This is a genomic window from Butyricimonas sp. (genome assembly GCF_019423355.1).
Classification (GTDB): Bacteria; Bacteroidota; Bacteroidia; order Bacteroidales; family Marinifilaceae; genus Butyricimonas; species Butyricimonas faecihominis.
This window is the reverse complement of sequence record NZ_JAHZBP010000012.1, coordinates 115,343-173,013: the sequence shown is the minus strand read 5'-3', so window position 1 is coordinate 173,013 and position 57,671 is coordinate 115,343. Positions and strand designations below refer to the sequence as shown.

Annotated in this window: 46 protein-coding genes, 1 tRNA gene and 2 pseudogenes (2 of these 49 running past the window's edge); 30 read left to right on the top strand and 19 right to left on the bottom strand. The window is 43.3% G+C overall.

The window, feature by feature from the left end:
• The 5 genes in view from QVC79_RS15685 to QVC79_RS15665 are tightly spaced (at most 20 nt apart) and all read left to right on the top strand, a layout consistent with a single transcriptional unit that may run on beyond the window.
• On the top strand, window positions 1-2,342 hold the 3' portion of the coding sequence (locus QVC79_RS15685) for a SusC/RagA family TonB-linked outer membrane protein (RefSeq protein WP_270595489.1). Its footprint begins 916 nt before the window's first position; only the last 2,342 of its 3,258 coding nucleotides appear in the window; the start codon falls outside the window, past its left edge; the stop codon is at window positions 2,340-2,342.
• Window positions 2,343-2,362: 20 nt separating this feature from the next.
• Window positions 2,363-3,898: a RagB/SusD family nutrient uptake outer membrane protein gene (locus QVC79_RS15680; protein ID WP_270595490.1), complete on the top strand. Its 1,536-nt coding sequence runs from the start codon at window positions 2,363-2,365 to the stop codon at window positions 3,896-3,898.
• A gap of 6 nt (window positions 3,899-3,904) precedes the next feature.
• Window positions 3,905-4,750 carry a DUF4843 domain-containing protein gene (locus QVC79_RS15675; protein ID WP_270595491.1) on the top strand — a complete coding sequence of 282 codons (846 nt, stop codon included), beginning with the start codon at window positions 3,905-3,907 and terminating at the stop codon, window positions 4,748-4,750.
• Between the two features lie 11 nt (window positions 4,751-4,761).
• Complete coding sequence (locus QVC79_RS15670; protein WP_270595492.1) at window positions 4,762-6,354, top strand: PKD-like family lipoprotein; 1,593 nt, start codon at window positions 4,762-4,764, stop codon at window positions 6,352-6,354.
• A gap of 8 nt (window positions 6,355-6,362) precedes the next feature.
• Window positions 6,363-7,436 carry a thioredoxin family protein gene (locus QVC79_RS15665; RefSeq protein WP_270595493.1) on the top strand — a complete coding sequence of 358 codons (1,074 nt, stop codon included), beginning with the start codon at window positions 6,363-6,365 and terminating at the stop codon, window positions 7,434-7,436.
• A 66-nt stretch (window positions 7,437-7,502) separates the two neighbouring features.
• On the opposite strand, the gene QVC79_RS15660 is transcribed toward QVC79_RS15665, so the two are convergent.
• Window positions 7,503-7,580, bottom strand: a tRNA-Val gene (locus QVC79_RS15660).
• Between the two features lie 1,036 nt (window positions 7,581-8,616).
• Here QVC79_RS15660 and QVC79_RS15655 point away from each other — a divergent pair.
• The 10 genes and pseudogenes from QVC79_RS15655 to QVC79_RS15610 all read left to right on the top strand — a co-directional run.
• Window positions 8,617-9,186: an RNA polymerase sigma factor gene (locus QVC79_RS15655; protein WP_270595494.1), complete on the top strand. Its 570-nt coding sequence runs from the start codon at window positions 8,617-8,619 to the stop codon at window positions 9,184-9,186.
• A gap of 70 nt (window positions 9,187-9,256) precedes the next feature.
• On the top strand, window positions 9,257-10,384 hold the full coding sequence (locus tag QVC79_RS15650) for a FecR family protein (protein WP_270595495.1): 1,128 nt from the start codon (window positions 9,257-9,259) through the stop codon (window positions 10,382-10,384).
• 150 nt (window positions 10,385-10,534) lie between these two features.
• A complete protein-coding gene (locus tag QVC79_RS15645) occupies window positions 10,535-14,092 on the top strand; it encodes a SusC/RagA family TonB-linked outer membrane protein (protein WP_270595496.1) in 3,558 nt (1,185 codons plus the stop codon).
• Between the two features lie 11 nt (window positions 14,093-14,103).
• Complete coding sequence (locus QVC79_RS15640; protein WP_270595497.1) at window positions 14,104-15,570, top strand: RagB/SusD family nutrient uptake outer membrane protein; 1,467 nt, start codon at window positions 14,104-14,106, stop codon at window positions 15,568-15,570.
• A 53-nt stretch (window positions 15,571-15,623) separates the two neighbouring features.
• Window positions 15,624-17,531: a protein-disulfide reductase DsbD domain-containing protein gene (locus tag QVC79_RS15635; protein ID WP_270595498.1), complete on the top strand. Its 1,908-nt coding sequence runs from the start codon at window positions 15,624-15,626 to the stop codon at window positions 17,529-17,531.
• Between the two features lie 15 nt (window positions 17,532-17,546).
• The gene (locus tag QVC79_RS15630; RefSeq protein ID WP_270595499.1) at window positions 17,547-18,749 is read left to right on the top strand and encodes a TlpA disulfide reductase family protein; all 1,203 of its coding nucleotides are present in this window, start codon (window positions 17,547-17,549) and stop codon (window positions 18,747-18,749) included.
• Window positions 18,750-18,769: 20 nt separating this feature from the next.
• Window positions 18,770-19,063 (top strand): DUF4369 domain-containing protein, encoded by a 294-nt coding sequence (locus tag QVC79_RS15625; protein WP_270595500.1) that lies wholly within the window; start codon window positions 18,770-18,772, stop codon window positions 19,061-19,063.
• 55 nt (window positions 19,064-19,118) lie between these two features.
• On the top strand, window positions 19,119-19,355 hold the full coding sequence (locus QVC79_RS15620; protein WP_287642516.1) for a hypothetical protein: 237 nt from the start codon (window positions 19,119-19,121) through the stop codon (window positions 19,353-19,355).
• Between the two features lie 26 nt (window positions 19,356-19,381).
• Window positions 19,382-19,555, top strand: coding sequence for a peroxiredoxin family protein (locus QVC79_RS15615; protein WP_270595501.1), 174 nt, complete (start codon window positions 19,382-19,384; stop codon window positions 19,553-19,555).
• 15 nt (window positions 19,556-19,570) lie between these two features.
• Window positions 19,571-19,879 (top strand): annotated as a pseudogene (locus QVC79_RS15610) (TlpA disulfide reductase family protein); the annotation flags it as partial.
• Between the two features lie 170 nt (window positions 19,880-20,049).
• Here the strand turns inward: QVC79_RS15610 and QVC79_RS15605 are convergent.
• Both QVC79_RS15605 and QVC79_RS15600 read right to left on the bottom strand, forming a co-directional pair.
• Complete coding sequence (locus tag QVC79_RS15605) at window positions 20,050-20,469, bottom strand: acyl-CoA thioesterase (protein WP_270595502.1); 420 nt, start codon at window positions 20,467-20,469, stop codon at window positions 20,050-20,052.
• Window positions 20,470-20,617: 148 nt separating this feature from the next.
• Window positions 20,618-21,253, bottom strand: a complete 636-nt coding sequence (locus tag QVC79_RS15600; RefSeq protein ID WP_124317285.1) for a lactate utilization protein — start codon at window positions 21,251-21,253, stop codon at window positions 20,618-20,620.
• A gap of 129 nt (window positions 21,254-21,382) precedes the next feature.
• Between QVC79_RS15600 and QVC79_RS15595 the strand changes: the two are divergent.
• From QVC79_RS15595 to QVC79_RS15580, 4 genes and pseudogenes are all read left to right on the top strand, one after another.
• Window positions 21,383-22,700, top strand: a pseudogene (locus tag QVC79_RS15595) (ATP-binding protein).
• A gap of 126 nt (window positions 22,701-22,826) precedes the next feature.
• Entirely contained in the window at window positions 22,827-23,960 is a 1,134-nt protein-coding gene (locus QVC79_RS15590; protein ID WP_270595503.1) for an OprO/OprP family phosphate-selective porin, read from the top strand.
• A 195-nt stretch (window positions 23,961-24,155) separates the two neighbouring features.
• On the top strand, window positions 24,156-26,273 hold the full coding sequence (locus QVC79_RS15585; protein ID WP_270595504.1) for a type IA DNA topoisomerase: 2,118 nt from the start codon (window positions 24,156-24,158) through the stop codon (window positions 26,271-26,273).
• 100 nt (window positions 26,274-26,373) lie between these two features.
• Window positions 26,374-26,877, top strand: a complete 504-nt coding sequence (locus QVC79_RS15580; protein ID WP_151411529.1) for a TlpA family protein disulfide reductase — start codon at window positions 26,374-26,376, stop codon at window positions 26,875-26,877.
• Window positions 26,878-27,035: 158 nt separating this feature from the next.
• Here QVC79_RS15580 and QVC79_RS15575 read toward each other — a convergent pair whose 3' ends face one another.
• Window positions 27,036-27,404 carry a YccF domain-containing protein gene (locus QVC79_RS15575; protein ID WP_124318415.1) on the bottom strand — a complete coding sequence of 123 codons (369 nt, stop codon included), beginning with the start codon at window positions 27,402-27,404 and terminating at the stop codon, window positions 27,036-27,038.
• Between the two features lie 133 nt (window positions 27,405-27,537).
• On the opposite strand from QVC79_RS15575, the gene trxA reads away from it, so the two are divergent.
• From trxA to QVC79_RS15560, 3 genes are all read left to right on the top strand, one after another.
• On the top strand, window positions 27,538-27,897 hold the full coding sequence (gene trxA / locus QVC79_RS15570; protein WP_229782956.1) for a thioredoxin: 360 nt from the start codon (window positions 27,538-27,540) through the stop codon (window positions 27,895-27,897).
• Between the two features lie 132 nt (window positions 27,898-28,029).
• Entirely contained in the window at window positions 28,030-29,685 is a 1,656-nt protein-coding gene (locus QVC79_RS15565; protein ID WP_270595505.1) for a SulP family inorganic anion transporter, read from the top strand.
• Window positions 29,686-29,705: 20 nt separating this feature from the next.
• On the top strand, window positions 29,706-31,121 hold the full coding sequence (locus tag QVC79_RS15560) for an amidophosphoribosyltransferase (protein WP_270544255.1): 1,416 nt from the start codon (window positions 29,706-29,708) through the stop codon (window positions 31,119-31,121).
• Between the two features lie 57 nt (window positions 31,122-31,178).
• Here QVC79_RS15560 and QVC79_RS15555 read toward each other — a convergent pair whose 3' ends face one another.
• Genes QVC79_RS15555 through QVC79_RS15545 form a run of 3 tightly spaced genes read right to left on the bottom strand, consistent with a single transcriptional unit; the run spans window position 31,179 to window position 34,091 of the window.
• Window positions 31,179-32,297: a cytochrome d ubiquinol oxidase subunit II gene (locus QVC79_RS15555; protein ID WP_270595506.1), complete on the bottom strand. Its 1,119-nt coding sequence runs from the start codon at window positions 32,295-32,297 to the stop codon at window positions 31,179-31,181.
• 29 nt (window positions 32,298-32,326) lie between these two features.
• The gene (locus tag QVC79_RS15550; protein ID WP_124317406.1) at window positions 32,327-33,877 is read right to left on the bottom strand and encodes a cytochrome ubiquinol oxidase subunit I; all 1,551 of its coding nucleotides are present in this window, start codon (window positions 33,875-33,877) and stop codon (window positions 32,327-32,329) included.
• 4 nt (window positions 33,878-33,881) lie between these two features.
• Window positions 33,882-34,091, bottom strand: coding sequence for a DUF4492 domain-containing protein (locus QVC79_RS15545; RefSeq protein ID WP_027201765.1), 210 nt, complete (start codon window positions 34,089-34,091; stop codon window positions 33,882-33,884).
• Between the two features lie 206 nt (window positions 34,092-34,297).
• On the opposite strand from QVC79_RS15545, the gene QVC79_RS15540 reads away from it, so the two are divergent.
• Window positions 34,298-35,419: an AI-2E family transporter gene (locus tag QVC79_RS15540; protein ID WP_087422628.1), complete on the top strand. Its 1,122-nt coding sequence runs from the start codon at window positions 34,298-34,300 to the stop codon at window positions 35,417-35,419.
• 41 nt (window positions 35,420-35,460) lie between these two features.
• On the opposite strand, the gene ahpF is transcribed toward QVC79_RS15540, so the two are convergent.
• The 4 genes from ahpF to lon form a co-directional block, all read right to left on the bottom strand.
• The gene (ahpF, locus tag QVC79_RS15535) at window positions 35,461-37,011 is read right to left on the bottom strand and encodes an alkyl hydroperoxide reductase subunit F (RefSeq protein ID WP_270595507.1); all 1,551 of its coding nucleotides are present in this window, start codon (window positions 37,009-37,011) and stop codon (window positions 35,461-35,463) included.
• 87 nt (window positions 37,012-37,098) lie between these two features.
• Entirely contained in the window at window positions 37,099-37,665 is a 567-nt protein-coding gene (gene ahpC / locus QVC79_RS15530) for an alkyl hydroperoxide reductase subunit C (protein WP_124318360.1), read from the bottom strand.
• Window positions 37,666-37,878: 213 nt separating this feature from the next.
• Window positions 37,879-39,015, bottom strand: coding sequence for an AAA family ATPase (locus tag QVC79_RS15525; protein ID WP_270595508.1), 1,137 nt, complete (start codon window positions 39,013-39,015; stop codon window positions 37,879-37,881).
• 176 nt (window positions 39,016-39,191) lie between these two features.
• Entirely contained in the window at window positions 39,192-41,606 is a 2,415-nt protein-coding gene (gene lon / locus QVC79_RS15520) for an endopeptidase La (RefSeq protein WP_124317775.1), read from the bottom strand.
• Between the two features lie 208 nt (window positions 41,607-41,814).
• On the opposite strand from lon, the gene QVC79_RS15515 reads away from it, so the two are divergent.
• Window positions 41,815-42,990, top strand: a complete 1,176-nt coding sequence (locus QVC79_RS15515; protein ID WP_270595509.1) for a GlmU family protein — start codon at window positions 41,815-41,817, stop codon at window positions 42,988-42,990.
• A 135-nt stretch (window positions 42,991-43,125) separates the two neighbouring features.
• Here the strand turns inward: QVC79_RS15515 and QVC79_RS15510 are convergent, their stop codons facing one another.
• Both QVC79_RS15510 and QVC79_RS15505 read right to left on the bottom strand, forming a co-directional pair.
• Complete coding sequence (locus tag QVC79_RS15510) at window positions 43,126-43,389, bottom strand: type B 50S ribosomal protein L31 (protein WP_027201758.1); 264 nt, start codon at window positions 43,387-43,389, stop codon at window positions 43,126-43,128.
• Between the two features lie 229 nt (window positions 43,390-43,618).
• Window positions 43,619-44,374, bottom strand: a complete 756-nt coding sequence (locus tag QVC79_RS15505; protein WP_270595510.1) for a Fic family protein — start codon at window positions 44,372-44,374, stop codon at window positions 43,619-43,621.
• A 137-nt stretch (window positions 44,375-44,511) separates the two neighbouring features.
• On the opposite strand from QVC79_RS15505, the gene pgeF reads away from it, so the two are divergent.
• The 4 genes from pgeF to QVC79_RS15485 are packed head-to-tail and all read left to right on the top strand — an operon-like array spanning window position 44,512 to window position 46,907.
• Window positions 44,512-45,327 (top strand): peptidoglycan editing factor PgeF, encoded by an 816-nt coding sequence (gene pgeF, locus QVC79_RS15500; protein WP_270595511.1) that lies wholly within the window; start codon window positions 44,512-44,514, stop codon window positions 45,325-45,327.
• A 5-nt stretch (window positions 45,328-45,332) separates the two neighbouring features.
• Window positions 45,333-45,689 (top strand): CidA/LrgA family protein, encoded by a 357-nt coding sequence (locus QVC79_RS15495; protein ID WP_151411528.1) that lies wholly within the window; start codon window positions 45,333-45,335, stop codon window positions 45,687-45,689.
• A gap of 11 nt (window positions 45,690-45,700) precedes the next feature.
• Window positions 45,701-46,399: an LrgB family protein gene (locus QVC79_RS15490; RefSeq protein WP_270595512.1), complete on the top strand. Its 699-nt coding sequence runs from the start codon at window positions 45,701-45,703 to the stop codon at window positions 46,397-46,399.
• A 1-nt stretch (window position 46,400) separates the two neighbouring features.
• On the top strand, window positions 46,401-46,907 hold the full coding sequence (locus tag QVC79_RS15485) for a 3'-5' exonuclease (RefSeq protein WP_118305425.1): 507 nt from the start codon (window positions 46,401-46,403) through the stop codon (window positions 46,905-46,907).
• Between the two features lie 252 nt (window positions 46,908-47,159).
• On the opposite strand, the gene QVC79_RS15480 is transcribed toward QVC79_RS15485, so the two are convergent.
• The 3 genes from QVC79_RS15480 to sppA are packed head-to-tail and all read right to left on the bottom strand — an operon-like array spanning window position 47,160 to window position 50,801.
• Window positions 47,160-47,972, bottom strand: coding sequence for a purine-nucleoside phosphorylase (locus QVC79_RS15480; protein ID WP_124317585.1), 813 nt, complete (start codon window positions 47,970-47,972; stop codon window positions 47,160-47,162).
• Window positions 47,947-48,999, bottom strand: coding sequence for a tetraacyldisaccharide 4'-kinase (lpxK, locus tag QVC79_RS15475; protein ID WP_270595594.1), 1,053 nt, complete (start codon window positions 48,997-48,999; stop codon window positions 47,947-47,949). Before lpxK ends, QVC79_RS15480 begins: the two co-directional genes overlap by 26 nt.
• A gap of 8 nt (window positions 49,000-49,007) precedes the next feature.
• Complete coding sequence (gene sppA, locus QVC79_RS15470; RefSeq protein ID WP_270595513.1) at window positions 49,008-50,801, bottom strand: signal peptide peptidase SppA; 1,794 nt, start codon at window positions 50,799-50,801, stop codon at window positions 49,008-49,010.
• Window positions 50,802-51,092: 291 nt separating this feature from the next.
• Between sppA and murA the strand changes: the two genes are divergently transcribed.
• Complete coding sequence (gene murA / locus QVC79_RS15465; protein WP_124317582.1) at window positions 51,093-52,400, top strand: UDP-N-acetylglucosamine 1-carboxyvinyltransferase; 1,308 nt, start codon at window positions 51,093-51,095, stop codon at window positions 52,398-52,400.
• A gap of 242 nt (window positions 52,401-52,642) precedes the next feature.
• On the opposite strand, the gene folK is transcribed toward murA, so the two are convergent.
• From folK to QVC79_RS15450, 3 genes are all read right to left on the bottom strand, one after another.
• Entirely contained in the window at window positions 52,643-53,122 is a 480-nt protein-coding gene (folK, locus tag QVC79_RS15460; RefSeq protein WP_270595514.1) for a 2-amino-4-hydroxy-6-hydroxymethyldihydropteridine diphosphokinase, read from the bottom strand.
• 82 nt (window positions 53,123-53,204) lie between these two features.
• The gene (locus QVC79_RS15455) at window positions 53,205-53,834 is read right to left on the bottom strand and encodes a DUF4290 domain-containing protein (RefSeq protein ID WP_087422611.1); all 630 of its coding nucleotides are present in this window, start codon (window positions 53,832-53,834) and stop codon (window positions 53,205-53,207) included.
• A gap of 143 nt (window positions 53,835-53,977) precedes the next feature.
• Window positions 53,978-56,248, bottom strand: coding sequence for an ATP-dependent helicase (locus tag QVC79_RS15450; RefSeq protein WP_270595515.1), 2,271 nt, complete (start codon window positions 56,246-56,248; stop codon window positions 53,978-53,980).
• A gap of 985 nt (window positions 56,249-57,233) precedes the next feature.
• Between QVC79_RS15450 and QVC79_RS15445 the strand changes: the two genes are divergently transcribed.
• Window positions 57,234-57,671 carry the start of an ABC transporter permease gene (locus QVC79_RS15445; protein WP_287642515.1) on the top strand. It continues 2,763 nt past the right edge of the window, so only the first 438 of its 3,201 coding nucleotides appear in the window; its start codon is at window positions 57,234-57,236; its stop codon lies off the right edge, out of view.

Sequence of the window (57,671 nt, the reverse complement as noted above, 5' to 3'; positions counted from 1 at the left end):
CTGCATCTACTGCAATTTATGGTGCTAAAGCGGCCAATGGAGTTATTGTCGTGGAAACTAAAAAGCCTGAAGCTGGGGAATTGCGGTTAAGTTATAACGGGAATTATCAAGTTGCATGGGCAGACCTTAGTGACTATAATCTGATGAATGCGAAAGAAAAGCTCGAATTTGAACGTCTGGCTGGTCATTATGGTAAACTAGACGATGATGGAGGTATACTTGATGATAGTAAGCGTTTTCTTTATAATAAACGTTTGGCCCGTGTTGTTGCGGGACAAAATTCTTACTGGATGAACGAACCGTTACGTACAGCCTATACGCATGAGCATTCTATCAGTATGGAAGGAGGGGATATTGCTCTTCGCTACGGTTTGACATTTCGTTACAAGAACAACCAAGGCGTGATGAAAAAATCAAACCGACAAAATATAGATGGTGTGATCAATTTATTTTATAGAGTGGATAAATTTAATCTAAGTAACCAAACTACAATTAGTTATACTGATGCAGCAAATAATACGGTTCCTTTTAGTTCTTTCTCTCGAATGAATCCGTATGAGGCAAAATATGATGCGAATGGAGAGATTCAGAAAGTGCTTGAGGAAAATGACGTGTATAATCCATTGTGGGATTTTATTCAAAAAAGTTATGATGAAAATGATGCATTAGAATTAAAAAACAATTTTATTATTGAATATCGTCCGATAACGCAAATGCGTGTTCAAGGTAAATTTGGTTTTAATACATCAAGAAGTAGTTCAGAAATTTTTAAGTCTCCTTATAATACTGAATTTATTGGAACAGAGTCTACCAAACAAGGATCGTACAATCGTACGGAATATCGGAATACAGCTTATGATGGGAGCGTGCTTGTCAGTTTTGGTGAGGTGTCGGGGATACATACTTATAATTTAATTGCGGGAACCCAATTATCAGCCAGCCATAATACCAGTGAGGGATATTCTGCCATTGGATACACGACGGATCAATTTTCGAATCCTAATTTTTCTAATAGTTATCCGGAGGGTGAGCATCCTTCTTCGAGTGTGGATAAATACCGTTCTGCAAGTTTTTACTTCAATGGAAATTACGCTTTTGACATGAGATATTTATTAGACGTGAATTTGCGTTCTGATGGAGCTTCCGTGTTTGGTGTCAATAATCCATTTTCTACTACGTGGTCATTGGGAATAGGCTGGAATGTACACAATGAAAATTTTTTGAAAAATGGCAATGTTATAAATTATTTTAAGATTCGCTACTCGTTGGGTAATCCCGGGAATCAAAATATTGATGCCAAGACGGTTCATAGTGTATATACTTATTATACTTCTTATCCAAATATGTTTGGTCTGGCATCTGTCGTTAGTAAATGGGGTAACAAAGACTTGAAATGGCAACGTACGATGACTCAGAATATCGGTTTCGACATAGAAATATTTGATTCTCGTTTTCGTTTAACCGCGGATTATACATACAAAAATAGTGATCCTATTTTATTGTCCATCACTCAACCTACTTCAACAGGAGTAGAAACAATCCCGATGAATATCGGTGCGACTAAAAATAATAGTTACTCTCTTATGGCTATTTATCAAATTATCAGGCAACGTGATTGGAGATGGCAGGTGAATTTTAATTTGTTACATACTCGTACAAAATATCATAAAATAGGAACATTACTTGAAAAATACAATGAAGAAGGACGTGAAAACCAATCGCTGCGTCGTTATTATGATGGAGTGAGTTCCACTGCTATTTGGGCTGTTAAATCAATGGGGATTGATCCGATGACAGGTGATGAGGTCTTTCAACGAAAAGATGGCTCTTACACTTATAATTGGGATTCAAGCGAAGAGATCATTGTGGGGGATACGAATCCTGATTTTGAAGGAAATTTTGGTTCGACTGTACGATACAAGGGGTTTTCTTTAGGAGTTAATTTCCGTTATCGTTATGGTGGGCAAATGTTTTTATCCACGTTATTTAATAAAGTGGAGGGTTTGAGTGCTTCCGATTTGCAATATAATCAAGATAAGCGTGCTTTGTATGATCGCTGGCAAAAACCGGGAGATGTGGCAAAATTTAAGCGTATCGATGATACCTCGTTGACTAATATGTCAAGCCGTTTTGTTGCGGATGACAATACATTAGAATGTAAGTCGATATCTTTGGGTTATGAAACGACGAATGCAACTTGGTTAAAACCGATAGGACTATCTTCTTTGACTTTTCGTGTTTACATGAATGACATTTTCCGGGTTTCAACAGTAAAGGAAGAGCGTGGTCTTGATTATCCGTTTCAACGTGCTGTTTCTGCGTCTTTAAGTGTTCGTTTTTAATCTTAAAAGAATATAGATATATGAAAACAATAAATGATATAAAACATTTAATCTTGGTGTGTATATTCATCCCGATTTTTACTTCTTGTAATAATTGGCTGGCTGTTGACATGGAAGATGGTATGTTGGAAGACAAACTTTATGAGAGTAATGAAGGTTATATGACCGTGTTAAATGGCGTGTATGCCAGATTGAACGAGAATTATTCTACCACGCTTTCGATGACGATTCTCGATGTGATGGCACAATATTACAATGTCCGCCAAAATACGGATCATATTTTTCATGTTTATGGTAATTATACCTTTGATGATAAAGTATTTGAGGAAACAAGTTCAAGTGTTTGGGCTCGCCAATATGCGCAAATTGCCAATTTGAATACATTGTTAACACATATAGATGCAGAGGATTCAAATATCAAGGTTTCTTATTACCCGTTTGTAAAAGGAGAGGCTTTAGCCTTGCGAGCATTCCTTCATTTTGATTTAATGCGTCTTTATGGTCCAATCTATAATTCTGCGACAGAGAATATTACGTGTATTCCTTATCAGGAAAGTGATTCTAAAGAGATTCAACCGTTACTTCCGGCGAAAGATGTGATGGGAAAAATTATTCGTGATTTAAAGGAAGCGGCAGAATTGTTAGAAGAAGATCCAGTACGTACAAAAGGGGTAATGGCTGAAGATTCTGAGGATTTGAATGAAACGAATGATTTTCGTTATAGACAATACCGTTTGAATTATTATGCTGTGAAAACATTGCTAGCTCGTGCTTATTTGTGGGTGGGAGATAAAGCAAATGCCTTACTCGTCAGTAAAGAATTAATTGTTGAGAATGATGAAAAGAAAGTTTTTCCATGGATAACAAAGGCGGACGTTTTAAATGCAGAAATTCCGGATCTTTTATTTTCCACGGAGGTCATATTTGGTCTATATAATACTAGTAGAGTAAGTGTATTTAACCAGTATTTCAAGGAAACGACGACTATTAATAATGCACTTGTATTTAAGGGCGAAAGATTGAACGATATTTCATGTAAGTTACCTTATTATTTTTCAGATGATGATGATTTGCGTCGAGGCTCTAATTTTTGGAGTGAAGAAACATTAGAACAGATGACTAATTTTGGTTCTGCTTCTCAGCCATCAATTTGTTTTAAAAAATATGCAGATATACCCGGAACGACGAAACCTTTTCGTTATATGATCCCAATGATTCGAATGAGCGAGATTTATTTAATGGCGGCAGAATGTACTGATGATTTGACAGAATCGATAGGATATATAAATGAAATACGAAACAATCGAAATTGCGTGGATCTTAACTTACAACCGGGAGATACGAAGGAGAGCATCCAGCAATATATTACGAACGAGTTTATTCGTGAGGTGATAGGAGAAGGACAATTATATTTTTACTATAAACGTTTGGGAATGGAAGAAATCTTATCTGGGACAGAGTTTAGCGAAGATAGGTGGCTTGAAAGTATAAATCTACAGAATTATGTGTGGCCGTTACCAAAAACTGAGACAGATCAACGTGTTAATGTAAATTAATAAAATATGAAAACATATTTATATTATTTCACTACTCTTGTGAGCATCGTGTTAATCTCGATGGGTTGTGAAAAAGAAATGATGGATTATGAAGGTGAGGATGCCTTATATTTTGATGTACGTTATTCGATGGATGCCCATCAATTTTTTACGGCAGTCCCTTTTGGAAGTACTTTAGAAGATACAATGCATATAGAATGTCAGGTCATGGCTTCTGGCTATCCTCGGAATTATGATAGGGAGTTTACTGTTATTGCAAATCCGGATAGTACGACAGCAGTAAACGAACGTGATTACAGGGGACTCCAGAACACGTATGTGATTAAAGCTGGAGAATGTCGTACTACGATCAGATTTATTGCAATTCGTAGTGCGGAAATGGCAGAGGACACTCTTGTCTTGCAATTAAAGCTGCAAGGGGGGAAGCATTTTAAGTTATTATATACCAATTATGAAGATGGACCTAATAATTTTTCACCCATTTATAATGACAAATTTTCACGTAATCATGATGCGGCTTTCCATAATATTTACCTGTACGACGTTATGACACAGCCGCAAGGTTGGTGGAAGGGACTGTGGGGAGAGTTCTCTGCCACTAAATGGCGATTGATGATGCACTTAACGGAAACAACGTTCGATGATTATTCATCTATTCTAACCACGATGCCTATGGCACGAGCAAATACAATCAATGATGAAGTTGGCAAATATCTGTTGGAAATGGCGAAAAGTCGTGAAACAGTAGTTTTGGATGAAGATGGAACGATGATGTATGTAAAAGCAGTTCAAACATTAGGCGGTTCGTCCGGATGGGGAGCAGGCACAAAACCTGAAGACTATTTTAAATAAAGAATGGTAAGATGAAAAAGATAAATTTATATACAATGCTGTTAATCGCTTTATGGCTAGGCAGCTTCTTGTCTTGTGTTGAAGATAAGGGAAACAATGTGTTATCGGAAATAAATGAGATTAAAATTTCTGGTATAGAGGATCGTTATGATTTAACATCCTACTTGGAAACGCTGAATATAAAGCCGGAGATTGAATGTACTTTAAAAGATTTTTCTGAAGATAACTTGGAGTATTCGTGGTTTTTTTGTAGAGATTCGGCATCAACTTCAAATCATAGTCATGAAAAGATAAGTACAGAACGTGATCTTTCATATAAAGTTGATGTTCCACCGGGGACATACACGATCTATTTACAAGTAACGGACAAGCTCTCTGGTTTAAAATTTGAGAAAGCTTTCAAGCTTTATGCCAGTAGTCGTTTTGTTCGAGGTTTTTATCTTTATGGAGATAAAGCAGATGGTACCGTTGGGTTAGATTTTGTAAGTATGCCGGTAGGTAAAGATACGATGTTGATGAAAGATATTTTCATTAATTCTTTACAAGTAAAAGGAGCTAAAGATTTAATCTTTACTGGCCATTACAATAATGGATATAATGCTTTGTGGGCCGTTACACATGATAGTCAATACGCCATAGAATATAGTGCTCAACTGGAAAAAGTTGATATTATTCCGGACAAAAATATAGATGATCATATTTATACGACCCTTTCTTCCGTGCAAAGACCATTTCATTTGACGAATATCAGTCCGGGAACTTATGGGCCGATGTGTGTTAGTTTGAGCGGGGAAGCTCGTTCTAGATTGATTATCACGGAGAATGAAATATTTGTAGGAAATCTTTCTTTGTCCGAGGCTTATAGTAATCCGATCAATCGGGATAATGCAAATACCGACCAATTATTCAAACCTTATCCGGTCGCATTCTATTCTGCAACAGCATCTACTGTTTCGTACGCTTGCTTTTTTGATATGACGAATCGTTGTTTTAAGAAACCCGGGCATCGTGTATTGTCGAGTGCTACAAAATGTGATAAACCGTCATACGATTCCGAATCCCCTTTCTATTTTGATCAAAATAAATACACTCCCGTGCGTCAGATTGTTCATGGTGAAAATGGGTATGGGAACAATGGGCGTTCGTATGCATTGATGAACGATTCTGATGGCAATTATTTTGTGTATGCTTTTACAGCACCGACAGATTATAGCTCAGACCCGATTAAGCATTACGCCAAATCCATTGATATGTCTGTTGCAATAGATTTTGCCCGTGCAGATCATTATGCTTTCTTCTCGATGCAATCAATCATCTTGTATAGTGTAGATAGTAAATTGTATGCTTATGACTATAATCGGAATGATTGTAAATTGATAGAAGATTTTGGGGCGCAAATTACGTATTTGGCGATGGAACATCAATCTACGCTTAGTCCAACAAACTTTGTTGTTGCCACATATAGCGATTCCGGTGGAGGAGTTGTTCGTAAATATTCCATTGCAGATGATATGAATACAATTAAGGTAACCCCGCATGAGAAAGATGTTTGGGAAACGGATCTAAAAGTTGTAAAAGTTTTATGGAAGTATTCAACCTATTAAATTTTTTGATGAGAAAAGTAATATTAAGTCTATTCTTTTGTGCCTTGAACCTTGTGGTTCTGGCACAAACAGAATTTAAGAACTTGAACTATAATGATGCCTTGGCTATGGCGAAGGCTGAGGATAAAATGGTTTTCATCGATTTTTATACAGATTGGTGTGGACCTTGTAAACGCATGGCAAAAGAGGTTTTCCCTCGAAAGGAAATAGGTGATTATTTGAATTCTAGATATGTCTGTATTCAACTTAATGCAGAAAAGGATGGCAAAAATTTAGCAAAGACTTTACATGTAGATGCTTATCCAACCTTTATAGTACTTGATACTACTGGACATCCTCTCTTTCGCATTGTTGGTGGTATGGATGAAACACGATTTATTAATAGGATGGAAGAAAATATCAATCCTGAATTTTCACCTGCTCGTGTTGCAGAACGCTATGCTTCTGGGGAAAGAACGCCTAAAGTCATTGAGTTTTATGTTTCCTCTTTAATGCGAAATGGTAAATATGCAGAAGGAATTGATGTGGTAGAGGACTATTTTAATTCATTGTCTAACGAACAACGTATGAGGGAAGAAAATCTTTTTTTATATTTACGTTATACAGTGGATTGGAATAACGATCGGGCGCAATTTTTTATTGATCATCATGATGATTTTGATGGGGCTACAAAAGAGAAAATAAATAAGCATTTTATTTTTTTGTATCAAAATGAAATTAAGCGTTATTTTTTAGGTTCTATATTTCAAAATAAAGAATTTAACGATAGGCAGTATCAAATATTAAAGCAAAAAGCAATTCTTTTACCTAAGGAAATGCTTAAAGAATTAAAACCAGTTTTTAAGCTAATCGAATATAGTGCTGTTGCTGATTATGAGAAATATATTAAAACCTGTATTGTTGAATTTGATAAATTGGATATTTATAAGCAAGAGTTGCTAATTGAGAATGCTACTCGAATAATTAATAATATGAATTATACATCTCAACGGGCAATAACTAAATTCGCAAGGAATCAATTGAATAAGCGATCTCCCAAGGCTGTCATATTTACTAGTAAATTATTGGATGGTGTTCCCTAAAGTGTGTATATTTCATGGTGTGGAAAAAGTAACCTCAAATAAAAAAGAGACTCATTATGAGTCTCTTGGTGGGCGCTGAGGGATTCGAACCCCCGACCCTCTGGGTGTAAACCAGATGCTCTGAACCAGCTGAGCTAAGCGCCCGTGTTGCTTGATTGCGGATGCAAATGTAGTGCATTTTTTGAATTCTGCAAAGGATGGATTGTGTTTTTTTTCAAAAAAATAATATCCCCACACAATGAATAGGTAGAATTTATTCTATATCGATAGAAATAGAATTTTGATTAATACTTTTCTCAAGGTAATGCTATTGTATTTTATGGGTAATAATCTCCCATACTGTTTGCAAACCTCTTTCCCGGGCCTTGTTTGTCTATCGCGAAAGGGCGATGAAAGGGCGATGAAAGGGTAGTGAAAGGGACGGGGGAGATTATTACCCTAGTTAAAGGGGATGAAAACTAGGGCTGATGTGTGTGAATGGATTGTGTGATTTTGGGGTATCGGGGAGAACCAAAAGAGAAGTAAGGGAAATAGGAAGGTAATAATCCCACTCTTTCGATGATCCCTCGAAATTTATTCAGAGTTGCTGCATAGCGTGTTGTGTGAGCCACGAGTAAGCTCTGAATAAGCTCTGGGGAAGGGGTATTATTTGGGTTAGATTACTTCTTTATTTGGGTTTATTCTCTACTTCATCGGGGACTTCGCTCGGGGTATGATATACTTCCTCTCTATTTACGCTATCTTTGGTGATTACTGTATAATAAGTTACGTGTCTTTTAATTCATACGATTCTATAAGTCGGATATATGCAGGGGGCAGTTACCATCCATGTTTATCGAAGGTGAATGCTCTATGAATGCAGGATGAATGCTTCGTGGTCTAAATGAACTATAAATAGAATGATTAACAAGTTAAAATCGAGGATAGGGGTTAGATAGGGAAATGCCAGCCTTTTCCTAGGGTTATGATACCTCTCGGACGTTTCAAGTTGCTGATAAAAACGTTGTCCCGTCGGCACGTGGTGTGGGCATGGCGGGAGAGAAACTGGAGGGGAGCGATCGAGAGGTAGGTAAACCCTAGTATAACAATAGGATTGGGATAGAAATACTTGCCTCTAGTTGATTTTTGTTTTTTAATCCTTATTTTTGCGAGAAATATATGTGATTTTATCCATCTGACTATGGCCGTTGATTATGATATGAATTCGTCTGTGCTTATCGATGATTTTAATCGACGGGATAATCATGCTTTTGAATATATTTTTCTGCATCTATATGACGCCTTATATCGATTCAGTTCAAAATTATATGCGGGTACGGAAGTGGTTCCCGATGATGTCGTGCAGGATGTTTTTATGAACGTTTTAAAGTCTCGTATTTCTTTTGAATCGATGGAGCATTTGAAGGCTTATCTTTATTTGAGTGTGAAAAATTCGTACAGACGTTATTGGTCACATCAGCGACACGTGGAGAATTATGTGCAGCATATCAAGCACTTGAGCGATGAGGATATGGAGTCGGAGGTAGTTACTTCAGAGGTTATCGCCTATCTGAGTCAGGCTGTAGAGGTCTTGCCGGAAGAATATGCTGCGGTATTGCGGATGTACATAGAAGGTTATTCGCCCGTGGAGATTTCGGGACGATTGGGAATAGCCCTTAGTACGGTCTATAAGCGCAAGGATAAAGCGGTGGAGGATTTGAAAAAAGGACTTTCTTCAAATATGCTGGATTTGTTTTTATCTTTTTTATAGAATTTTTACACGTTCTCGGTAGAAAATCGGGTTGTTCAAGTATATATAGTATAGAAACAATCGGAAAAACATGAAGAATACGGGTACTGAAGAACGGGAATTACATACCGCACAAAATATAATAAATGCAGGGACGGGCCAGTCGGCAGACGTGGAGCAAATGTGTGAATGGTTCGAAAAACATCCGAAAGCGAGGAAGTTATTAACGGATGCCGAGCTGTTGGCGGGGGAGATTGCGACGATAGACCCGGAACGGAAGGAGCGTAATCTTGCCCGCCTCAGAACTCGGGTACGTGGTTACAAGCGGGCGAGGATGGTTCGATGGGCGACGATTTCCGTGGCGACATCTGCCGCGATGGTTTTGTTGTGTTTCGGAATTTTTAAATATATAGGCGTGGTTCAGCCTGAACCGGAATTGCTGGTAGCAAGCGTACCTGTTGTGAAAGATAGCGTGCCGACGTTGATATTTGCCTCCGGAGAGAAGATGGACATGACGGAATACGCGGTGAATAAAAAAGTGATTGATGTGGTTCACGTGGTAGCACGGGCAACGGATGAAACTTCTTCCGTTCTTAACGTGTACAAGGTGCCGAGAATGTTCACGAGCCGTTTGGCTTTACCGGATAGCACGATCGTGTACTTGAATTCGGATTCGGAATTGTCGTTTCCTTCCCGGTTCTCGGATTCCGTTCGGGCGGTGTCCGTTCGGGGAGAGGCTTATTTTGAGGTCCGGCATGGTGAGGTCCCGTTTGTTGTTCGGGCGAATGATGTTGAAATAAAGGTGTACGGGACAAAATTCAACGTCAGGGCTTACACGGGAAATCGGGTCGCGGCAATATTGGTGGAAGGAAGTATCGGGGTTGAATACCGGGGGTGTAACGTGATGATGCGTCCTAACGAGTTGTGCCGGGTGGATAATATAAATGGAGACATAAGTACCGAACGGGTAGATGTGGGTAAGTATATCGCGTGGACGGAAGGTATGTTTATGTTTGAACGTGACCGTCTGCAAGACATCGTGTCGGAGCTTTCCCGCTGGTACGGGATCGAGATTGTCGTGGAGGGCCAAACGTTACAGAACAGTACAATTACGGCATTTTTTGAGAGAAGTGTCTCGATCGATGAAATTATGACAACTATCGAGCAAACTATAAATGTAAAAATCACTAAAGAAGAAGGGAGGTACGTGATCCGGTAGAGAGGCTGTAAATAAAAAGGGGGATCTTCGTTTTGTAGCAATCCGAAATCCCCGCTGGTTCAAAATTTATCCATCATTACACGAGGTCAGAGGTGTGTTATGAGGGAGTAATTCAATAAAAATACTAGACACAAATTTATGGGAAATTTTATGAAAAAACTAACACGGACGCATAAATCTTTGTTTTTGCGTATGCTGTCGATACTATTGACGTGTATCGCGGTGATTTCAGTAAGCCCGTCAGGGGCTTTCGGTCAGGCGGTGGAGAAGAAAATCACGATCGATTTTAAAAACACTTCCGTCCGGCAAATTATTTACGAGTTGCGTAAGCAAAGCGGTATGAATTTCATGTTCGAGGATTCTCAGATTGATAAGATGGCGCCTAGGACATTGCAGTTGAAAAACGTTTCTGTTGAAAAGGCGTTGGACGAGTTGTTGAAGGACACGGGATACACGTACAAGATCACGGGAAATAGCGTGGCAATTGTGCGTAAGGTGGAGGATAAGCAAGTGGAGGGGCCTACTGTGTCGGGAGTGGTTACGGATAAGAATGGCGAGCCTTTGGTTGGGGTAACCATTGTTATCAAAGGAACTTACCGGGGAACGACGACGAATATAGATGGGAAATATTCTTTGGCGGGAATCCCGGCTGATGCCACGTTGATTTTTACTTTTATCGGGATGGATAGTCAGGAGGTTGCGATTAACGGTCGCCCGGAGATTGATGTACAAATGGTGGAGACGTCTACCGAGATAGAAGGGGTGGTGGTAACGGGGTATCAGAGTATCTCTAGGGAGAAAGTGACCGGGGCTACCTCGACGGTGACCTCCCGACAATTGGAGGAACGTTATACCCCGAACATCTTGGATAACCTAGAGGGACGGGTGGCCGGTTTCATGACGTATGACGGAAAAACTACGATTCGGGGGACGAGTAGTATGTATGCCGAGACGTCCCCCCTGTTGGTGGTGGATGGGCTTCCTGTTGAGGGGAAGATCGAGGATTTGAATCCTTACGACATCGAGAGCGTGACCGTTTTGAAGGATGCGGCAGCCGCAGCTATCTACGGAGCACGCGCTTCGAACGGCATCATCGTGATCACGACGAAGAAAGCGAAAAAGATCGGGGTGACCGAGATCGATTTCTCTGGGAACCTGACGATCTACGAGAAACGGAATTTGGATTATTCGGATAATTTTTACATGGAACCGGATCAACAAGTAGATAAGGAGAGCGAGTATTACGAATATTATTTCTTTAATAATCCGGATTCACCGGATCCCATAGGAACATTTGAAAGTAACTTGAATAAGTATGGAGCCATAACCCCGTTACAATATGCTTATTATCAGCGGGCAAAAGGATTGATTAACGAGAGTGAACTGGAGGAAATAAAGAATGGGCTGAAAAAAAATAACTTTGCCAAGGAGTTCGGAAAACACGCACTTCGCCGGCAATTCCTGCAACAGTACAACTTGGCGATCCGTAACCGTTCAGAAAAATTCAACTCCAATTTGGTGTTCAATTTGCGGCGGGACAACAACGGGATTATCGAATCCTACGACAACCAGATCAACATTTCCTATCGGGGTGTGTACGATATGAACAAGTGGCTGACTGTGAATTTCGGGTTCAACGGCATTATCTCCAAAGCGAAAGAGAGTGCCAGCGAGTATGCGACGAATCCATTTAACGTGCCTTCTTATTACCGGTTATTGAACGAAGACGGTAGTTATCATTATTATTCTCCTTCTAACTTCAACGAGTATTACACTTTGGATGACGAAAATTCCGCTTTGCGGACGATGGATTTTAACCACTTGGAGGAACTGGGCTATGATCATCGGGTGACGGACAGGCGTAATATGCGTTACCAGGGAGAATTGATTTTCAAGGTGATTGATGGGTTGACGGTGAATACCCAGTTTATTTACGAGACGGAACGGCAGAACGTGTCGAACTATTCCGAGGCGGAAAGTTACGTGATGCGTCATTTAAGGAATATTTATACGATACAACAGGGCTCAACGTATAGTTACATGATTCCGGAAAACGGGGGAAAACTCACGACCGAGGATACCCGCAGTGACTATTGGACTGTGCGGGGACAGTTGAATTTCCAGCGCACGTTTGCCGAAAAACATGCCGTTGATTTTTTGGGCGGTTTCGAATTCCGGGAGACTAAAAATCAAGGTACCAAGGGAATATTACTGGGGTATGATGACTTGTTGCAATCCGAGGCAACGACAGGCGTAAGTTTTCCCGACCTTTACGCTTATAAATACACCTCTTTCTTCGCACCGGGTTATCCTGCAGAACAATATGGATATAGTACTTATATCGAACCGTATATTGGTTTGGTACCCGAGGAGTATCATCGTTATGCTTCCGGGTATGCGAATATCACCTACACGTACGACAATCGATTTAATGCTTTCGCCTCTTTCCGGAAAGATTATGCCGACCTCTTCGGGGCGAATGCCAAGTTTAGGGGCAAACCGTTGTGGTCCGTCGGGGCGAGTTGGAATCTTTCGAACGAGGCCTTTTTGCAGGAGACGGTATGGGTGAGCAGCTTGAAATTGAGAACCAGTTACGGGGTAACGGGAAATATTTATCAGGGAGCGACCAGCTATATGACCGCCTCGACGGGGAACGTGAATCCTTACACATTGAAACCTCAGGCATCGATCAGTTCACCTGCCAATCCCAATTTGAAGTGGGAGAAAACGGCAACGTTGAACGTGGGAGTCGATTTCACCTTCCTTGAGCATCGTTTGCGCGGTTCGTTGGACTATTACTATAAAAAGGGGACGGATATTTTTTCCATGAAGTCGTTGGATATTTCCAAAGGTTTTTCCTCGATGAACATGAACATGGCGGACATGAAAAATACAGGGATCGAGGTCGCCTTGTCATACGATTGGTTCCGTCCGTCCGATGCGGGAGATTTCTCTTGGACTTCCTCGTTGACCGCAGCGTATAATAAGAACGAGATCATCTCGATGGAGGTGCAAGCTACTTCCGCCTGGGAAGTGATAGATTCGGGATTTAAACCCGGTTACCCGACGAGTGCGTTTTTCTCGTACCGCTTTTCCCGTTTGAGACCGGTAGGTTTCGATGGGGCGAACACGGAAGAGGTCGGACAACCGTTGTGGTGGACGTCTGACGGACGGGAGGTGGATGATATCCAGAACGCTAGTCCCAGTTCGTTGGTGTATAGCGGGCAGAGCGACCCGAAAGTGAATGTAGCATTGGACAATACGTTGCGCTACAAAGGATTCAGTTTGAATTTTATGCTAGTGTACTATGGTGGGCATAAGATGCGCGTGCGGCAATATTATCAAATGTTTGATTTACCCTTCGGTCCGCTTGCTGATTTTTATACCAACAGTTGGACCCCGGAAAACACGGACACGAATGTACCGGGAATCGGACAATATGGGACAAGCTCTTTACAGCCTTCCATGATCGAAAATACGGATATCTTCGTGCAACCGGCGAACTTTATCAAGATTCGAAACCTTACGTTCGGGTACGATGTTCCGAAGGAATTCATTCGGCAAATCGGTTTGAATAATTTGCAATTGCGTTTCCAAGTGAATAATTTGCCTGCCCTGTGGAAGAAAAACAACGTGAAGGTTGATCCTGAAACATTGGGTATCCGAAGACAAGTCACCTACGTGTTGGGTCTTAATTTTAACTTCTAATATTTCTATTTATGAAAAGCAAGATATATTCCTTACTATTGTTTTTTGGCTTAATTGGGGCGGGGTGTTCCGATTTCACGGAGATCGATCCCAAGGGCAAAAACACGCTGAACCGTATGGAGGACTTGGATCTGGTGTTGAATTATACCTATTCTCTTTCAGTGTCTGAAGTATGTTATTTTGTAAATGATGAGTTCCCGGGATTTACAAATATTCCCACATTAATAAATCAGAATATCAAAACATTAGAATATGCCTATTTTACTTGGGATGAATCGGTGGATCGGGTTACTTTGACAGAGTCAGATTATAAATACACGAGGCTTTATGAGATTATCGGGCAAGTAGCTAACCCGGTGTTGTTGAATGTTGATGTGGCTTCCGGCGATCGAGTGTTGGCAGATCGGCTGAAAGCCGAGGCGTTGGTCTTGCGAGCTTGGTGTCACTACCTGCTGGTTAATTTTTACGCGAAAGCATACAACCCGGCGACGGCGGAAACGGATCCGGGGATCGTGTACGCTTTGGAAACAGATGATATGGCGGCACCGAACGAGAAGTTGACCGTGGCAAAGGTGTACGAGATGATTCTGGCGGATCTCAATGCTGCCCTTGATTTAGGAAGTTTGCCGGTCGTTCCGAATAAAATGCGGGTCGGGTTGTCGTTTGCCTATGCGGTAAAAGCTAAAGTATTGATGTCCATACGGGATTATGACGGGGCCTTTGCTGCTGCCGAGGAATCATTGAAATTAAATAACTCCATCGATAATTATTACGATCTGATTGCACCGGAAACGATGTTAGGTACCGGGATGTTGGAGTTTACGCGCCCTTATTTTACTTGCGAGGAGGAACTTTTTGAAACTCCGTCGATGTATTTATCGGTGGCTTTTACTCCTGAAATGTGGAACGCTTTTGAAGAGGGACATATTATTCCGGATTATATACTGACGGATGAGTCGATTTTGGGTTATCCTGCTGAAGGTAATATGTATTACGGATTGGATGTTCCTGTACTTTATAGCTTTAATGTTTATTATAGTCCCTTCGGCTTAACGACGGTGGATATGTACTTGGTGCAGGCGGAGTGCTACATTCGAGAAGGAAATCTGACAGATGCGATGGACTTGTTGAACCGGATTCGGGAAAAACGAATTTCTGTAGATAAATATGTAGAAAAGACGGCAGCCACCTCGACAGAGGCGTTTGCTTACTTGAAGCAGGTGTCGCGGACGGAGAATTTCGCCACGCCTAAGAATTACATTAACCTGAAACGTTGGAACACGGAAGCCGCTTACCAGGAGACGCTTCGCCGCGTGATCGAGTACACGGAGAATACGTACGACGAGAGTGGAAGCGTGATTGACTCCAAAGAGTGTGTCCGGGAGTATATTCTTGCCCCGGATTCCCCGTTATGGATTTTCCCGTTCCCGCAGAACGCAACGCTCCATAATCCGAACTTAACTCAAAATTACGAGTAAAAAAATTAAAATTGTGCTTGTTCGTGTTGTATGTAAATTTAAATAATAAGAAAATGAAACATCTGATTTTAATAGGTTTCCTGCTTCTCGTTGTCGGCTTGCAAGCGGGGATCAAAAAAAGCAATTTGAAAATACTTTACGTGGGCGGTTCACCGGATATAAATACTATCTCGGAAAAGATCGATTCATTGACGGTGACGCAAAGTGTCACTCGTCGTATGGCATCGTTCGAAAAAATGTTGAAACAGTACTTCAAACAGGTGATGGTGATCCGGGCGGAAGATTACCGGGCATCATTGTCCGATGATTATGACGTGACGATCATGGACGGGAGACCCCGGGAGATCGAACCGGAAGTCCGGAAAACAGATGCTGCGGGAAGGATCGTGGAGTACAAGAGACCGGGGTATTTGCCGTATGATTTCGACCGTCCCATGCTGATGATCGCGGAGATGAGCAGCCTCCTCGGTTCCCGGATCGGGTTGAAGACCGATTGGTATTGTCTTTGCCTGGATGCGGATGCTCATCACATCCGGATGGATCATCCCGTGTTCAACGGCCCGTTTCCCATGAAAATGACGATAAAGATGAAACCCACGCCGGAAGCGGCTAGAGATTTGCCTTATTTCAAAGGCGGATTCGCCCCGGATTCCCTGCCGATGTGGCGAGTACAGAAAGAGGGCTACAGCACGAAACCCGGCGTGCGAGTTGGTATGGTTTCCCGTCCCGGTGGATTCGAGGACTCTCCCGAGGCAGAGGTGATCTCTGGTGGAGTGTCTGCCAAAACGTTGGATGCCGTGGCGATCGGTCGGCACGGGAACTTTCTGCACTGGGGGTTCGCAGCCTCGCCTGCGGATATGACAGAGGAAGCGAAGACCGTGTTTGCCAATGCTGTCGTTTATATTTCTCAATTCGCAGGGCAGACCCCGATAGCCCGGAAATATGATGACGGAATCATCACGCGCGATGGCTTGCGGATGTTAGCGTATACAGCTACTTACGCCTGTTTCGAAAGTTTGTTGAAAGCAGAGCAAGAATCCCAAAAAATGATGGAACAGATGAAACAGACCGCCTTGGAGAAACAGTCGAAGGGGGAGGAATTGAACTCATTGGAACAGATGTGTTTAAATTACCGTGCTTCAGAGCCGAGGAGTTATGAGGAGAATTTGCAGGAGCGATTCCCGGAGTTATACCTTCTATTCGGTGCGGACGAGAAAGGGTATGCCGATTACTTTGCGAATAACGCTGATTATTTTATGCCGAAACCGGGGAGTTACGGATTTATCATCGACGAGGATGCCCGGAGTTTGGGCATTTCGAATAAAGATCCTCGAATCCTGGATCAAGCCATTTGCTTGATGGAAGAAGGGACGAATGCGGCGAAAGGGGAACGCTTGCTGAAACGTTACACGTTATGTCATTTCGAGACTGCGGCTGAATGGCGCAGTTGGTTCGAGGCAAACAAATCCCGATTGTTCTTCACGGAATCCGGTGGATGGGTGTTTATGGTGAACACGAGAGATAAAAACGTGGCAGGGAACGATTATCCTGTCGAGAGCGCAAAATCCCCAGTCAAACCGGAAGAAATCGCGGAGACGGATGATCAGAACCCCGTGCGATGGGGTATTACCGAGGAACGCTTGCCGAACGGGAACCGTCAAATTGTCCTCAGGGCGAAGATCCATCTCGGGTATCACATCTATGCCTGCGTGGCAGAGAGTGATCCCTTTATTCCCACTACCGTTGAATTTCGTTTGCCGGATGGAGCGGTGAAAGTGGGCGATTTAAAACAGTCTTCAGGGAAAGCCTATAATAATGCCGGAACGGTGGTGTACGAGAAAGAAGCGGTGTTCCGCCAAGAAATCAAGGGGAGCGGTAAAATAACTTGCGTGGTCGGTTACCAATGTTGTAATGATCAGATTTGTATGCCCCCGGCAGAGGTGGAATTGAAAGTGAAATGATACAAATAGGATGTTATGAATAAATTGATATTTATATTTGTTGTGATCATGATGATCTCTTGTTCTCCCAAAGGTTGGGTGATTCAAGGAAATATCTCCGGAGACGAGGCGGAAGGGAAGACCGTTTATCTTTACAAGGGTGTTACTTTTTATAAAATAGTGGTGGATAGTGCGGTGATAAAGGATGGCCGCTTTGAATTCCACGATGAAAAATTGGTGTCCCCCGATCTTTACACGATCATGTTTTTCCCAGATGATACTCGGGGAATAATGGGAGACCGCGGTTATGCTTTTCGCCCTGTTATCCCAGTTTTTCTTGATGAAGGTACTTACGAGATTCGAGCAGAATGGGATAAAATTCCGATGGAGGATTTAAACGGGACGTTTGATTATTCCGGATTGAAGATTACCGCCCCGGAGCCGATGATGTTTTACATGGAATATTCTGATAAAATGAAAACATTGCGAGACGCCGAGGGAAAAGCATGGAGGGATTATAGTGCTTATTTGCAGGGTGAGAACGGAAAGCAAGTGTCCGAGGGGATAAAAGCTGTAAACGGAATAGACCGAGAGACGGAACTAGCGAAAGTGTTTGTCCGGGAGTTCATAAAACGGAATGCAGGGAATGCTGTCGGATTATTCGTTCTCGAGGATAATGCCGGACGATTCACCGTGTCGGAGTTAGATGATATAATGGAATCTTTCCCGATTGAAACGAGAAATAGCGTGTATGGGAAAAAAGTGTGGGATAAGGTAAATGCCGTTAAACAAACGGCCGTTGGTGCGCGATATGTTGACTACTCGTTTCAGGATATTGATGGAAATCCTTTCAAATTGTCCGATCTTGTGGGAAAAGGGAAATACGTGTTGTTAGAATTCTGGGCATCTTGGTGTGGACCGTGTAAAGCGGATATTCCGCATTTGAAGGAAGTGTATGAACTTTATCACCCGTTGGGTTTCGAGGTGGTTAGCATCTCGATGGATAATGATAAAGATAAATGGGTACAGGAGGTGGAAAGACAACAAATGTCTTGGTTACAAGTGTCTGATTTGAATGCGTTTAATGGAGAACTTTCCAAGTTTTATAACTTTCAGGGAATTCCGGCTTGCGTTTTAGTTGGTCCTGACGGAACGATCGTTGATCGCAATATGCGCGGATCATGGATGGATCGGAAGTTGATCGAGTTGTACGGGAATCATTTTGGCGAGAAGTATTAGAAATAGTTAGAAGAATAAGGATGAGAAAATTGCAGCTTATCGGGCTATTTTTGTTTACGATTGCAAGTTCCGTTTTCGCACAGACAACCGGTCAGTACGTGTTGAAAGGCGAACTACGTAATTACGACAAGGAAAATATTTACTTGATCTACGGACTTGTTTTTGACGGGATTACTTTCGTGGATAACGCTACGATAAAGGACGGGAGATTTGTTATCACGGGTGAGGTTGAACAACCGCTGGCGGCATTCCTTTCTTCTGGACACCGTATTGATTACATGGCGGACATTATGTTCTATATTGAAGAGACTTAGAATTCAGCCCCTACGTGGGGAGACCGAGAATATTACACATTAACCGGTTTGCCGGATGTGCGATGATGCGAAGGTTTATAATGAGAAAATACGCCCCTTATATGCTAGAATGGAACCTTATCGAAGCGTGACGCAAGCTGATTTAACAGAGGACGAAAAGGCCAAGATTGCCGTTTTGACAGCAGAAATAAGATTGAAAAGCTTGAATGTCATGCGGAAATACGTAGAAGAGCATCCTGACTCGTATTTTGTGATATCTACGTTACGGGGGCTTTGGCTTTTATTCCACTAGAAGAGATTGAACAATTGTATAATCGAATGGAGGAGCCTGTGCAGAATTCGTATGACGGGAAAAATGTCGCCGCCTTCCTGCGTAATGCAAAAGGTTTGATACCGGGGAGTGTAGCCCCAGAAATCGAAGGTACGGATATTAACGGAAAAATATTTTGCTTGGAAAATCTGAAGGGTAAATATATTATTCTGGATTTCTAGGCGAGTTGGTGTGTACCGTGTCGGAAAGGTAATCCTCATTTATTGGCCTTGTATAAGAAATATCATGATAAAGGGTTGGAGGTTGTTTGCGTGGCAAGTGACGATAACCGTCCGGTGTGTTGGTATAAAGCCGTAAAAGAAGATGGACTCGAGATGTTTCATCATCTTCTTTCCGGACGAAATGTTGCTATCGACGGTTCTTTCGATACGGTAAATGATCGTTCTTACAAGTATAATGTGAAATATCTTCCGACTAAATTTCTGATCGATTCCGAAGGAAAGATCGTGGGCAATTTGAGGAGAAGGAATTGGATCAAAAGTTGAGTGAAATATTCGGTTTTTAATAATATAAGGAAAAAACTTCTCGTAAATTGAACACACGCAGTATCATCCCTTTTCTCCATCTTGTAAAGGGGAAAGGGGGGGATTTATTTTTAGATTGTTTTTGTTACTTACGACAAAAATGAGGATTTTGTGATATTTTATAAATACTGTCAAGAATCTTGTTTCTTTTCAACTTTATTGATGAAGATGGTTTCGAATAGTTCCCCCCGGGTAAGTTTCCCGTTTTGCAGGCAAATAGCCTCGATTCGTCCTTTGGCGCATAGAATGTTTTCGGGGAGTTTGTAGATGTCCTCGAAGAATACCAGCTTGATACCTTCTCTTTGGTAGGCAACTTGGACGACAAAGCGGTCGCTGCCGCGAAGGGAGTGTTTGTAGGAAATGTCGATGCGGGAGACCATTACGTCGATGCCTTGGTCGTGCAGGGCGGAAAAACTGGTTCCGGTGGTTTCCAAAAATTCGTGACGGGCGTGTTCCATGTAGTGTTGATAGTTGGAATTATTGACCACGCCTTGCAGGTCACATTCGTAGTCCCGTACTTTCATCTCTATTTCAAATGCGTAATCTTTCATGATTATAAGCCTATAAATTCGGGTACAAACTTAGGTAAAATCTGTGATACTCGTTATGTTTTTTTTTGATGTTACGAAATATAATTAGAGAAAAACGGGATTTAGTCGAATTATGATTCGTGATTTGGAAATTTGTTTTTTTCAGCATTTATAAGCCTAATGATTCGTTGATAAGGATAATTTTGATTCGTTTTTGGGGGAGTGATTTTTCCGTGATGGTCCACGTGTTGCACAGGCGGTCGGCACTTTGACAATTCATGCAGGTTCTTGTCGTTTGGCAAGGGGTATGCAAGTGAGGGTGGCGAATGGCGTTGAGTGGGGCAGCTATCGTGCGAATACGCTCCATGGCTTGCTCGATGTCATCCGTGATTTTGTTGGTACCGATGAACAGAATGACGTGTTCCGGCCCGAAGGTGATGCCTGCTACCCGGTTACCTACCATGTCCACGTTGACAAGTTGCCCTTGGCGGGTGAGGGCATTAGTACCCGTGACGAATAAATCGGCGAGGAGGGCTTGGCGGCGCCAGTATGTTTTCTGGGCCCGGCTGTAACCGTCTTGAAAAGTCCGGATGAGAATGCATTCCGGTCGTTGCTCGATCTCGGAAAGAATTCCCGTGGCTTTCATCGTTTCGGAGTCTCCCCATGAAATAGTGGTCGGTTTTATCTTGTCAAAAATTTCTTGAAAGAAAATGTCTCTAGCCTCTTGCCGGTTGTTGGCGAAGTAAACTTCGAAATGGTTTCTTTCCAAGGCTTTTATGGTTTGATCGATAATTGCTTGTTCCATATTTCATTATTTTGGTTCGAGGGGTAAAGATAAAGATAAAAAATGAGAGAACGAGTCGGGTGGTTCCGAAAGCTACAAGTATGTGATGGTTGAAACAATAGATATTCTTATAATTGTTTGGTTGTTTTAATGAAAGCTGTTAAATTTTATAATAGACAGAAAGAAATAGCTACCTTAAAAGAAATAGAGCAGAACTCTTCCAAGTCATCTCAGATGACTATAATGGTAGGTAGAAGACGTGTTGGCAAAACAACTCTTCTTAAACGTGCATTTGAGAAAAAGTCGGTATTGTATTTCTTTGTAGCAAAGAAAAATGAGGTGCTGTTATGTGAAGAATTTACTCGTGAAGTAGAAGATAAGTTAGGAGTGGCTTTGGGACGTTTCCAGAATTTTGCATCTCTATTCAAGGCAATTATGGTGCTATCAAGTGAAAGAAATTTCACGTTGATTATTGACGAATTTCAAGAGTTTACCAGTCTAAATAAGTCCGTATTCAGTGATATGCAGAATATTTGGGACACTTACAAGGATCAAGGCCATATAAACTTGGTCCTCTGTGGTTCGATATATTCAACGATGAAAAGAATTTTTGAGAATTCAAAAGAGCCATTGTTTGGTAGAGCCACATCAAAAATGACCATTAAGCCGTTTGACATCGCAACTATCAAAGAGATATTGGCAGATCACAACCCCGATTATAAGCCCGATGATTTACTTGCTTTTTATATGGTTACAGGTGGTGTGGCTAAATACATAGAACAACTAGTTCAATTTCAGGCCTTAACCAAAACTAGGATTCTGGACGCCATATTCAAGGAAAATTCTTATTTTCTGAATGAGGGTAAAGATGTTTTAATAGATGAGTTTGGCAAAGATTATGGTAATTATTTTTCTATCCTTTCTTTAATAGCTTCTTCCAAAACAGAACGTGGCGAAATGGAGAGCATTTCTAGAAATGCCTGTTGGTGGTTATTTAGATAAACTTGAAAAGGAGTATAATATTATCAAGAGGGTACGCCCCTTCGGTGCTAAAGAGGGTAGCCGTAACAATAAATATCTGATTGAAGATAATTTCTTAAATCTTTGGTTCCGTTTTATTTATAAATATCGTAGTGCCATTGAGATTGGCAACTTGGACTATGTGCGTAACATAATGGAAAGGGATTATGATACATTCAGCGGGATTATATTAGAAAAATATTTCCGGGCAAAAATGATTGACTCTATGGAGTACTCGGATATTCAAGGCTATTGGAATAATAAAGGAGAAGATGAAATAGACATTGTTGCTGTGAATGAGTTTGAAAAACGTATTGTTTTTTGTGAGATCAAGAGAAATCCTAAGCGAATTAGCTTACCCATCCTTGAAGAGAAATCAAAAAACATCGTGAAAAAATTTTCTAAGTTTACGGTAGAGTACAAAGGCTTATCTTTAGAAGATATGTAGAGTTTGATTACTGGATGATGTGATTAAATCTCTTGTGAGGAAGAAATCTATGAATTGTTGATTTTTTTGTATTTTTGCAGGGTATTCTAATTCTATACAATTAAATTAATCCTTAAACTATTGATGATGAGGCATACGCTATTGATTTTGATGCTATTGATTTGTGAAACGAGTGCTTCGGCGCAGTTGACGTTGAAGTCGGAGAAGGGAGATTTCGAGGCTCGTTTGATTGGTCGGGCGTTATTTGACGGAGGAGTGTTTTTTAGTGATAAAACGTCTTTGGGAAATGCGGTTGAGGTGTATGATGTCCGCATGGGGACGGTGGTTCGTTTTCTGGAAAGGTGGACCGGGAAGATCGAGATGGGGTTTGCCAAGAGTAAGGTGTCAATGAAAGATATTTATATCGAGTATAATGACGGGAAGAATCTGTTCCGGGTGGGCCATTATTTCGAACCGTTCAGTTTGGAGTACCGGATCGGGACGTCGGATATGAAGTTTAACGGGGCTGCCGTGACCGGGATTGCTTTCGGGGATCGCCGACGGTTGGGAATCAGTTACACGTATAATTGCGACGTGCTGAACGTGTCGGGAGGCGTGTTCAGTGATAAAGATATTGACAACACGGAAAAAGGGGATGAAGGGTACGCATTTTCGGGGAGAGTGTTATATCGTCCTTATTCAAAGGAGAAAAACGTGATTCATGTCGGGGTTTCTTCTCGGTTTGGCGTGCAGGGAGAGGCAGAAGAGAACACGTTGACTTATTCGGCTGGGGCTCCCTCGAATTTGATTTCCGAGAAATTTTTGAAGGCAGAGGTGACTGAGGCAATTAATGAATGGAAGTTCGGGGCCGAGGTGGTGATGGTGCTTGACAGGTGGTATTTCCAAAGTGAATACCTGATGGCTCACGTGAATCGTAAAGCGTCGGTTGAGAATTATAACGGTGACGGTTGGTACGCGCAAGTGGGGTATGCCTTACTGAATGGCCGTTATGGTTATAATAAAACGAGTGGTATGGCCACGGCTCCGGGGGCGAAGAGCTTGGAAATCCTGTGTCGCTATAATGTCACCAACATGAACGATAAGGATGCCGGAATTATGGGAGGGAAACAGAATGATTTCTCGATCGGGGGTATCTATTATTTCAACAAGTACGTGGCAGCGAAAATGAGTTATAGCTTGGTAAGTTTGGATAAACATGCACCGATAGATGGGAAACAGACGTTTAGCATGATACAGGGGAGGATTCAGTTGAGCTTTTAAATAATTGAAAATTGAAAATGGAGAATTGAAAATGAACTCCTCCGTCAGCTTCGCTGCCACCTCCTCTATAAACAGAGGAGGAGCTGGTGACTCTTCCCGAAGACGGTGAGTAATTCAACTCTCCCTCTGTTTATAGAGGGAGTACCCGAAGGGGGAGGGAGTTTGGTCTAAAATCATTAAATCTAAAATTAATCGATGCGTGTTTGTATAGCGGAAAAGCCGAGTGTGGCGAAGGAGATAGCGGAGGTTCTGGGAGCCAAAGTACGTCGGAATGGTTATTTCGAGGGGAATGACTATTGTGTGACGTGGACATTCGGGCATCTTTGTTCGTTGCAGGAACCGCACGAGTACACGGAAAAGTGGAGGCAGTGGAATTTGAGTATGTTGCCGATGATTCCGTCCTCGTTCCGTATCAAGTTGATTGATGATGAGGGAATCAAACGGCAGTTTGCCATTATAGAGGAGTTGTTCAACCGGGCGGAGATGGTGATTAATTGCGGTGATGCGGGGCAGGAAGGGGAGTTGATCCAGCGCTGGGTGCTTACGAAGGCGAAGTGCAAGGCCCCGGTGATGCGGTTGTGGATTTCTTCGTTGACGGAAGAGGCGATCCGGGACGGGTTTGCCAAGTTGATGTCGTCGAAGGATTTTGACACGCTATACGCTGCCGGGTCAGCCCGGGCGATCGGGGACTGGCTGTTGGGGATGAATGCCACGAGAGCTTACACGTTGCGCTACGGGAACGGGAAGAACGTGTTGTCGATCGGGCGGGTGCAGACCCCGACGTTGGCTCTGATTGTCGATCGGCAGAAAGCAATCGAGCAATTCAAACCGGAAACTTACTGGGAAGTACGGACGGATTACCGGGGAGGCTGGTTCTCTTACACGAAAGGACGTTTCACGGTAAAGGAGGAGGCTGAGGCTTTCATGCAGGAGATTCTACCTTTAGAGTTGGAAATCAAGAGCGTGGAACGCAAAAAGGCCATGGAACACCCTCCGAAACTGTTCGACCTGACGTTGTTGCAGGTGGAGTGTAACCGGAAGTTTGCTTTCTCGGCGGACACGACTTTGAAAATCATCCAGTCGTTGTACGAGAAAAAGTTGACAACTTATCCCCGTGTAGATACGAATTTCTTACCGAATGATATATATCCCAAAGTCCCCGGAATTTTGAAGGGGCTGAAACCATACGTCACGTTGATTGACCCGATTATTAACGGGAGTAAGATACGAAAGTCTCCGAAGGTGTTCAATGACAAGAAAATCACGGATCACCATGCCATTATTCCGACAGGAGTTTTTAGCTATGATATGACCCCGGATGAAAAGCGGGTGTATGATTTGGTGGCCCGACGGTTTATCGCGGTGTTCTATCCGGATTGCGAGATTGCGAACACGACGGTTATGGCTCAGGTGGGGGTGAACGAGTTCAAGGCAACCGGAAAACAGATTATTGACCCGGCTTGGCGGGTAGTTTTTCCCGCGGCATCGAACAAACAGAGTGATGAGAACGTGTTGCCTGTGTACGAGGTCGGGGAAAAGGGGCCGCACACGCCCGAATTGCAGGAGAAGGAGACGCAGCCGCCGAAGTATTACACGGAGGCGGATTTGCTGCGGGCGATGGAGACTGCCGGAAAACAGGTGGAAGACGAGGAACTCCGGGATTTGATGAAGGAGAATGGGATAGGGCGTCCGTCTACCCGGGCGGGGATTATCGAGACGTTATTGAAAAGAGGGTATATTCGGAAGGATAAAAAGCGGTTGGTGGCAACAGCCACGGGCGTTGAACTGATTGATACGATCCAGAATGACTTGTTGAAGTCGGCCGAGTTGACCGGGCAATGGGAGAAGAAATTGCGGATGATCGAGGAGGGGACTTACAACGTGTCGGATTTTATGGAGGAGTTGAAGGTGATGGTGAACGAGTTGGTACACGTGGTGAAGTGTTCTCCCCGGAAAGCGATCACCGTGGAGGTGGCAGAAGAGGCGGAAAAAGAATCTACCCCGAAAGAGAAGAAAGCCCCGAAGAAGGAGAAAGCTCCCGCAGAACCCGTCGTGTTGAAATGTCCGAAATGCGGGAACGGCGAGATTATCAAGGGACGGGCGGCTTGGGGGTGTAGCCTGTATCGGAAATCTTGTGATTTTATTATCCCCATGGAATTTTTTGGGAAAAAATTAACACAGAAGCAAGTCGAGGCTTTGGTGTTGAAAGGGAAAACGGGAGCGTTGAATGGCTTTAAAAATGAGGACGGTAGTACGTTTAGCGGTGTTCTGCGTCTGGACGATAACTTCCGGGTGATCGTGGATAAAAAATAGGGGGTGTATTAAATCTATCTTAAAACTATTTTCAAATGATATAGGTCTGAGTTTTAATCCTTAGCTTTGTGTTACAATAAAAAATAAATAAAGAAAAGCTATGAGATTAAAACATTATTTATCCTGTATGTTGATCTTGTTGTCATTTGTTACGGTGAATGCACAAGAGAAAAAAGAGTTAAAAGAAGGAGATCAAGCTCCCACGTTCAAGTATTTGGATATTAACGGCAAGGAAGTATCCTTGAGTGACTTGAAGGGTAAATATGTCTATATTGATGTATGGGCTACATGGTGTGGACCCTGCCAATATGAACTTCCTCATTTGAAAGAGTTGGAGAAAAAGATGCATGGTAAGAAAATCGTGTTCGTGAGTATTTCTTGCGATAAAGATAAAGCTGCTTGGGAGAAGATGGTGAAGGAACAAGGTTTGGGCGGAGTTCAATTACACAATGGCGGAGATCGTGAATTTATGACCGCTTTCGGGATCAGAGGTATTCCTCGCTTTATTCTTCTGGACAAAGAGGGTAAGGTGGTGAACGCGAATATGACTCGTCCTTCAAATGCTGAAACCGAGAAAACGTTGAAGGCGTTGAAGGGAATTTAGGAATTTTAGATTTAATGATTTTGGATTGAGGGAGGGATTGAAGTAACTGGAATTTAAAATTTAAAATTAATAAGATCACTGAATTTTTAGTTTGGCTTTGGACAATTGTTTAGAGCTTTTTATCAGATGAACGGGCCTTAGGGATGGGGTCCGTTTTTCTATACAACGTCGTGACCGAAGGGGGTGATGGCCAGACGGGCCAGTTTGAAATGTTGCACGCCGAAGGGGATGCCGATGACGGTGATGCAGAAGATCAGCCCGAAAAGGAGATGGGATAGAAATATCCATATTCCCCCGATAAAAAACCAGATGACATTCATGAGGAAGGAAAGACAACCGCTACTTTGCGGGAGGTCTACCACTTGGCTACCGAAAGGCCAGAGGGCCAGCACTCCGAGTTTTAGGGTTTGTATCCCGAAAGGTATTCCGATGATCGTGATGAACAGACCGATGCTAGAGACAAAATATTCTAGCGCGATGAAAAAACCGCCGAACAGGACCCAGATGATATTTCCAAGAATTTTCATGTGTTATCGTGTTTTATAATGATTTTCCAAAGATACGATAAAGAATGCAATTTAGGAACAGGGGAGAAAGGAACTTGTAACTTGTTGTGAGAATCGTGCGTATGATTCATGTACTTATTAACTTGTAATGAATATGACTATGATCGAGCATTTGACAAAGGATAGTTTTAAGCGGAAGGTGTTTGACTATCAGAATGAGAGGGTGTATAGATTTGAGGGGGAGCGTCCGGTCGTGATAGATTTCTACACGAATTGGTGTGTTCCGTGTAAGACCATAGCCCCGATCTTGGAAGAATTGCAGCGGGAGTACGAGGGGAAAGTTGATATTTACAAGGTGGATAGCGATATGGAGAAGGAGTTGGTGAAGGCCTTCAACGTGCGGAGCATCCCGACCTTGATGTTTGTTCCGGTGGAAGGCCAGCCACAAGTGGGATGCGGGGCCGTGTCCAAAGGGGAATTGAAACATTTCTTTAATCAGGTATTTCATATTTGATATGGGGTAATTTGTTGATTTGTAGGAGATAATCTTGTGAATGGCGGGATTATTAATTTCTATTAATTTCGGAGCCTTGAATTTGAAATTAATATATACCTTTGTGCGTTTTAAAATTAAGGGTATAATAATATGGAAAAGGTGTTTAGTCCGAAATTATTCGGATTAATTAAAGACGGTTCGGTAAAGAAGAATTTATCGAAAGATATTCTTGCCGGAATCGTGGTAGGTATCGTGGCTTTACCGTTGGCAATCGCTTTTGCCGTGGCCTCGGGTGTTTCTCCTGAAAAGGGGATTATAACGGCTATCGTGGCCGGATTTCTCATTTCGTTCTTTGGTGGTAGCCGGGTACAGATCGGTGGCCCCACGGGAGCTTTTATCGTTATTGTCTACGGGATTGTGAATGATTATGGTCTGGACGGGATGATTATTTCAACGATATTTGCCGGGGTGATCATGATCGGGTTCGGTATGCTGCGGTTGGGGACGTTACTGAAGTTTATTCCTCACCCGTTGATTGTCGGTTTTACTTCCGGTATCGCCTTGACGATTTTCTCCACGCAAATATCGAATGCACTGGGACTGACACTGACGGATGTGCCGGGAAGTTTTATCGGTAAATGGGGTGCTTATTTCGGGGGAATAGATACCGTGAACTGGTATGCCGTGGGAATCACGATCGTGACTGTGTTGATCGCGGTGTATATGCCGAAGATTACAAGTAAGGTGCCGGGTTCGTTTGTTGCCATATTGGTGGTGACGCCTATTGTGGCATTCCTCTTGCCGGAAGGTGCGGTGACGACGATCGGTTCCGAGTTCGGGGAGATTAAATGTAATTTGACCCCGGTATTCCCGTCAATCGAGTGGGGACAGTTGTCTCATTACTTGCAGCCAGCCATGACGATTGCCATTTTGGGTGCTATTGAGTCCTTGCTGTCCGCGGTAGTTGCCGATGGTATGATCAGTGGGCATCACCGTTCGAATACAGAGTTGATAGCTCAGGGTATTGCTAATATTGCCTCTCCTTTGTTTGGTGGTATTCCTGCCACGGGAGCCATTGCCCGTACGGCAACTAACGTGAAGAACGGGGGACGTACCCCGGTTGCCGGTATCACGCATGCCGTGGTGTTGTTGCTGATCATGTTGTTCTTCGGGAAGTGGGCGTCTTTGATTCCGATGTCATGTCTGGCAGGAATCTTGATCGTGGTGTCTTATAACATGAGTGAATGGCGGTCATTCCGTTCCATTTTGCGGGCATCGATGTCTGACGTGGTGATTTTGCTGGTGACATTCTTTTTGACCGTGCTGGTCGATTTGACCGTGGCGATTGAAATCGGGGTTGTGTTGGCTGCCCTGTTGTTTATGAAACGTATGGCGGATAACGCCCCGAAAGAGATTATCGGAGCCACGAATATGGATAGCGATGTGCTTGAAAATTACAAGAACCTACCGAAAGGTTTGGGGATATACGAGATTAGCGGGCCATTTTTCTTCGGGTCGGCAAAAACATATTGCGAAACAATTCGTAACTTAGGCGTGAATTACGAAGTACTGATTATTCGTATGCGTCATGTGCCTTTCGTGGATTCTACCGGGTTGAAGAACTTGAGAGAGACAATACTTCAATTAAAGAACGAAGGTACGTACATCGTTTTGTCGGGAGTGAATGAATCGGTGAAAAAGGATTTATTGAAGGGGGGAATAGGTGAGCTTGTCGGGGTTGAGAATATTTACCCGAAATTCGATTTGGCTTTACAGGCCGCGAAAGAGAAGATTGAAGAGAAATAATTACAAAAAGATATTGAAGTATGAGCGGATTTTTTGGCTGTGTATCTCGTAAAGATTGTGTTGCTGACGTGTTTTATGGCACGGATTACCATTCTCATCTGGGAACGAAACGTGCGGGACTGGCTTTTTATAACGGGACGGATTTTAATCGCTCCATCCATAGCTTGGAGAGTGCCTATTTCCGGAATAAGTTTGAACCGGAACTGGATCGTTTCGCCGGGTCTAACTTGGGAATCGGGGTGATCAGTGATATGGAATCACAGCCCATCACGGTGACCTCGCATTTAGGACGGTTCGCTGTCGTGGTGGTAGGGCGTTTGGCTAACTTGGACGAGATTGTGGATGAGTTTCTGAAGGAACGAAAGCATTTTGCCGAATTGTCGAGTTCGACGGTGAACCCGACAGAGGCGGTGGCCATGTTGATTAATGCTGGGAATACGTTTAAGGAGGGAATCGAGAACGTGTATAACAAGGTCAAGGGGTCTTGCTCCTTTTTGATCCTAACGGAGACGGGGATTTATGCGGCTCGGGATAAATATGGTCGTACGCCGATTATCTTGGGGAAAAACGAGCATGGATACGTGGTGGCCAGCGAGAGTTCTTCGTTCACGAATCTGGGATACACGATTGTGCGGGATATTCAGCCGCGGGAGGCTTTGCAGATTACCCGGGATGGGATCACGCAAGTGACGACTCCGGGATGCAAGAAACAGATTTGTTCTTTCTTGTGGGTATATTACGGTTACCCTTCTTCTTATTACGAGGGGATTAACGTGGAAGATGCCCGTTATCGTTGTGGAGCGGCTATTGCCGAACGGGATGATGTGAAGGTGGATTACGTGGCGGGAATACCCGATTCGGGAGTCGGTCACGCGATTGGTTACTCGAATGCCCGTTGCCTGCCGTACAAGCGTCCGTTCGTGAAGTACACGCCGACATGGCCCCGTAGTTTTATGCCACAGAATCAGGCGATGCGGGATTTGGTGGCCAAGATGAAATTGTTGCCTAACGAGGCATTTACACGGGATGCCCGGATTCTATTTCTAGATGATTCGATCGTGCGGGGAACCCAGTTGAAGGATAACGTGGTGAAATTGAAGGAATGCGGGGTAAAAGAGGTGCATATGCGGATTGCTTGTCCGCCTCTGGTTTATCCTTGTGCGTTCTTGAATTTTTCCTCTTCCCGTTCTAATTTTGACTTGTTTACCCGTCGGGTGATCCGGGATTTGGAAGGTACCTCCGATTTGACGGAAGAGATATTGAAACCATATACCGATCCCGATTCGGAGAAGTACAAGAAGATGCTGGACGTGATGGCTCAACATTTACAGTTGGATTCATTGAAGTTTCAACGTCTGGAAGATATTGTGAAGGCAATCGGATTGCCGAAGGAGGAGCTTTGTACCCATTGTTGGGACAATTCTTCTTATATGTAAAAAAGGGCTGGAAACAGCCCTTTTTTACATATAAGAAGAAAGATAAAAGTTTTTATCTTAATATGCATGGTGGTCGTCTTTCACATCCTGTATATCAATCTGTTTTTTGTTGAGAGCTCGCCAAGCGTAGAATATATAGGCCAGCACGATCGGGGAGGCCAGAGACACGTATGCCATGGTTTTCAACGTGTAGAGGGAGGATGAGGCATTGTAAATGGTCAATGACGAATTGAGATCCGTGTATGACGGGTAGAATGCCGTGTTATTGAATCCTGCCACGATAAACAAGGCGATTACAGCCAAGACGATTCCGATTCCGGAAAACCAAATCCCTTTTCTCCAATGGGGTTTCAAGATGGATTGGATGATTCCGAATAAAACTCCGATAACACCGATCAATAAAATAAGCGTGTTCAAAGGCATTTCCAGCAGGTTGTGGAAATATTTGTACGGGACGAGTTGGATGCTCTTATCTTCCATGATCGCATAGCCTTTACCCAGTAAGATGATGGCTAGGAAGGCGAGTAGGAGTATCACGAACGGGATGGAGTTGTATAATACTTGTTTTTTACTTCTCTCGTAGATCACGTCATGTTTGATGTTATTCATAAAATAGAGGGAGGCTAATGTACGGGCCAAGAAGAAAATGGCTAGACCCAGACAGAGGTTTGCGACATTGAACAGCACCTCGATACCTCTCCATGGACTCATCCATGTAACATCATTCATTTCTCCTAGTTTAAACGGGTTACCCGTGAAGAAAGAGCCGACAACGGCACCGATACAGATGGTGCCGATGACCCCGTTAATGATCAGGAATATATTGTAGGTCTTTTCCCCGAGCAGGTTTCCGGCTTTCCGGCGATACTCGTAGGAAACGGCCTGCATCACGAAACAGAACAATACGACCATCCAAGCGAGGTAAGCTCCCCCGAAACTGGTTGAATAGAATAGCGGGAAACTGGCAAAAAATGCTCCCCCGAACACGACTAATGTCGTGAACGTGAATTCCCACTTACGTCCTAAACTATTGACCAACAGATTGCGTTCATCGTCAGTCTTGGCAATGGTATATAATAGTGTTTGTCCTCCTTGCACGAACAGCAGGAATACGAGCAATCCGCCAAGTAATGATATTAAAATCCACCAATAATGTTGAAGAAATTCCATATTCATTTGCGATTTGTGATTTATGATTTTAGATTTTAATGATTTTCCGGTCCCTTTTTTATCTGGTGGAACATAATTTTCAGTTCTGCAATTAGCAGGATGGTGAAAAGTATGGCAAACATCCAGAAAGTGGTGATTACCCAGTCGGACGCTATTTTGGTAACGGCAACATTCGTGGGCATCAGATCCTGTACGACCCAAGGTTGGCGACCAACTTCTGCCACGATCCAACCGCATTGGGAAGCGACGTAAGCCAAGGGAACGCAGACAAGAGCCAAGTAAGGAATGAGTTTGAATTTCTCGAATTTTCTCTTCTTTGCATACCACAGGGAAAGAATGAATAGAAGTGTGAATAACATACCCAAGCCGACCATGATTCGGAAACTGAAGAATACGAGTGGCACGTGAGGTATGACGTCATACGGGGATGACAAGTAGCCGTACCCGAAGTCGGAATAGTTGGCTTTAAAGACTTGTAACGTGCTGTCGGCAAGGGGATGGTTTTCGTCCTTGACGGCTTGCTTATATGTTTTCAAGGCATCGATGGCGGTGCGGCCGTTAGCCATACGTTGTTCCAAAGAGGGATAGGTGATACCTTCTTGAGAGGTGTAACCATCTAAAATATTTTGAATACCGGGAATATAGGCATTGAAATCATGATACCCCAAGAAGGAAAGCATTTTGGGAACATGGATCGCGTATTCCATTTTTTTCATCTTGGGTGTCGGTAATGACGGATCGTTTGTCGGAATACCGATTACGGTGAATTCAACCCCGTTACCACCCTCGTTCAGACCTTCCATGGCGGCAAATTTCATGGGTTGTGTCTTAGTTACATCCTGTGCGCTGGAGTCTCCCGTGTACATGGTGAGCAGAATACTGATTAACCCGAACACGGAGGCGAGCATGATACTCTTACGAGCGAATTCAAGATTCCTTTTCTTCAGGATGAACCATGAGCTCACTCCTACCACGAAACAGGCCGACAGCGTGTAGGCCGAAGTTACCGTGTGGGTAAATTTACTGATCGCGGTGGGAGAGAAGAGAATTGCCCAAAAATCATCCATTTCATTTCTGGCTGTCAGTGGGTTAAATTCCATGCCGACAGGATTTTGCATCCAAGCATTGGCAACCAGAATCCATAGAGCTGAAATGTTTGCCCCGACAAATACCATCCAAGTTGAAACCAGATGGAAGCGTTTGCTTACTTTATTCCAGCCAAAGAACATGACAGCCACGAAGGTGGATTCTAAGAAGAACGCTATAATTCCTTCAATGGCTAGCGGGGCGCCGAAAATATCCCCCACGAACCAAGAGTAGTTTGACCAGTTTGTACCGAACTGGAATTCCAGAATTAATCCGGTAGCCACGCCGATGGCAAAATTAATACCGAACAGTTTCATCCAGAATTTAGTGGCATTCAGCCAACTTTGATCACCCGTTTTTACCCACATGGTTTCCATGATGGCGAGCATCAGGGCCAATCCCAAAGTCAGGGGTACAAACATGTAATGGTAGATTGCTGTCATGGCGAATTGCCATCGTGACCACTCCACCAGAGTGGTTGTTGTCAGATCAAGAAGCATAATATTAAGGTTTTGTTGTTAATTCTTCAAAAACATGATTACTTTTCTCCTCGGCACTGTCGTAGTGGGAGTTCAAGTAATTGGGCATTAACCAAAGTTTAAAGACTAAAAACATGATACATAGCTTAATAATGATAATAAGCCAAAGAGTTCTTCCCCACCGGGGCATATTCCTGAATCCGTCGTAATATAGATCCCAAGCTTTTCTTAGCATACACGACTTTATTTTGTTATTTATCCATTAAAGAACGTAATCAAAGATAAAAATGTTTTCTTGATTTCCATGTTTTTTTTGCATAAATAATACCTATGTGTTAATAGAATAAATTTATTTATCTATTTTTGAAGTAAGAAATGTGTAACGTCAAGTTGCTTTTGTCGTAAACGGAGAGTTGTTTGTTACTTTGTAAAGATTGAATTATGAATAATATAGGAAAATATTGTCTGGGAGGGTTCGCTTTGGCGGTCGTGGGATTTTTGTGTTGGTATTTTTCTTCTATAATAGCTTATATCTTGATTGCCGTGATCATCTCTTTTTTAGGGCGACCGGTGATGAATTGTTTGGAGCGCTTGGAAATTAAGGGGTATCATATACCGGGAGGTTTGCGAGCCGCGATAGCTCTGATTTGTATTTGGGTGGTATTTATCCTTTTCTTTTACACGGTGATCCCGTTAGTGAGCCAAGAATTTCAGTCGTTGAGTGATATTAGTATCACGAATATCGTGAACAAGCTGGAAGATCCTTTGGCCGATTTGGAGCAGGGGTTGAAACGGTTTGGCATTCTTGAATCGGATCAGGACGTGAAGGAATATATCGTGACGAACTTGAAGTCGGTGGTGGATGTCACGCAGATTCAAAATATATTCGGTTCTTTGGCAGGTACGATCAGTAGTATTTTTATAGCCTTGTTTTCCGTGACGTTTATGGCATTCTTTTTCCTGAAGGATAGCAAGTTATTTTACCGGATGTTGTTGACCATCGTGCCGACACGTTACGGGGAAGGCGTGGGGAATGCGCTGGATTCGATTCAAAAATTACTGATGCGTTATTTTATCGGGATTACCTTCGAGGTGCTGATCGTGATGGGTTTGAATATACTGGGATTGACGATCGTGGGGCTACCGTTTAATAATGCGGTGCTGATTGGTTTGATCACGGGAATTACGAATGTAATTCCTTATATCGGGCCTCTGATCGGGGCGGCTTTCGGATTGTCTGTCGGGATCGCGACGAATGTGGATGTCGATTTCTACACGGTGGTATTTCCCTTGTTGATATACATGAGTATCGTTTTCATTATTACCCAGTTGATTGATAACGTGGTGTTACAGCCTTTAATTTACGGGAATAGTGTTCACGCTCACCCGATGGAGATCTTTTTGGTGATACTGATTGCGGGAAATCTGGCAGGTATACCGGGAATGATCTTGGCGATACCGGGGTATACGGTTTTGCGGGTAATATTGAGGGAATTCTTTAATAAGTATAAACTGGTCAAGTCATTGACCAAAGGCTTGGAAGATGAAAATAAAAAAAACTAGAAGTGTGGTTAACTTCTAGTTTTTAACTTTTATCTTTTAGTTCAAATCACCCCTCGCATCCGATCCTCAAAAGCAGAAAGTGCGGCTTTTGCTCCTTCTCCCATGGCGATGATGATTTGTTTGTAGGGAACGGTGGAGACATCTCCCGCGGCATAGATTCCCGGAATATTTGTGCGGCAATACGTGTCGATGGCGATTTCTCCCATTCGATTCGTGTCGACGACTTCCCGGAAAACGCCGCTATTAGGCATTAAACCGATCTGAACGAAAATTCCGTCCAATTCAATGGTACGAACCTCTTCGGTGGTCCGGTCTTTTACCCGGATGCCTGTTACCTTATCCCCGTTGCCGATAACTTCAAGTGTTTGCGAATTGACAAAGACTTCCACGTTGGGTAAGCTTTTTAGTTTTTCCTGTAACACTTGATCGGCCTTTAAATTGTCCAAAAATTCCAATACGGTAACTTTTGAACATATTCCTGCCAAATCAATGGCAGCTTCTATCCCTGAATTGCCCCCTCCTACAACTGCAACGTGTTTGCCTTTGTAGAATGGCCCGTCACAATGCGGGCAGAACGCGACGCCTCTACCGATATACTCGGCCTCACCTGATACGTTCAGTTTTCTCCAACTGGCTCCGGTAGCTACGATAACAGCCGGTGCGGAGAATTTCTCCCCGGTAGCAGTGGAAAGTATTTTTTGTTTATCCTCTAATGCTATTTTTTCAATCTGCCGATGTTCCAGCAGGTCAATCGGGTAACATTGTAAATGTGTCCGTAAATTGTCTGCCAATTGATTACCTGTTGTTTCCGGTACGGAAATCAGGTTTTCAATCCCCACGGTTTCTTTGACTTGTCCCCCGATACGTTCCGCTATGACGGCCACGTTCAAACCCTTGCGTGCGGAGTAAATGGCGGCTGCCGATCCTGCCGGTCCTCCTCCTAGAACGATGACATCATAACTTTTTTCTTTTACCTCTAACGTGTTTTCTTCTATTCCGTATTGAGCCTCAAGTTTGTTTAATAATTCACCGAATTCCCCTCTTCCGACATGGATGAGTTTTCCATCCGCGAACACGGAAGGTACTCCTTGTATCTTTAATTTTTCTACTTCATCTTGGTAGATTGCCCCGTCGACCATTTCGTGATGGATTTGCGGGTTTAAAGTAGCCATGGCATTCAGCGCTTGTACGACATCCGGACAGTTGGTACAAGTTAAAGATACGTAAGTTGTCAGGTGTATGGGACCTTTCAATGCTTTCACCCGGTTGCAGATGGTCTCATCCGGAAAATTCTTCCCTTTCCCGTCTGCATTCATGATGGCAAGTAGGAGGGAGGTGAACTCGTGTCCGTTGGGGACTCCCCGGAATTTGATGCCTGTGGGTTCTCCGTTTTTCAGTAAAGAGAATTCCAGTTCTTTTCCCTCTTTAATCCGGCAAGATATTTTATCTGAACATTCTGCCACGTCAGCCAACATTTCCGTTAATTCCTGACGACTTTCGTGTTGAGGAGCCACGGCGATGTCCAACGTGTATTGAGCCTCTAAAACGGCGAAAATATTTTTAAGTTGGTCTTTTAAAGAGGTATCTAGCATATAAATGAAGTTTAGAGGTTAAAGGGTAAAAAATTAGAGTTTAGAATGTTTTTCACTTTAAATTCTAAACTCTAAACTTTGAACTATTTAAATTTTACCAACCAAATCAATGCTCGGTTTCAGTGTGTTTGCACCTTTTTTCCATTTTGCTGGGCAAACTTCGTTCGGATGTTCTGCCACGAATTGAGCGGCCTCAACTTTTCGAAGTAATTCGTCAGCGTTACGTCCGATGTTGTTGTCGTGGATTTCTGCAATTTTAATCTTTCCTTCCGGGTTTACCACGAATGTTCCGCGATAAGCCATCCCGTCTTCCTCGATCATCACCCCGAAGGCACGGCTCAATACTCCGGTCGGGTCAGCCAACATCGGGTATTTGATTTTGCGAATGCTTTCAGAGGCATCATGCCATGCTTTGTGTACAAAATGAGAATCCGTGCTTACAGAGTAAACTTCTACTCCCATGGCTTTGAATTGTTCGTATTTCTCTGCCACGTCAACCAATTCGGTCGGGCAAACGAAGGTAAAGTCCGCGGGATAGAAAAAGAAGATCGCCCACTTGCCTTTTACGTCTTCGTTACTTACTGTTTTGAACTCTCCGTTGTGAAATGCCTGAACTTTGAACTCAGGAAGTTGTGAATTGATAATTGGTTCCATTGTTTTTTATTTTTATAATTGATTCTTGTTTTTATTTTCTCGATACAAAAATATATCATTTATTTTTATTAAAACAAGAAATTCAATTGAATTATTCTATATATGGATAGGTAAAACTAATAAGCAAAAGTAATTACTTGATTATTAGTATGCATTATCTTTTGCTCACTACTATTTTATTTATAATTCACTAGGGCTGTTCGGTCACAACAATTAATATTCACGTTCTAACCATCTTGAAAAAAATACATCATAGACTTGGTACGTCACCCCAGTTTTATCCACGGTTTCGAGAACTAACTCTTTTTCGATCATTGCTTTTGCCAATCGTCTTGCATTGGCGGGTGAACCGATTCCATATTTACTGATAAAATATTGTGCTGAGATTTGTTTGACTTCGTGTTCTTTGGCAATGGCAATTAAAAAATTCCACTGAATTGGAGTCAATAGTTGACGATATTGCAAGAAAACAGGTTCATTACGTTCCAATAGATCAGAGCAAGCCCATTTTACTTGTTCTGTTGTCACGTGGGATGTACCCATGGCAAAAATTCGGTTACATAAACTTTGCGTGTAAAATGTATGCCTTCTGCTCCAGTTGAGAATTTCTGCAACACAATTCGGGTCTATTTGTTTTCCGTAACGTTCAAATAAATCAGTAATGAACGTAGCATACACGTCCTGCTGGATTTTTTCTATAGCGAGGTATTGTGTACTGGCAAAGAAAGGTCGGTTGGCATTCGAGAATATTTCCAACATCATTGCCCGCTGGCTTCCGCTAAAAATGAATCGTATATTTTTAAGTTGTTGTATATATGTTCGCAATAAAGCTTCCATGTTTTGTTCGGGGTATTCCGTTATCTGTTGGAACTCGTCAATTGCCAACACGATATTCACATTTTGGCTGTCTAAGAAATCAAGAACACCTTTTAACGTGTTCTCTTTTTCCTGTGCCATTTGATACACGATTTGTACTTGTGGTTCCCCTGTCAATGCGTCGTAGCCGATCAGTGGGCGTAATCCTTTCAAAAAAGTCATGAAACGTTTTCCGATGTTTGTTTTCTCCGGAAATTTTAGCAATATGGCTTCTGCCAATAAGCGGACAAGATCTTCTAGGTTGCGGGATGCATAAATATCCACGTACACGCATTCCCCCCATGCTTTCTCCTTCAAATAATCGAAAAAACGTAGAATCAAGCCGGTTTTACCTATTCTTCGAGGGGATATAAGTGTTGTATCAACTCCATTACATACGTTTTTGTATAAAATGTCAAGTTCTTGTTCCCGGTCGCAAAACAGCTCTTTGCCTGCATATCCTTTTATTAAAAAGGGATTTATAATTTTTTCCATGACTTCTATTATTTCCTACAAAGATACGAATTAATTCTAATACTATCTATTTTAGACTATCTATTTTAGATAGTCTAAAATAGATAGTGTCATCATGTGAGGGGGAAAAAAAACGAAGTGCATCTTAAAAATGAAACTTGTTTTTTAAGATGCACTTCAAAATGGGTAGATTCCTTTTAGATCAAGGCAATGTCCAATACTTCCCGAATGTGGTCAACGAAGTGGAATTTAATGCCTTTGACATATTCTTTTTTAATCTCGTCAATGTCTTTTTTGTTTTCCCTGCAAAGGATGATTTCTTTGATTCCGGCACGTTTGGCAGCTAGGATCTTCTCCCGGATGCCTCCCACGGGGAGAACTTTACCTCTCAACGTGATTTCTCCGGTCATGGCGAGGGCTTTCTTTACCTTTCTTCCGGTTAGCGATGAGGCTAACGAGGTGACCATGGTGATACCCGCCGAGGGACCATCCTTCGGTACGGCACCTGCCGGCACGTGAATGTGGATATTGTGTTCTTCCACGGCTGAGGGCTGGATGCCTAGTTCTTCGGCGTGCGATTTAATGTATTCTAATGCCAAGGTGGCAGATTCTTTCATCACATCACCGAGGCTCCCTGTCATGGTTAGGGCGCCTTTGCCCTTGCTGATACTCGATTCCACGTAAAGAATTTCACCGCCCACGGCTGTCCATGCCAAGCCGGTAACCACTCCGGGTAATTCGTTACCTTGGTATTCTTCCCGGGTAAAGATAGGGGTACCTAGGTATTCTTCCACGGTTGTTTTTGTCGGTTTAATCGTGAAAGACGAGTCCAGAGCCACGTGCTTTGCCACTTGACGCATGATCTTTGCCAAAGTCTTATCCAATCCCCGTACTCCCGATTCTCGGGTGTATTTGTCGATGATGAAATTTAATATATCATCCGTGAACTCGATTTGTTCTGTTTTTAACCCGTGATTCACCAATTGTCTGGGTATCAAATGCCGTTTGGCAATCTCTATTTTTTCTTCCATGAGATAACCGCTTACTTCGATCATTTCCATGCGATCCCTTAGTGGGGGGGCAATCGTTGAAATATCGTTTGCCGTAGCGATAAACATGACTTTCGATAAATCATAGTCAATATCAAGGTAGTTATCATGGAAGGTCGTGTTCTGTTCCGGATCAAGAACCTCCAACAGGGCGGACTGCGGGTCACCCCGGAAATCCTGACCTACTTTGTCAATCTCGTCCAGTATGAACACGGGGTTTGACGTGCCGGCTTTCTTGATACTTTGGATGATTCGTCCGGGCATGGCTCCAATATAGGTACGACGGTGTCCCCGGATTTCGGATTCATCGTGTAAGCCTCCCAATGACATACGTACGAACTCTCGGTTAAGGGCCCGTGCGACAGATTTTCCCAAAGAGGTTTTACCGACTCCCGGAGGGCCGTACAGGCATAGAATTGGAGATTTCATATCTCCTTTCAGTTTCAGTACGGCGAGGTATTCGAGAATTCGCTCTTTCACTTTATCCAGTCCGTAATGATCGGCATCCAGAATCTCGGAGGCTTTCTTCAAGTCGAAATTGTCTTCGGAATAATGTTCCCAAGGTAACTCTGTCAATTCTTTCACGTAATTGAATTGCACGGAATAGTCCGGGGTGGAGGGATTTTGGCGTTTTAGTTTTTGAAGTTCCTTTTCAAAAATTTCCTGTACGTTCTTTCCCCACTTCTTCTTTTTGGCTGCCTCTTCCAGTTCTTGAAGATCTTCATCCACCGGGTTAGTTCCCAGTTCGTTCTGAATAGTCTTCATCTGCTGGTGGAGTAGGTATTCCCGTTGCTGTTTATCCAGATCGACTTTCACTTTTTTCTGGATGTCCTCTTTGAGTTCCAGTATTTTGACCTGTTTGCCCAAAAGTTCCAGTAATTTAGTTGCCCGTTCTTTCAGGATGTCAATTTCCAGTAATTCCTGTTTATTCCGGTAGTCAATATCCGTGTTCGAAGAAATGAAATTGATCAGGAATAACATGCTCTCGATGTTTTTCAAGGCGAATCCTGCCTCGTTCGGGATGTTGCTGGAATATTTTACAATCTTCAAGGCCATGTCTTTTAAAGCCTCTCCGATAGCATTGTACTCTTGATCTTCTTCCGTGATCGTGTCCTCTTGTTTAACAATGATTTTTCCCACGTGATAGGGTTCATCGTACAGGATATCATCAAGTTCGAATCTCTTTTTGCCTTGTATGATAGCCGTCGTTGTTCCATCCGGCATTTCCAATATCTTCAAGACGGTGGCAACTGTACCTATCGTGTATAGGTCTTCCAGTTTGGGATTTTCCGTGTTGGTGTCTCTCTGGGCAATAACACCGAAGGGTACGCTGCTTTTATACACGTACCGGATGAGTTTCAGTGACTTTTCCCTACCAATATTTATAGGAATTATGACACCGGGGAACAGAACTGTGTTCCGTAGCGGTAAAATTGGCAGAGTGTCAGGAATATCCGTGTGGTCGTTGAGCATCTCCTTCTCGTCTCCAAGGATGGATAAATAATCTTGATTATCGTCCGCCAAGTTTTCTTGTAAAATATCTTTTAAATCTATTTTATTCATTATGATCTCCTTATCTCTATTGTTTTAAACTTTTCCACATTTGGTTTATTTCCGGTTTTCCCGTAGTTAGCCTTGTTTCAAAAACTGACATTTTGACAAAAAGGCGCTGAAAAATAAACCACTACATAATAGGACAATTCCTATGCCAAAGATTTTTTTGTGAAATATGATGCATTTGTTACTTTTGTGTGCAAATATAAAACACACAATGAAAATAATTTTGTTTGATGATAAAAGTTGGGGTACTTTAAGGCCCTTGACTTTTACTCGTCCGATTTCTGAATTGAGGGTTGGAATTCTCACGATCCGGGAAAAGTGGGAAAAGCGGTTTGGGGATAAGGTTGCATATCTGACCAAAGATTACCTTCAGGAAAAGTTCCCGTTGTCTGTGGAAGACGATAATTTGCTTATCAATAGTTCGGTATGCCCGAATGATGAATTGATTCAGGAAATCAAGTCTTTGCAGGCTGGAGAGATGTTATTACAGGGTGATTGTCTGATCGCCGTGCGAATGGGTAAACAGGACGTTGCAACCTTTGATCCAGTGACGATACCCGATTTTACACGTAAAGAATACACGGGAGTGTTTACCCGTGTTGTTTATCCTTACCATTTGTTTTCACTGAATGCCCAAGAATTGGAGGTTGATTTCCGATTGATCACGGAAGGACGTGAGAGTACCCCGTTGAATAGTTGCGTGCAGGTGTATGGAGAACATCCCGTTTTCGTCGAAGAGGGGGCTGTTGTACGTTGTGCGGTAATTAACACGGAGGGTGGTCCGGTGTATATCGGTAAAGATGCCGAGATTATGGAAGGTGTTTTGGTGCGGGGACCATTGGCCATGTGTGAACATTCGGTGCTGACGATGGGAGCCAAGGTGTACGGGGCGACGACCCTCGGGCCGTATTGCAAATGTGGGGGAGAGGTCAATAACGTCGTGATGATTGGCTATTCGAATAAGGCGCATGACGGTTTTCTCGGGAATTCCGTGCTGGGCGAATGGTGTAACATTGGTGCCGGAACGAATAATTCTAATCTGAAGAACACTTACGTGGAGGTGAAGTTATGGGATTACGAGACCAAGCATTTCCGTCGGACCGGACTTCAATTCTGCGGTCTGATCATGGGTGACCATGCAAAACTGGGTATTTCCACCATGATTAACACCGGAACAGTGATCGGTGTGGGGACCAATATTTTCGGTTCGGATTTTCCTCGGAATTTTGTTCCTTCTTTCTCATGGGGTGGAGCCAGTGGGTTTACGGAGCATAAAATGAATCAGTTCGTTTCCACGGCTGAGGCTGTCATGAAACGCCGGAACAAGACGTTTCATGATGTTGATCGCCGGATTATAGAGCATGTTTTTGCTGATCCCGAACGATAAAAATAGGTAAGTTATAGGTTAAGGATTACATTTTTAACCTGTAACTTGCATAACCGAAGGTTCAACCTGCAACTTGTGACCATACAAAAAGAGGAGATTCTTAGAATCTCCTCTTTTTGTATTATATCAGAAAAATTATTTCTTTCTGTTTTCCATGTGGTTCTTGTAACGGTTCATGAACTTGTCAACACGTCCTGCAGTGTCGATCAGTTTAATTTTACCGGTATAGAACGGGTGTGAAGAGTTGGAGATTTCCATCTTTACTAATGGATATTCAACTCCGTCGATCTCGATAGTCTCCTTCGTTGCGGCAGTAGACTTGGTGATTGTAGTCGTTCCATTAGACATATCTTTAAACGCTACTAATCTGTAATTTTCAGGATGTATGCCCTTTTTCATTTCGTATATAATTTTAAAATTGTTCCTTGGTTTAACGGGCAGCAAAGATAGTTGATTCATTATAAATCACAAAGAATTTCAGAGACTTTTTTAATTGAGGGCGAGAAAAGTCTGGCGAAAAGGGTTGAAATTCACGAGTTATAGTAGAGAGGGAAGTTTCTGGATTAAAAAGTGATGCCGGAGTTTATGCTTGTCAGAACATACTTCCGGCATTGGGAAATGGATAATATTATTTCCGCGGGGTGACTTCTTTGCGAAGCTGGGAAAGTAATTCCTCACCCACGAAACGTTCGAATGTTTCGGGCGTTGGGGTGTCCTTCTGCATTTTTATGGCAGCGAGATATTTTGCCTTGTCTTCTCCCGGGATGAGGATGAGCGGTTCCCTGAACATCATCTGGATATAGTTCATCATCAGGAGGCCGACGGTAATATTCCCGGCTCCGAAAGGTTTTATGTGCATGAAGCGATAGTGAAAATCTGCGGCAAGTTTCACGGTCAGTATGTCGTGAACGTTCCCCAACTTTTCATTTGTCTCTTTACACAGTTGTTCCAGCATATCCGGGATCTGGGCATAATTAGCGAGGATACCCTCTTCATAGTACTCTTCTCCCAGCCGGAAATCGCCCAGCGAGGTATCGTAACCGCCGATCGTCGTGTACACCTCTTTGCCCGTGTGTTGCATCACTTTTGCGCTGACTTCCCGTACGAAGTCGAGCGAGAACCTTTTGCGTTGTTGTGCGCATTTAACAAGGTAAAGGAATGCGTTGCTCAGGTCTTTTATCCGGTGCGTGTCTTCTCGTGTTACTTTGGGTGAGATCTCAATATCGTTCAGGATATTGAAAAAGTCTTGTTTTTTAATGTCCATGCCGTCTAGGCGGGCAATCTCGTAGAGTAACGTTTCCGACCGTCGGGGCGAATAGCCTTTCGTGTCCAGTTTCGCTCTTTCGAGGTATTCTTCGCGGGTTTTACATAGTTCTTGCCACATAATCGTTCTTTTTTATCGATGATACGTGTAAACAAAACGGGGGTTTATTTTTTTATGGTTATTTGTGACAAGACGATTTATGTTGACAATTTTGTTTGGAATGTTGTATCTTTGTGCGCTCAAAAGAACGAATAAATATGATTAGGGTTGAGAGAGATAAAGTTACGTTCTACCAGTTCTTGGGATTACGGGATTTTCCGGGATTAATTCATTTCGTGTCGGGAAGGGAAGGTGGCGTTAGTGTCGGCGGGCAAGCCGCGTTGAACTTGGGATTCATGGATGAGGACCGGGATGAACGGGTGTTGACTAACCGGATGTTGCTGGCGGAGGCTGTTGGTTGTGGTGTGGATGATTTTATTTTGGGAGAACAAAAACATACCACTCACGTAGAAGTCGTGACCCGGTCGCAACGTGGTCGGGGAGGACGGGAGAAAGCGACTCGCTTATCTTCGACAGATGCTTTGATTACGAGAGAAACGGGTGTTTGTCTGATGGTGCTTGCTGCCGATTGTGTTCCTGTTTTGATGTACGATCCCCGGGTACAGGTTATTGCTGCTGTTCATGCGGGATGGCGAGGTACGGTGGGAGGAATTACAGCGAAGACCGTAGAGCGGATGCGGGAGGAGTTTGGATGTGAACCCCGGGATGTGATTGTCGGGATAGGACCTTCTATCGGACCCTGTTGTTTTGAGGTCGGGGAAGAAGTCGTGGAGGCGGCACGTGAGGGGTTGGGAGACCTGACGGGATTGATCGAACCGGGGAAACAGGCCGGGAAGTATCTGTTGAATTTGTGGGAGGCTAATCGTCGTCAATTACGGCAAGTGGGGGTGGAGGATATTCGTATTGAAGTGGCGGGAATTTGTACCGTCTGTCATCATGATCGTTTTTTTTCTTATCGAGGGGACCGGGGAAACACGGGACGATTCGGGGCGGGAATCATGTTAAATATATAGATGGAATGTTAGGAGGAATTTTTATTATTATGGCTTTTTATTTACTGGGTGAATGTTGCGCTTGGTTGGTGAACGGTTTTGTGCCGGGGAGCGTGTTGGGGATGATGTTTTTGTTTTTGGCATTATCCATGCGTTGGGTCCGACCGGAGAGAGTGCGTCCGGTGGCTCGTTTTCTTTGTGATAATATGGCGTTTTTCTTTCTCCCGGCGGGAGTGGGGATTATCACGTCCATGGATGTATTGTCCCGTTACTGGGACATCGTGTTGGTGGTGGGGACGGTGACGACTTTGTTGGTTTTGATCGTGGTGGCGGTTTTGCAACAATGGCAAGAGGATCATCGGGCACATGGTAAAACGAATTAATTTGTAGGAAAATGCAGTCTATTATTTCGTCAGAGATATTTGTAATAACGTTGGTAGCCGGGGTATACTTGGCTGCGCTTTGGCTATACCGGAAAACGAAGTTGGCGCTGTTACATCCTTTGTTAGTTTCTATTCCGGCGTTAGTGGCGGTGATGAGTGTGATCGGGATGCCGTATGAATCTTTCCAGCAAGGGAGCCGGATGATTAATTTCCTGCTGGGACCTTCTGTCGTGGCCTTGGGCTACGTGTTGTGGGAACAGGTGGAATACATGAAGAGTAATGCGGTGTCGATCATGACTTCTATCTTTGTCGGGAGTTTGGTGGGAATCGTGAGTGTGATTTGTATTGCTCGTTGGATGGGGGCGGACCACGTGTTGATAGCGACATTGGAGCCGAAGTCCGTGACGACCCCGATAGCAATGGGGGTGGCCGAGAAAGCGGGTGGCATTCCTGCCATTGCGGCGGTAATTGTTATCGTGGTGGGGATATTCGGGGGAATCGTGGGGCCTTTCGTGTTGAACAAGTTGAACATTGATAGTAAGATTGCCCGGGGATTATCTCTTGGTGCCGCGGCTCACGGGTTGGGTACTGCTAGGGCAATGGAGTTGGGCGCGTTGGAAGGAGCTATTAGTGGTTTGGCAATTGGTTTGATGGGAGTGACAACGGCGATACTGGTGCCTGTCGTCGAGTGGGTAATGTCATTATTTTAGTATGTTACGGGATTTCACGGCCATAGATTTCGAGACGGCTAACCGTTACCCGACGAGTGCTTGCTCTATCGGGATTGTTGTCGTGCAGGACGGGGAGATCACGGAAGAGTTTTCGCACTTGATTAAGCCGGAACCTTACTATTTTAACAAGAAGTTTATCGAGATACATGGGATTACTCCCGTGATGGTGAAGGATGCTCCTTCGTTTTATGATTTGTGGGGCGTGATCGGGCGTTACTTTGATACGGAGGCTTTGGTTGCCCACAATGCGGGGTTTGATATGAGCGTGCTGAAAGCTTGTTTGGAACGGGCGGATCTGTATGCCCGTTTACCTGAATCTTTTTGTACTTGCCGGTTGTCCCGGAAGTTGGTGAAAGGCTTGCCGAATTATAAATTGAATACTTTGTGTGATCATTTCGGGATCGCATTAAATCACCACGAGGCGTTAAGTGATGCCCGGGGTGCGGCGAAAATCATGATTGAATTGTCGAAGTTGAGTCTTTTTTAAATGTGTCCTGTGTTTTCTAGGCTAAAGAAGGGTATCTCAAGTGTATTGCATTGGTGTCTCACTGGTGTCTCGTTAGTAAGTCAACGGGAAGTCAACGGGAAGTTAACGGAAAGTCAACGGGAAGTCAATGGGGGAAAGTGGTTCTTTTGTGGTGGATAAAATCTTGAAGTAGAATTTACATATTAACGAGACTCCTAAGAGTGTATAGAGGGATATATACGAGTCCCCCTCACTGTACGTGAGGGGGAAAATTTATAGTTTACTGATAATCTCTTTGAATATAGCTCCCATTCGAGGTTGAGCGTGGTTGCCCACGTCCTGTACTTCTGCATGGTTCGTTTTTATGAGTTCCTCGCTGGCCGTGCTGTTCGTGATAACCGACATCCCGAAACATTCCATGTTCATGTGACGGGCAACGATGACTTCCGGCACGGTGGACATTCCCACGGCGTCTCCTCCGATAACCCGAATCCAGTTATACTCTGCCGGAGTTTCGAAGGATGGCCCTTGCAGTCCGGCGTACACGCCTTTTTGCAATGGAATGTTTAATTTATTCCCGGCCTCTTCTGCCAGTTGAATTAAGCGTTTGCTATATGCCTCGGCCATTCCGGGAAAACGGGGACCGAGTTCGTCGATATTTTTACCCCGTAGCGGGTGTTCCGGGAATAGGTTGATATGATCCCGAATGATCATCAGGTCACCAACCAAGTAATTCGTGTTCACGCCCCCGGCCGCATTGGAAACGAAAAGAGTTTTTACCCCGAGAGCGTGCATCACTCTCACGGGGAAGGTCACTTCTTTCATTGAATAACCCTCGTAATAGTGAAAACGTCCCTGCATAGCAATGACTTTTTTACCCCCGAAGGACCCGATAAGCAATTCTCCCCGATGTCCTTGTACTGTGGAAACGGGGAAATTAGGAATCGCCATGTACGGGATTGCGTGTTCGATCTCGATTGATTTTCCCAGTTCTCCCAACCCTGTTCCCAGAATAATACCAATTGTGTGTTCTCCTTTCACGAAGGGGGCCAAGTATTTGCTACTTTCTCGTATCTTGTCTAACATAGTCGTATATATTTTTTATGAGTTGATCTCTTGGAGTCAGGAATTCCGGTTCGATCGGGATATAGAAAATCTGTCGCCTGATCTCTTCCGGTATATCGCATAACGTGAGGCGGACAGCATCTTTTTCCGTGGTGAAGATGCATTTGTCCGTGGAGCTGATTTTATCGTACTCTTGGAGAATATGTTTTATGTCCGTGTCACTGTAATTGTGATGGTCCGGGAATGTGATGTGATCAATCTGGTCTGTCATCTGTTTTAAATGTTCCACGTAGGGAGCCGGTTGGGCAATCCCGGTGACACAGAGTATGGCCGTTTTCGGTGTTACCGCATGATGACTGTCCCCGTCTAGCGAACGGGGTTCCCCGTATCTCATGGCAGTGAATAAAAGCTGTTGGTAGGCTTTTAAATTCAAGTGTTTCAGGATGATCCGTTTCTCTATGGGAGAGATGTTCGCAGGACATTTGGTCACGATGACATAATTGGCCCTGTCTTTGGCGTGAATACTTTCCCGGAGACGTCCAAGGGGAAGTAAATGGTCCTCGTAGATAGGACGATTATAGTCGATCAGCATGATGTTTATGTCCGCTTTCACGTAGCGGTGTTGAAAACCGTCATCCAAGATGATTACTTCCGGTTTTTCCGGGAGTTGCATGAGTTTCTTGATGCCACGCACTCGATCCGCATCCACGGCTACCGTGATTTCCGGGAATTTGTTCTTTATTTGCATGGGTTCGTCCCCGATGTCGTTTGCCGTGGAGTTTTCCGTTGCCAGCACGAAACCAGATGTCTTTCGTTTATACCCCCGGCTGAGACAGGCTACACGGTAATCATTTTTCAACTCGTTGATCAGGGATTCCGTGTGAGGGGTTTTTCCCGTTCCGCCCACGGTGATATTTCCCACGCAAATAATGGGAACGTCAAACTCCCGTATCTTTAGTATGCCCAAGTTGAACAAACGGTTACGAATACTGACCCCGATGCCGTACAGTACGCTTAAAGGCCATAAAATGAGATTTTTCAACACAATATTTCGCTTTAATTAAACGTGAGATCGTAAGGAATTCTGGCTACCATGCCTTTTATTTTTAATAATTCTTTCTGTTCCCGGTAAGTATCATAGAAATCGCCCAGTTCTGATTTTAATATGCTGGTTCTGATGCTTTGCGAGAAATTTATCAGAATATCTTCGAAAGGACTGCGTTCAACCGGTAGTTCGGTGATCTGGTAATTGTTCAGACCTGCTTTGTTGGCGGCGATGGCAATGGCATCTTCGAGTCCGCCTAACACGTCAACTAATCCGAGTTTCAGCGCATCCTCTCCTGTCCACACCCGTCCTTGTGCGATTTCGTTTACCGCCTCTTTGGTCATGTGGCGTCCTTGGCTTACCCGATCGAGGAAGGTGTCATATCCCCGGTTGATGTAGGTCTGCATCACGTTGCGCTCGTAGTCTGTTAAGGGACGATCACTGATAGGGATGGGTAACGGGTAGCCGCCACCGAAATCACTGTGTTCGTTGGTCTTCACCACGTCGGAAGAGATTCCTAGTTTATCTTTGATCAGTTTCTCCCCGCTGAATAGTAAACCGAATATACCGATGGAACCTGTGAGGGTTGTCGGGTCTGCCACGATAGTGTCTGCCGCACAGGATATGTAGTACCCTCCGGACGCAGCCACGTTACCCATGGAGGCGATGAACGGTTTAGTCTGGGCGGCCAGTTGTACCTCTTTCCAGATAATATCGGAAGTCAGCGCGCTACCTCCCGGGGAGTTTACACGTAACACGATAGCTTTGATGTTTTTATCTTCACGTGCTTTCCGGATGGTCGTGGCCAGTTCCGGTCCTATACTTTCCGGTCCCTGTTGGAATTCGATATTCCCTTGTGCGTAGATCACCGCAATCTTGTCGGCGGCAAAGTTTACGCTTGGGAAAGTGGCTTTCGTGTAATCTTCGAAACTTGTCAGGGATAGTTTTTCATCATCTGTTAATCCACATGCTTCTCGCAGTTTGTCGAGCATGGCGTTTTCGTAAAGGGTTCCATCAAAAAATCCTTCTTTTACGAATTCTTCTGTCGGGTAGATTTTGAAATCATCGGTGATTTGATTGATCTTTTCTACCGGGATATTTCTGCTGGCGGAAATTCCTTTCACGATGTTACCCCAAAGAGAACTTAAATAGGTCTGTGCCTGTTCCCGGTTGGCATCACTCATGTGTGTTTCGATGTAAGGCTCCACGGCTGATTTGAATTTACCGACACGAATGACTTCCGGTTGTACCCCGATTTTTTTCAAAAGGTCTTTGTAGAACGATATGTTTGCGCTCATTCCGGTTAACAGTAGCGGAGTTTCGGGATTAACGAAAACACTATCGGCAACTGTCGCCAAGTAGTAGCTCTTTTGGGAATACCCCAGATTGGTGTAGCTGTAAATGAATTTACCGCTTTTTTTGAATCTCAACAAGGCATTCCGGATTTCGTCAATCGTGGCGAGAGCCCCGAAATTAGAGTTAATCTCTGTCAGATCCAAGTAAATCCCCTTGATGCGGGAATCCTTGCTGGCATTGTCAATGTATTCAAGTATTTTATTTAGCCCGATTTGTTTCTCTGGGCTCATGATCATCAAGTTAAAGTTCTGAAATGGGTTCTCCGATGCCCTGTCCGGGATTGCTGTCTTCAGTGATAGTTTTAGTATCGTGTTGTCCTTGATCTCGATCGTGGGACTGGAGAAACTGGTTATGGCCCCGACGAGCCCGATAAACACGAAAAACAGGATAACGTGTACGATAATAATACCGACAATGGTCGCTAACAAGTATTTCAGAAAGCTTTTCATTATGTGTTGTTTTAAATTATTAATAATCTCGGGTAAAATTTAGAGATACAAAATATGGTTTATATTGTAAATCTTGTTTACAAATGTATGGATATAATTCCGGTCATACAAAATTTTAATTGATTTTGTCGATTCACTATTTTACAAACTTTGTAAACTTATTTTGTTGACATTTGTTTTTTTGATAGTTTTACGTGCAGAATTCGGTTACGTTTCGGGAGATAGATATTACCCTTACGATGCGTGGCTAAAATGTTTGTAGCGAAAACTGTAACTCTTTAATTATACGACATGAGCAAATTTGAAGTTATTGGTGGGAGACGATTGAAAGGTGAGTTGGTTCCCCAGGGAGCAAAGAATGAGGCATTACAGGTGATCTGTGCTTGTTTGTTGACTAGGGAAGAAGTGGTTATCAGTAATATCCCGGAGATATTGGATGTGATAAAATTGATTGATCTACTTCGGGGTATGGGAGTGAAGGTGGAGAGACTTCAAAAAGGTGAGTTTTCTTTCCGGGCGAACGACATAAATTTCGATTACTTGGAAACAGAAGATTTTTACAGTAAAGCGGCTAGTTTGCGCGGGTCGATCATGATTCTGGGACCGTTGTTGGCCATGCATGGTTGCGGTTTGGTTCCCAAGCCGGGAGGGGATAAAATCGGGCGTCGTCGGTTAGATACCCATTTTCTTGGTTTCGAGAAATTGGGAGCCACGTTCGAATATGATGCGATTTCGGGATGTTACAAGGCCTCTGCCCAGAAATTACGGGGGACTTATATGTTACTTGATGAGGCATCGGTGACCGGAACGGCGAATATTATCATGGCTGCCGTGTTGGCGGAAGGGGTGACCACGATCTATAACGCTGCTTGCGAGCCTTACGTGCAACAGTTATGCAGGATGTTAAATGCCATGGGAGCCCGGATTTCGGGGATTGCTTCCAATTTGTTGACGATTGAAGGGGTTGAAAGTCTTGGGGGGTGTCAGCATCGTTGTTTACCCGACATGATCGAGGTGGGTAGTTACATAGGACTTGCAGCATTGACCCGCTCGGAGATCACGATTAAGAATGTTGCTATTCCCCAGTTAGGTATTATTCCGGATGCGTTCCGTAAGTTGGGAATCCGGGTAGAGGAACGTGGGGATGATTTATATATTCCTCGTCAGGAACATTACATGATAGAAGATTTTATTGATGGTTCAATTCTGACGATTGCCGATGCTCCTTGGCCGGGGTTGACGCCCGACTTGTTGAGTGTATTCCTTGTTGTTGCTACTCAGGCAAAGGGGAGTGTGCTGATTCATCAGAAGATGTTCGAGAGCCGTTTGTTCTTCGTGGACAAATTAATCGACATGGGGGCGAAGATTATTCTTTGTGATCCGCATCGGGCCACGGTTATCGGGCAAAATCATGAATCTCAACTACGGGCCACCAAGATGACGTCGCCGGATATACGTGCGGGAATCGCCTTGTTGATCGCGGCGTTGTCTGCGCAAGGGACAAGTGTCATTGATAACATCGATCAGATTGACCGCGGTTACGAGCATATTGATGAAAAGTTGAATGCGATTGGTGCGGAGATCAGACGGGTTGACTAAGGAACGTAATGATTTTAGATTTTAGATTCCAACCGCACGGGGCCAACGTTTCTTGATTTCCTACTTTTATCTTTTACCTTTCCAACTACCCCCTCTAACTCCCCCTTACACAAGGGGAGAACACGCTGCACTGTTACATTGAAGCGTATTCTCGCATCCGTCTCTCCCCTCCCCGTGCAAAGGGAGCCTGTGGGAGTAGCTTTCTTTCATTCTAAATTCTAAATTTTAAATTCTACATTACTCTAAAACTTCTTCTCCGCTTTTAGCGTGTCCGAGCATTCTGAGAGAAGAGTGGCAATGGTTTTGTGACTGACCGGATGAATGAAGGCCGGCATGATTTCGTTCAGGGGGGCAAGTACGAAATTACGTTGTGCTATTCTGGGATGAGGAACAGTCAGGCGAGGCGTGTTGATGATTTGGGAATCACAGAAAAGAATGTCTATATCCATGGTTCGGGAACAGAACTGAGTACCGGAGCGAACTCGTCCGAGTTTTTGTTCTGTGGCCTGACATTTATCCAAAACTTCTTCCGGGAGTAGGTTTGTTTCGTAAGTAACAATTTGATTATAAAAAGAATCAGATGATTCGAATCCCCACGGGGCGGTTTCGTAAAGGGAAGAACAGCGTTCGATCTTCCCTATGCTTGACATTTCCGTTATGGCCTCACCGATCAAGGCTTTCCGGTCCCCTTGATTTCCCCCGAAGATTAAAGTTACCAACATCCCAAGTAATTTTAGATTTGATGATTTTAGATTTTAGATTGAAAGAACATTCAATTTAAAATTTGCAATCTAAAATCTACTATTAGTTGTGTTTTTTGTAAAATTGTTTCTTATTGTTTTTCTGTTGCTTGTTGTTATTCGTGGGTTTGGTATTTTTCTTCTGCAACAAGTCTTTCGAGTGAGAAAGGATCATTCCTTCCGGCATTTCGATATTGCCACCGTATAATGTATTGATGTCGTTGTAGATTTGATCGTCTTCCACGGAGTCTTTATTCCACGTAAGGAATGATTTTTTCATGTGGTTGGCGGTTAACACCGTGAGTACTCTTTTGATTTCGGGGTCTTCTGTTTCTTTGATTTTCTCGATTAGTTTCTCGGTGAGAAGACCATAGTGTTTGTATTTGATCCGGTGATTGTTATACGGTAACTTTTCCGGTTTTTCTTCCAGAATATCTTTTTCCGGGAGTGGGTAGGGAGAATCAATGTCCAGCGTGAAGTTTGACATGATCATCAGGTGATCCCACAATTTATGACGGAAATCCGGAACGTCCCGAAGGTGCGGGTAAAGATTTCCCATCACGCTGATTACTGTTTTGGCAGCACGGGTACGCTCGTCTCTGTCTGTTATTGTTGCTAGGTGGTCAACCATCATTTGAATATTCCTTCCATATTCGGGAAGAATAAGTTTTTTTCTTTGGCTATTATAGTCCATTACAGGATAATTTTGGTCTTAAAAATTTTTTATTTTATGGGAAAACGCCGGAAAATCACATTAAAATACCGGAATAATCTATCCCTCGCATCTATTAGAAATTAGAATATGCTGCAAATATAATATTTTTTGTTTATAAGTCATTAATTTGTATGCCCTTGCACGTAAAGTTTTGCAAACTTTAACAATAAAACCTTTTGACCGTGCTTTGGGAACATCACTTTTGCCTTTTTATTTACTCCCAAACCATCTATGGAAATTACCTTTCCCGGGCCAAAATTGGGGTGAAAGATCACCATGTCGGGAATAATCTGTTCCCCGTTGATGGGTACCAATTTCGAGGTGTCAATGTCCGGCACTTCAACCTTGGGTTGAAGGGTAATCTTAGGACGTGCCACTTTTTCCTGTATTCCGGGACCGTGTAACGAGCGTCCCATGGAGGGACGGGCCGGGGTGAAAAATCCATCCAAGTAGTGCGGATCGATTTCTGCGATAAACCGGGAGGGTTGCGGATAGACCACGTTACCATTTTTGTACCGGGAAGAGGAATAGGTCATGATCACTCTTTTCTCTGCACGGGTCAGTGCCACGTAAAACAACCTTCTCTCTTCTTCCAAAGCGGAAGGGGAATAGGCACTTTGCTGGGCAGGGAAAAGTTCTTCTTCCATGCCCACGATAAAGACGTTTTCAAACTCCAGTCCCTTTGCGGAGTGGATGGTCATTAGGGTCACCTTATTATTGTCTTCCGGTTTCTCGCTATCCTGATCGGTTAACAGGGCAACACCTTCCAAAAATGCGGGGAGTTTGTCATCCCGACCTTCCTTGTAAGCGGTTTCACAGAAATCTTTGACAGCATTCAGTAACTCCTGTATGTTTTCTCGGCGGGACACCCCTTCCGGCGTGTCATCGGAAGAAAGGTCTTCTATGATACCGGATGCTTTGGCCACTCGATAAGTTGTTTCGTATGCATTCTCTTCTTTGGCAATCTCGGTGAATCCCTCGATTAGTTGCCTAAAATGAGTTAGTTTGGCTGCAGTCATGGCAGAAACCATACCCGGAACTTTGTTCAAGTTGCAAAGTAGTGTCCAGATACTCACGTTGTATTTTTGTGCCACTTCTTTCAGCTTGTCGATCGTGGTGTCCCCGATGCCTCGCCGCGGATAGTTGATGATTCGTTTTAAGGCTTCCTCGTCATTCTGGTTGATCGTCAGTCGCAGGTAAGCTATCAAGTCTTTGATCTCCTTGCGTTGGTAGAATGAAAGTCCACCGTATATTTTATAAGGTATATTTCTTTTTCGTAAGGCCTCTTCCATGATACGGGACTGGGCGTTCGTCCGGTACAGAATAGCGAAATTATTGAACTCCGCTTGTTCGTTCTGAGAGATACGGAATATCTCCTGTGCCACTTGGAAACCTTCTTCCTTGTCGGATAAGGCTTTCATTACCCGGATTTTATCTCCTTCCTCGTTCTGGGAGAATGTTTTTTTCGGAATTTGTTCCTTGTTCCGGCTGATGATGCTATTGGCCGCGTCAACGATGGTGGTCGTGGAACGGTAATTTTGTTCCAACTTGCACAACTTGTAGCCCGGGTAATCATTTCGGAAATTCAAGATATTTTCGATGCGGGCTCCCCGGAATGAATAAATACTTTGCGCGTCATCACCTACCACGCAGATGTTTTTATGCTGTTCTGCCAGTCTTTTGATGATGAGGTACTGCGAATAGTTCGTGTCCTGGTACTCGTCCACGAGTATGTAGTCGAACTTCTTCTGATATTTTTCCAGTATCTCCGGAAAATCCCGGAAGAGAATATTCGTTTGCAATAGAAGGTCGTCGAAATCCATGACGTCGCTTTGCTTGCAACGGGCTTGGTAATACTTGTATATTTCCGAGATCATGGGTTTCTTGGCCGCTTGGTCGGCAGAAGTGATCTTTGCCGATTGGGCGTATGCCTGTGCCACGACGAGATTGTTCTTGGCCATGGAGATGCGTCCCAGCACGTCGTTGGGTTTGTACACCTTGTCGTCCAGTTTCAAGTCCTTGACAATAGACTTGATTAGGTTTTTCGAATCCTGTGAATCATATATCGTGAAATTGGACGTGTACCCGAGATGCTCGGCCTCAACCCGTAGAATTTTGGAGAAAATGGAGTGAAAGGTTCCCATCCATAAGTTGGCAGCGTTACCTTGTCCCACGAGGGTGGCAATACGTTTCTGCATCTCCCGTGCGGCTTTGTTGGTAAACGTCAGTGCGAGAATACGGTAAGCGGGTACTCCCTTGCTCAACAGGTTCGCGATACGATATGTCAATACCCTTGTTTTACCCGATCCTGCTCCGGCAATCACAAGCGTGGGCCCATCCGTGTTCACGACGGCCTCTCGTTGGTTCTCGTTCAATTCGTTAATAAAATCCACAATAAAAGTTCTTCAAATAATTAAGGTATACTTGCTGGAATGGAAAGATCGCTTTTTCCAGATGCAAAAATATAAATTACTTTTTGAATTACACTTTCGGTTACGGGGTTTTTAATCTAGAGTGCATAATTTCTCTTTCTTGTTTTTGTGCGTTTTTTTTATTAAATTTATATCGACTTTTAATTTCTTAAAGAAACGGGGTGCTAGGATCGGCTAGGAAAACGTTTTGATAACGAGATGAGATATTTAACAGTATTGTCTAAAACCTTGTAATATTTAAAATTATGAAAGAAAAGTCAAGTATTTTACGAATCTTTTTAGTCCTGTTCATATTAGTCCTGAATTTGCCAGTAATGGCAGCCATAGGCGACATTCGGACATTGAAAGTGATGGTAAATCGGGGACCTAACGATTATATCCCCGATATAACTGTTTCATCTAGTAATTCGAGTGTTTGTACGGTGAGCCCGTCTCGAACGTATGTAGAAACAAATGACAATGGTACATTTGATGTGAAAGAATTTGAGATTGTAATAACGGGAAAAGGAACTTGTAGTATTACAATTATGGTGAATAAAACCAATTATAAATCTCAAACTCATATAATGCCTGTAGATTCGGAAGTGAGTACAGGCACGTATATAATCCCGTTTAAGTTGTACCCATATATTACCACTTCGTTCATTATGTTTTTTAAACAATTGTTTTTAACAGCTTAAAAGGAATTTATTTTTGATTAGGCTTTGATCTTCTTGTCTGATCTCGTTATTTATTTATTAATGATATGATCTATGCACTATTATTCTCTGTTCCTAGTGGCTCATTATGAAAGAATTCTACTTTTTAGAAGTCGGGTTTTCGTGATTTTATCTTTTTTCGTGATAGGGATAATTCTTTTTTTTAATTTGTGGGTGTATAGCGTGTTGAATGTTCCATCTTACGAGATTCCACCATCGGGATATATTTTCGAAGAACTGGAGACAACTTGGAGGCGTTTCGCCTCGTATCGAGAGGGGCTTATTTTTTACCTGCGGCAATGCCTTATGCAAATGCAGTACTTTTTAGTGTTTTGCAATCTTTCATCATTATCTTTCTTGCGGGGAATTTTTTGAGTAGAAATAGGAAATGTACATCTAACGAGGCTTTCGACGTGCGGCCAATAGCCAATGGAGAATATATTTGGGGGAAAGGGCTTGGTGTCGTGTACCTGTTGACTACACTTAACGTGATGGTTGTACTACTTGTTTTTGTCATCAACTTGTTCGGTAGCGTGCAGCCTTGTTCCGTGTGGTTGTATTTGTTTTACTTTTTCACGTTAACGTTACCTTCTTTGCTTTTTATGACGGGGTGTACGATATTGGTGAAAAGTTTTATAAAATCCGAGTTTTTAGGAGTGTTATTCTTGTTGTCTTTTCTAGTGGTG

Coding starts and splice junctions, on each gene's coding strand:
- QVC79_RS15505 (WP_270595510.1), bottom strand. CDS start 44,374: ATGTGGCAAGAACTATGTAAAACCCGCGAAGAATACCTCGAAAGAGCG.
- QVC79_RS15550 (WP_124317406.1), bottom strand. CDS start 33,877: ATGCTTCTTGATCTGACAACAACCACTCTGGTGGAGTGGTCACGATGG.
- QVC79_RS15600 (WP_124317285.1), bottom strand. CDS start 21,253: ATGGAACAAGCAATTATCGATCAAACCATAAAAGCCTTGGAAAGAAAC.
- QVC79_RS15545 (WP_027201765.1), bottom strand. CDS start 34,091: ATGCTAAGAAAAGCTTGGGATCTATATTACGACGGATTCAGGAATATG.
- ahpF (WP_270595507.1), bottom strand. CDS start 37,011: ATGCTAGATACCTCTTTAAAAGACCAACTTAAAAATATTTTCGCCGTT.
- QVC79_RS15510 (WP_027201758.1), bottom strand. CDS start 43,389: ATGAAAAAGGGCATACATCCTGAAAATTACAGATTAGTAGCGTTTAAA.
- pgeF (WP_270595511.1), top strand. CDS start 44,512: ATGATTAGGGTTGAGAGAGATAAAGTTACGTTCTACCAGTTCTTGGGA.
- QVC79_RS15480 (WP_124317585.1), bottom strand. CDS start 47,972: ATGTTAGACAAGATACGAGAAAGTAGCAAATACTTGGCCCCCTTCGTG.
- QVC79_RS15540 (WP_087422628.1), top strand. CDS start 34,298: ATGAATAATATAGGAAAATATTGTCTGGGAGGGTTCGCTTTGGCGGTC.
- QVC79_RS15655 (WP_270595494.1), top strand. CDS start 8,617: ATGGCCGTTGATTATGATATGAATTCGTCTGTGCTTATCGATGATTTT.
- trxA (WP_229782956.1), top strand. CDS start 27,538: ATGACTATGATCGAGCATTTGACAAAGGATAGTTTTAAGCGGAAGGTG.
- QVC79_RS15680 (WP_270595490.1), top strand. CDS start 2,363: ATGAAAACAATAAATGATATAAAACATTTAATCTTGGTGTGTATATTC.
- folK (WP_270595514.1), bottom strand. CDS start 53,122: ATGTTGGTAACTTTAATCTTCGGGGGAAATCAAGGGGACCGGAAAGCC.
- QVC79_RS15490 (WP_270595512.1), top strand. CDS start 45,701: ATGCAGTCTATTATTTCGTCAGAGATATTTGTAATAACGTTGGTAGCC.
- QVC79_RS15485 (WP_118305425.1), top strand. CDS start 46,401: ATGTTACGGGATTTCACGGCCATAGATTTCGAGACGGCTAACCGTTAC.
- QVC79_RS15560 (WP_270544255.1), top strand. CDS start 29,706: ATGAGCGGATTTTTTGGCTGTGTATCTCGTAAAGATTGTGTTGCTGAC.
- QVC79_RS15635 (WP_270595498.1), top strand. CDS start 15,624: ATGAAACATCTGATTTTAATAGGTTTCCTGCTTCTCGTTGTCGGCTTG.
- QVC79_RS15525 (WP_270595508.1), bottom strand. CDS start 39,015: ATGGAAAAAATTATAAATCCCTTTTTAATAAAAGGATATGCAGGCAAA.
- QVC79_RS15565 (WP_270595505.1), top strand. CDS start 28,030: ATGGAAAAGGTGTTTAGTCCGAAATTATTCGGATTAATTAAAGACGGT.
- QVC79_RS15675 (WP_270595491.1), top strand. CDS start 3,905: ATGAAAACATATTTATATTATTTCACTACTCTTGTGAGCATCGTGTTA.
- QVC79_RS15650 (WP_270595495.1), top strand. CDS start 9,257: ATGAAGAATACGGGTACTGAAGAACGGGAATTACATACCGCACAAAAT.
- QVC79_RS15580 (WP_151411529.1), top strand. CDS start 26,374: ATGAGATTAAAACATTATTTATCCTGTATGTTGATCTTGTTGTCATTT.
- QVC79_RS15555 (WP_270595506.1), bottom strand. CDS start 32,297: ATGAATATGGAATTTCTTCAACATTATTGGTGGATTTTAATATCATTA.
- QVC79_RS15665 (WP_270595493.1), top strand. CDS start 6,363: ATGAGAAAAGTAATATTAAGTCTATTCTTTTGTGCCTTGAACCTTGTG.
- QVC79_RS15455 (WP_087422611.1), bottom strand. CDS start 53,834: ATGGACTATAATAGCCAAAGAAAAAAACTTATTCTTCCCGAATATGGA.
- sppA (WP_270595513.1), bottom strand. CDS start 50,801: ATGAAAAGCTTTCTGAAATACTTGTTAGCGACCATTGTCGGTATTATT.
- QVC79_RS15515 (WP_270595509.1), top strand. CDS start 41,815: ATGAAAATAATTTTGTTTGATGATAAAAGTTGGGGTACTTTAAGGCCC.
- QVC79_RS15640 (WP_270595497.1), top strand. CDS start 14,104: ATGAAAAGCAAGATATATTCCTTACTATTGTTTTTTGGCTTAATTGGG.
- QVC79_RS15625 (WP_270595500.1), top strand. CDS start 18,770: ATGAGAAAATTGCAGCTTATCGGGCTATTTTTGTTTACGATTGCAAGT.
- QVC79_RS15620 (WP_287642516.1), top strand. CDS start 19,119: ATGTGCGATGATGCGAAGGTTTATAATGAGAAAATACGCCCCTTATAT.
- QVC79_RS15585 (WP_270595504.1), top strand. CDS start 24,156: ATGCGTGTTTGTATAGCGGAAAAGCCGAGTGTGGCGAAGGAGATAGCG.
- QVC79_RS15495 (WP_151411528.1), top strand. CDS start 45,333: ATGTTAGGAGGAATTTTTATTATTATGGCTTTTTATTTACTGGGTGAA.
- QVC79_RS15575 (WP_124318415.1), bottom strand. CDS start 27,404: ATGAAAATTCTTGGAAATATCATCTGGGTCCTGTTCGGCGGTTTTTTC.
- QVC79_RS15670 (WP_270595492.1), top strand. CDS start 4,762: ATGAAAAAGATAAATTTATATACAATGCTGTTAATCGCTTTATGGCTA.
- ahpC (WP_124318360.1), bottom strand. CDS start 37,665: ATGGAACCAATTATCAATTCACAACTTCCTGAGTTCAAAGTTCAGGCA.
- QVC79_RS15605 (WP_270595502.1), bottom strand. CDS start 20,469: ATGAAAGATTACGCATTTGAAATAGAGATGAAAGTACGGGACTACGAA.
- murA (WP_124317582.1), top strand. CDS start 51,093: ATGAGCAAATTTGAAGTTATTGGTGGGAGACGATTGAAAGGTGAGTTG.
- QVC79_RS15590 (WP_270595503.1), top strand. CDS start 22,827: ATGAGGCATACGCTATTGATTTTGATGCTATTGATTTGTGAAACGAGT.
- QVC79_RS15630 (WP_270595499.1), top strand. CDS start 17,547: ATGAATAAATTGATATTTATATTTGTTGTGATCATGATGATCTCTTGT.
- lon (WP_124317775.1), bottom strand. CDS start 41,606: ATGAATAAAATAGATTTAAAAGATATTTTACAAGAAAACTTGGCGGAC.
- QVC79_RS15615 (WP_270595501.1), top strand. CDS start 19,382: ATGGAGGAGCCTGTGCAGAATTCGTATGACGGGAAAAATGTCGCCGCC.
- QVC79_RS15645 (WP_270595496.1), top strand. CDS start 10,535: ATGAAAAAACTAACACGGACGCATAAATCTTTGTTTTTGCGTATGCTG.